The organism is Streptomyces sp. NPDC021356 (assembly GCF_040641015.1).
In the GTDB taxonomy this organism is placed as follows: domain Bacteria; phylum Actinomycetota; class Actinomycetes; order Streptomycetales; family Streptomycetaceae; genus Streptomyces.
Genome location: NZ_JBFACU010000010.1, coordinates 170,766 through 226,999, shown reverse-complemented (window position 1 = coordinate 226,999; position 56,234 = coordinate 170,766). Strand labels below are relative to the sequence as shown.

The 56,234-nt window shown below is 71.4% G+C and carries 52 protein-coding genes, 1 tRNA gene and 1 riboswitch (1 of these 54 only partly in view); of the genes, 30 read left to right on the top strand and 23 right to left on the bottom strand.

The features are described from left to right. The 3 genes in view from AB0G56_RS16205 to AB0G56_RS16195 are tightly spaced (at most 19 nt apart) and all read left to right on the top strand, a layout consistent with a single transcriptional unit that may run on beyond the window. On the top strand, positions 1-1,436 hold the 3' portion of the coding sequence (locus AB0G56_RS16205) for a TerD family protein (protein ID WP_360969526.1). 346 nt of this gene lie to the left of the window's left edge; the window shows 1,436 of its 1,782 coding nt (coding positions 347-1,782); its start codon lies off the left edge, out of view; the stop codon is at positions 1,434-1,436. Between the two features lie 11 nt (positions 1,437-1,447). Continuing rightward, positions 1,448-2,128, top strand: coding sequence for an AIM24 family protein (locus tag AB0G56_RS16200; RefSeq protein WP_018571309.1), 681 nt, complete (start codon positions 1,448-1,450; stop codon positions 2,126-2,128). A 19-nt stretch (positions 2,129-2,147) separates the two neighbouring features. Then, a complete protein-coding gene (locus tag AB0G56_RS16195) occupies positions 2,148-2,903 on the top strand; it encodes an AIM24 family protein (RefSeq protein WP_360969524.1) in 756 nt (251 codons plus the stop codon). Positions 2,904-3,022: 119 nt separating this feature from the next. Here AB0G56_RS16195 and AB0G56_RS16190 read toward each other — a convergent pair whose 3' ends face one another. Both AB0G56_RS16190 and AB0G56_RS16185 read right to left on the bottom strand, forming a co-directional pair. Beyond that, positions 3,023-3,538 carry an NUDIX hydrolase gene (locus AB0G56_RS16190; protein WP_360969522.1) on the bottom strand — a complete coding sequence of 172 codons (516 nt, stop codon included), beginning with the start codon at positions 3,536-3,538 and terminating at the stop codon, positions 3,023-3,025. Then, the gene (locus AB0G56_RS16185) at positions 3,535-5,004 is read right to left on the bottom strand and encodes a zinc-dependent metalloprotease (RefSeq protein ID WP_360969520.1); all 1,470 of its coding nucleotides are present in this window, start codon (positions 5,002-5,004) and stop codon (positions 3,535-3,537) included. Before AB0G56_RS16185 ends, AB0G56_RS16190 begins: the two co-directional genes overlap by 4 nt. 192 nt (positions 5,005-5,196) lie before the next feature. Between AB0G56_RS16185 and AB0G56_RS16180 the strand changes: the two genes are divergently transcribed. From AB0G56_RS16180 to AB0G56_RS16165, 4 genes are all read left to right on the top strand, one after another. Further along, complete coding sequence (locus AB0G56_RS16180) at positions 5,197-6,309, top strand: SDR family oxidoreductase (RefSeq protein WP_360969518.1); 1,113 nt, start codon at positions 5,197-5,199, stop codon at positions 6,307-6,309. 337 nt (positions 6,310-6,646) lie between these two features. After that, positions 6,647-7,108, top strand: a complete 462-nt coding sequence (locus tag AB0G56_RS16175; protein WP_360969516.1) for a molybdenum cofactor biosynthesis protein MoaE — start codon at positions 6,647-6,649, stop codon at positions 7,106-7,108. Positions 7,109-7,223: 115 nt separating this feature from the next. Next, entirely contained in the window at positions 7,224-7,388 is a 165-nt protein-coding gene (locus AB0G56_RS16170; RefSeq protein WP_360969515.1) for a hypothetical protein, read from the top strand. 87 nt (positions 7,389-7,475) lie between these two features. Continuing rightward, positions 7,476-8,573 carry a PDZ domain-containing protein gene (locus AB0G56_RS16165; protein WP_360969513.1) on the top strand — a complete coding sequence of 366 codons (1,098 nt, stop codon included), beginning with the start codon at positions 7,476-7,478 and terminating at the stop codon, positions 8,571-8,573. Between the two features lie 199 nt (positions 8,574-8,772). On the opposite strand, the gene AB0G56_RS16160 is transcribed toward AB0G56_RS16165, so the two are convergent. After that, a complete protein-coding gene (locus AB0G56_RS16160) occupies positions 8,773-9,315 on the bottom strand; it encodes a PPA1309 family protein (RefSeq protein ID WP_360969512.1) in 543 nt (180 codons plus the stop codon). 175 nt (positions 9,316-9,490) lie between these two features. Between AB0G56_RS16160 and AB0G56_RS16155 the strand changes: the two genes are divergently transcribed. The 3 genes from AB0G56_RS16155 to AB0G56_RS16145 all read left to right on the top strand — a co-directional run bounded on the left by AB0G56_RS16155 (position 9,491) and on the right by AB0G56_RS16145 (position 14,812). Then, positions 9,491-12,481, top strand: coding sequence for a UPF0182 family protein (locus AB0G56_RS16155; RefSeq protein ID WP_360969627.1), 2,991 nt, complete (start codon positions 9,491-9,493; stop codon positions 12,479-12,481). 215 nt (positions 12,482-12,696) lie between these two features. Next, positions 12,697-14,592 (top strand): tetratricopeptide repeat protein, encoded by a 1,896-nt coding sequence (locus tag AB0G56_RS16150; RefSeq protein ID WP_360969510.1) that lies wholly within the window; start codon positions 12,697-12,699, stop codon positions 14,590-14,592. Between the two features lie 146 nt (positions 14,593-14,738). After that, positions 14,739-14,812, top strand: a tRNA-Met gene (locus tag AB0G56_RS16145). Between the two features lie 163 nt (positions 14,813-14,975). Here AB0G56_RS16145 and AB0G56_RS16140 read toward each other — a convergent pair. Continuing rightward, positions 14,976-15,392 (bottom strand): Fur family transcriptional regulator, encoded by a 417-nt coding sequence (locus AB0G56_RS16140; RefSeq protein WP_360969508.1) that lies wholly within the window; start codon positions 15,390-15,392, stop codon positions 14,976-14,978. Positions 15,393-15,534: 142 nt separating this feature from the next. Here AB0G56_RS16140 and AB0G56_RS16135 point away from each other — a divergent pair, with 142 nt between their 5' ends. Then, complete coding sequence (locus AB0G56_RS16135) at positions 15,535-16,986, top strand: catalase (protein ID WP_360969506.1); 1,452 nt, start codon at positions 15,535-15,537, stop codon at positions 16,984-16,986. A gap of 146 nt (positions 16,987-17,132) precedes the next feature. Here AB0G56_RS16135 and AB0G56_RS16130 read toward each other — a convergent pair whose 3' ends face one another. After that, positions 17,133-17,534: a CBS domain-containing protein gene (locus AB0G56_RS16130; RefSeq protein ID WP_360969626.1), complete on the bottom strand. Its 402-nt coding sequence runs from the start codon at positions 17,532-17,534 to the stop codon at positions 17,133-17,135. 191 nt (positions 17,535-17,725) lie between these two features. Next, the gene (gene hisN, locus AB0G56_RS16125; RefSeq protein WP_360969504.1) at positions 17,726-18,526 is read right to left on the bottom strand and encodes a histidinol-phosphatase; all 801 of its coding nucleotides are present in this window, start codon (positions 18,524-18,526) and stop codon (positions 17,726-17,728) included. 217 nt (positions 18,527-18,743) lie between these two features. Between hisN and AB0G56_RS16120 the strand changes: the two genes are divergently transcribed. Next, the gene (locus AB0G56_RS16120; RefSeq protein WP_360969502.1) at positions 18,744-19,355 is read left to right on the top strand and encodes a TetR/AcrR family transcriptional regulator; all 612 of its coding nucleotides are present in this window, start codon (positions 18,744-18,746) and stop codon (positions 19,353-19,355) included. Between the two features lie 95 nt (positions 19,356-19,450). Here the strand turns inward: AB0G56_RS16120 and AB0G56_RS16115 are convergent, their stop codons facing one another. The 4 genes from AB0G56_RS16115 to AB0G56_RS16100 all read right to left on the bottom strand — a co-directional run bounded on the left by AB0G56_RS16115 (position 19,451) and on the right by AB0G56_RS16100 (position 23,058). After that, on the bottom strand, positions 19,451-19,774 hold the full coding sequence (locus AB0G56_RS16115) for a multidrug efflux SMR transporter (RefSeq protein WP_360969500.1): 324 nt from the start codon (positions 19,772-19,774) through the stop codon (positions 19,451-19,453). A 115-nt stretch (positions 19,775-19,889) separates the two neighbouring features. Next, a complete protein-coding gene (gene rsgA / locus AB0G56_RS16110; protein ID WP_360969499.1) occupies positions 19,890-20,900 on the bottom strand; it encodes a ribosome small subunit-dependent GTPase A in 1,011 nt (336 codons plus the stop codon). A 17-nt stretch (positions 20,901-20,917) separates the two neighbouring features. Beyond that, the gene (aroA, locus tag AB0G56_RS16105; RefSeq protein WP_360969497.1) at positions 20,918-22,249 is read right to left on the bottom strand and encodes a 3-phosphoshikimate 1-carboxyvinyltransferase; all 1,332 of its coding nucleotides are present in this window, start codon (positions 22,247-22,249) and stop codon (positions 20,918-20,920) included. Positions 22,250-22,335: 86 nt separating this feature from the next. Then, positions 22,336-23,058: a M50 family metallopeptidase gene (locus AB0G56_RS16100; RefSeq protein ID WP_360969495.1), complete on the bottom strand. Its 723-nt coding sequence runs from the start codon at positions 23,056-23,058 to the stop codon at positions 22,336-22,338. Positions 23,059-23,108: 50 nt separating this feature from the next. Between AB0G56_RS16100 and AB0G56_RS16095 the strand changes: the two genes are divergently transcribed. From AB0G56_RS16095 to AB0G56_RS16050, 10 genes are all read left to right on the top strand, one after another. Next, the gene (locus AB0G56_RS16095) at positions 23,109-23,924 is read left to right on the top strand and encodes an SOS response-associated peptidase (protein WP_360969493.1); all 816 of its coding nucleotides are present in this window, start codon (positions 23,109-23,111) and stop codon (positions 23,922-23,924) included. A 26-nt stretch (positions 23,925-23,950) separates the two neighbouring features. Next, positions 23,951-24,589 carry an alpha/beta family hydrolase gene (locus AB0G56_RS16090; protein ID WP_360969491.1) on the top strand — a complete coding sequence of 213 codons (639 nt, stop codon included), beginning with the start codon at positions 23,951-23,953 and terminating at the stop codon, positions 24,587-24,589. A gap of 258 nt (positions 24,590-24,847) precedes the next feature. Beyond that, positions 24,848-25,543 carry an RNA polymerase sigma factor SigR gene (sigR, locus tag AB0G56_RS16085; RefSeq protein WP_360969489.1) on the top strand — a complete coding sequence of 232 codons (696 nt, stop codon included), beginning with the start codon at positions 24,848-24,850 and terminating at the stop codon, positions 25,541-25,543. Then, positions 25,540-25,869, top strand: a complete 330-nt coding sequence (gene rsrA, locus AB0G56_RS16080) for a mycothiol system anti-sigma-R factor (RefSeq protein WP_360969487.1) — start codon at positions 25,540-25,542, stop codon at positions 25,867-25,869. Before sigR ends, rsrA begins: the two co-directional genes overlap by 4 nt. Before the next feature lie 113 nt (positions 25,870-25,982). Then, complete coding sequence (locus AB0G56_RS16075; RefSeq protein WP_360969485.1) at positions 25,983-27,452, top strand: HD-GYP domain-containing protein; 1,470 nt, start codon at positions 25,983-25,985, stop codon at positions 27,450-27,452. Further along, positions 27,452-28,654: an HD domain-containing protein gene (locus AB0G56_RS16070; RefSeq protein WP_360969484.1), complete on the top strand. Its 1,203-nt coding sequence runs from the start codon at positions 27,452-27,454 to the stop codon at positions 28,652-28,654. Before AB0G56_RS16075 ends, AB0G56_RS16070 begins: the two co-directional genes overlap by 1 nt. A gap of 124 nt (positions 28,655-28,778) precedes the next feature. Beyond that, complete coding sequence (locus tag AB0G56_RS16065) at positions 28,779-29,759, top strand: hypothetical protein (protein ID WP_360969482.1); 981 nt, start codon at positions 28,779-28,781, stop codon at positions 29,757-29,759. Positions 29,760-29,833: 74 nt separating this feature from the next. Next, on the top strand, positions 29,834-30,484 hold the full coding sequence (gene def / locus AB0G56_RS16060) for a peptide deformylase (protein WP_360969480.1): 651 nt from the start codon (positions 29,834-29,836) through the stop codon (positions 30,482-30,484). 383 nt (positions 30,485-30,867) lie between these two features. After that, positions 30,868-31,905, top strand: a complete 1,038-nt coding sequence (cyc1, locus tag AB0G56_RS16055; protein ID WP_360969478.1) for an epi-isozizaene synthase — start codon at positions 30,868-30,870, stop codon at positions 31,903-31,905. Then, positions 31,902-33,278 carry a cytochrome P450 gene (locus AB0G56_RS16050; protein ID WP_360969477.1) on the top strand — a complete coding sequence of 459 codons (1,377 nt, stop codon included), beginning with the start codon at positions 31,902-31,904 and terminating at the stop codon, positions 33,276-33,278. Before cyc1 ends, AB0G56_RS16050 begins: the two co-directional genes overlap by 4 nt. 26 nt (positions 33,279-33,304) lie before the next feature. Here the strand turns inward: AB0G56_RS16050 and AB0G56_RS16045 are convergent, their stop codons facing one another. Beyond that, positions 33,305-34,270, bottom strand: a complete 966-nt coding sequence (locus AB0G56_RS16045; RefSeq protein WP_360969475.1) for a helix-turn-helix domain-containing protein — start codon at positions 34,268-34,270, stop codon at positions 33,305-33,307. 93 nt (positions 34,271-34,363) lie between these two features. On the opposite strand from AB0G56_RS16045, the gene AB0G56_RS16040 reads away from it, so the two are divergent. Then, a complete protein-coding gene (locus AB0G56_RS16040) occupies positions 34,364-34,636 on the top strand; it encodes a hypothetical protein (RefSeq protein WP_360969473.1) in 273 nt (90 codons plus the stop codon). On the opposite strand, the gene AB0G56_RS16035 is transcribed toward AB0G56_RS16040, so the two are convergent. From AB0G56_RS16035 to AB0G56_RS16010, 6 genes are all read right to left on the bottom strand, one after another. Then, a complete protein-coding gene (locus AB0G56_RS16035) occupies positions 34,549-35,574 on the bottom strand; it encodes a ribonucleotide-diphosphate reductase subunit beta (RefSeq protein ID WP_360969472.1) in 1,026 nt (341 codons plus the stop codon). The genes AB0G56_RS16040 and AB0G56_RS16035 overlap by 88 nt on opposite strands. Then, a complete protein-coding gene (locus tag AB0G56_RS16030; protein WP_360969470.1) occupies positions 35,565-37,934 on the bottom strand; it encodes a ribonucleoside-diphosphate reductase subunit alpha in 2,370 nt (789 codons plus the stop codon). The genes AB0G56_RS16035 and AB0G56_RS16030 overlap by 10 nt, the downstream gene beginning before the upstream one ends. A 121-nt stretch (positions 37,935-38,055) precedes the next feature. Beyond that, positions 38,056-38,222, bottom strand: a riboswitch (cobalamin riboswitch). A 53-nt stretch (positions 38,223-38,275) separates the two neighbouring features. Beyond that, a complete protein-coding gene (locus tag AB0G56_RS16025; RefSeq protein WP_360969468.1) occupies positions 38,276-38,782 on the bottom strand; it encodes a GNAT family N-acetyltransferase in 507 nt (168 codons plus the stop codon). A gap of 75 nt (positions 38,783-38,857) precedes the next feature. Then, positions 38,858-40,486, bottom strand: coding sequence for a monocarboxylate uptake permease MctP (mctP, locus tag AB0G56_RS16020; RefSeq protein ID WP_360969466.1), 1,629 nt, complete (start codon positions 40,484-40,486; stop codon positions 38,858-38,860). Then, positions 40,483-40,761, bottom strand: a complete 279-nt coding sequence (locus AB0G56_RS16015) for a DUF3311 domain-containing protein (RefSeq protein WP_360969465.1) — start codon at positions 40,759-40,761, stop codon at positions 40,483-40,485. Before AB0G56_RS16015 ends, mctP begins: the two co-directional genes overlap by 4 nt. A 205-nt stretch (positions 40,762-40,966) precedes the next feature. Next, positions 40,967-41,731, bottom strand: a complete 765-nt coding sequence (locus tag AB0G56_RS16010; RefSeq protein ID WP_360969463.1) for a GntR family transcriptional regulator — start codon at positions 41,729-41,731, stop codon at positions 40,967-40,969. A 466-nt stretch (positions 41,732-42,197) separates the two neighbouring features. On the opposite strand from AB0G56_RS16010, the gene AB0G56_RS16005 reads away from it, so the two are divergent. The 4 genes from AB0G56_RS16005 to AB0G56_RS15990 all read left to right on the top strand — a co-directional run bounded on the left by AB0G56_RS16005 (position 42,198) and on the right by AB0G56_RS15990 (position 46,987). After that, a complete protein-coding gene (locus AB0G56_RS16005) occupies positions 42,198-43,481 on the top strand; it encodes an extracellular solute-binding protein (protein WP_360969461.1) in 1,284 nt (427 codons plus the stop codon). Positions 43,482-43,619: 138 nt separating this feature from the next. Further along, positions 43,620-44,606, top strand: a complete 987-nt coding sequence (locus AB0G56_RS16000; RefSeq protein ID WP_360969459.1) for a sugar ABC transporter permease — start codon at positions 43,620-43,622, stop codon at positions 44,604-44,606. Then, positions 44,603-45,469 (top strand): carbohydrate ABC transporter permease, encoded by an 867-nt coding sequence (locus tag AB0G56_RS15995; RefSeq protein WP_360969457.1) that lies wholly within the window; start codon positions 44,603-44,605, stop codon positions 45,467-45,469. The genes AB0G56_RS16000 and AB0G56_RS15995 overlap by 4 nt, the downstream gene beginning before the upstream one ends. A 9-nt stretch (positions 45,470-45,478) precedes the next feature. Further along, a complete protein-coding gene (locus AB0G56_RS15990) occupies positions 45,479-46,987 on the top strand; it encodes a glycoside hydrolase family 3 protein (RefSeq protein WP_360969455.1) in 1,509 nt (502 codons plus the stop codon). Positions 46,988-47,296: 309 nt separating this feature from the next. Here AB0G56_RS15990 and nagB read toward each other — a convergent pair whose 3' ends face one another. After that, positions 47,297-48,082 carry a glucosamine-6-phosphate deaminase gene (gene nagB, locus AB0G56_RS15985; RefSeq protein WP_360969453.1) on the bottom strand — a complete coding sequence of 262 codons (786 nt, stop codon included), beginning with the start codon at positions 48,080-48,082 and terminating at the stop codon, positions 47,297-47,299. A 329-nt stretch (positions 48,083-48,411) separates the two neighbouring features. Next, entirely contained in the window at positions 48,412-49,215 is an 804-nt protein-coding gene (locus tag AB0G56_RS15980; protein ID WP_360969451.1) for an SDR family oxidoreductase, read from the bottom strand. A 93-nt stretch (positions 49,216-49,308) separates the two neighbouring features. Here AB0G56_RS15980 and AB0G56_RS15975 point away from each other — a divergent pair, with 93 nt between their 5' ends. Both AB0G56_RS15975 and AB0G56_RS15970 read left to right on the top strand, forming a co-directional pair. Continuing rightward, a complete protein-coding gene (locus AB0G56_RS15975) occupies positions 49,309-49,971 on the top strand; it encodes a TetR/AcrR family transcriptional regulator (RefSeq protein ID WP_360969449.1) in 663 nt (220 codons plus the stop codon). A 490-nt stretch (positions 49,972-50,461) separates the two neighbouring features. Next, positions 50,462-51,928, top strand: coding sequence for a PAS domain-containing sensor histidine kinase (locus AB0G56_RS15970; RefSeq protein WP_360969624.1), 1,467 nt, complete (start codon positions 50,462-50,464; stop codon positions 51,926-51,928). A 334-nt stretch (positions 51,929-52,262) separates the two neighbouring features. Here AB0G56_RS15970 and AB0G56_RS15965 read toward each other — a convergent pair whose 3' ends face one another. Both AB0G56_RS15965 and AB0G56_RS15960 read right to left on the bottom strand, forming a co-directional pair. After that, positions 52,263-52,520, bottom strand: a complete 258-nt coding sequence (locus AB0G56_RS15965) for a WhiB family transcriptional regulator (RefSeq protein WP_016639615.1) — start codon at positions 52,518-52,520, stop codon at positions 52,263-52,265. Positions 52,521-52,839: 319 nt separating this feature from the next. After that, on the bottom strand, positions 52,840-53,808 hold the full coding sequence (locus AB0G56_RS15960) for a diacylglycerol kinase family protein (protein WP_360969448.1): 969 nt from the start codon (positions 53,806-53,808) through the stop codon (positions 52,840-52,842). 116 nt (positions 53,809-53,924) lie between these two features. Here AB0G56_RS15960 and AB0G56_RS15955 point away from each other — a divergent pair, with 116 nt between their 5' ends. Beyond that, on the top strand, positions 53,925-54,383 hold the full coding sequence (locus AB0G56_RS15955) for a hypothetical protein (RefSeq protein WP_360969446.1): 459 nt from the start codon (positions 53,925-53,927) through the stop codon (positions 54,381-54,383). A gap of 57 nt (positions 54,384-54,440) precedes the next feature. Here the strand turns inward: AB0G56_RS15955 and AB0G56_RS15950 are convergent, their stop codons facing one another. Both AB0G56_RS15950 and AB0G56_RS15945 read right to left on the bottom strand, forming a co-directional pair. Beyond that, positions 54,441-55,622, bottom strand: a complete 1,182-nt coding sequence (locus tag AB0G56_RS15950; protein ID WP_360969622.1) for a SigB/SigF/SigG family RNA polymerase sigma factor — start codon at positions 55,620-55,622, stop codon at positions 54,441-54,443. 17 nt (positions 55,623-55,639) lie between these two features. Continuing rightward, positions 55,640-56,056 (bottom strand): anti-sigma regulatory factor, encoded by a 417-nt coding sequence (locus tag AB0G56_RS15945; protein WP_146465655.1) that lies wholly within the window; start codon positions 56,054-56,056, stop codon positions 55,640-55,642. Positions 56,057-56,234: the final 178 nt, after the last annotated feature.

The window sequence follows — 56,234 nt, the reverse complement described above, 5'->3', positions numbered from 1 at the left end:
TCGTCGCGGGCGGCGAGGAGGTGGCCCGCTACGCCTTCAGCGGCGCCGAGTTCTCCACCGAGCGGGCCGTGATGCTGGGCGACATCTACCTCAAGGACGTCTGGCGGTTCGCCGCGGTCGGCCAGGGGTTCGACGGTGGCCTCGAAGCCCTCCTGAAGAACTTCGGCGGCGAGGTGCTGGAAGAAGAGGCACCCGCCCCGGCACCGGCCCCGCAGCAGCAGCAGCAGCAGCCGCGGCCGGGCGGCGCCCCGGGCTTCGCCCCGCCCGCCCAGGCGGCCGCCGCCCCACCGGCCTTCGGCGCCCCCTCCGGCCCCCCGGCACCTGCCCCCACCCCTGTGGCACCTGCCCCGGCCCCCGCGCCCCCCGCGCCGCAGCCCACCGCGCAGGGCTACGCACCGCCCCAGGGACCCACCCCGCCGGCCGGCCCCCCGGCACCCGCACCGTCCGTGCACGCGGCGCCGACGATCATCGCGCCCGTGAACCCGCCCGCGGGCACCGTCCCGCCGCCGCCCCCGGCCCCCGCGCCCTACGCCCCGCCCGGCCAGCAGCCGCCGTACGGCCGGACCGCCCCGCCCCCGGGCTACGGTCAGTCAGCCGCCCCCCAGGCGCCCCACGCCCCGACCGCGCCGCCCGGCTACGGTCAGCCGACGCCGCCCGCCGGCTACGGCGGGCCCCCCGCACCTCCCGGCTACGGTCAGCAGCCGCAGTTCGGACAGGTCCCCGGGCAGCCGGCGCCCTACGGCGCGCCGCAGGGCGCCGCGCAGACACCCCAGGGTGCCGGTGTGGCCGCCGCGCTCCAGCAGTTCAAGGAGACGCCCACCGGCCGGCGCTGGACCCTGCAGAACGGCAAGCTGATCCGGGCCGACCTCGGCACCGGAGGCCAGCCCGTCCTGGCCCGGCAGGGCAGCATGGTGCTCTACCAGGGCAAGGTCGACTTCAGCTACAAGGGCGCGGGCTTCGCCGGCCGCGTCGTCGGCAACGCCACCGGCCAGGAGATGCAGCTCATGCGCTGCACCGGCCAGGGCCAGGTGTTCTTCGCCGAGAACTCCGCCCATCTGCATCCGGTCGAACTGCAGGGCGACGCGATCTGCGTCTCCGCGGAGAACGTCCTCGCCTTCGACGAGAGCCTGCAGTACGAGGTCCGCCGCGTCGAGGGACACGGCATCCCCGGAGGTGCCCTGTTCACGATGCAGTTCCAGGGCACCGGCACCATCGTCGTCAAGACGCACGGCACGCCCGTCGTCCTGCCGGTGACCCCGACGACGTTCGTCGACTCCAACGCCGTCGTCGCCTGGTCCGCCGCCGCCCAGGTGATCGTCTCCAGCCAGGTGCGCATGCGCCGCAACGCCTACCCGGGCCACACCGGCGAGGGCGTCAACCTGCAGTTCCGGGCCGCACCCGGCAACTTCGTCGTCGTCCAGCCCTACGAGGTCTGAGGGAGCCCGTCATGAACCAGCCGCTCGCGGGCTACGCCCCCGCACCCGTCACCGCCCGCATGGAGAACCACGGCAGCCACATGCTGAAGGTCGCCATGCAGACCGGGAACGACCTCTTCGCGCGCGTGGGGTCGATGGTCGCCTACGAGGGCTTCGTCCAGTACGAACCCAACCCGCCGGCCGTGCGCCAGATCGCCCGGGACTGGATCACCGGCGAGGGCGCCCCCCTGATGAAGTGCACCGGTGACGGCCTGCTCTACCTCGCCGACTACGGCGCCGACGTCGTCGTCATCAACCTGGGCGGGGACGCCATCTCGGTCAACGCCACCAACCTGCTGGCCTTCGACGCGCACCTCCAGTGGGGCGTCGAGCGGGTCAAGGGACTGGCGAAGTTCGCCGGACAGGGCCTGTGGAACACCAAGATCTCCGGCCAGGGGTGGGTCGCACTGACCTCCCGGGGCAAGCCGATCGTCGTCGACTGCGGCGGCGGGGAGAACGAGACCTACGTCGACCCGGACGCGCTCGTCGCCTGGTCGCCGAACCTGAAGGTGAAGGGCAAGCGCAGCTTCAAGGCGCAGTCCCTGATCGGGCGGGGCAGCGGCGAGGCCTACCAGATGGCGTTCTCCGGCCAGGGCATCGTCGTCGTGCAGCCCAGCGAGGACAGCACCGACCGCCTGCGGGTCCGGGGCTGAGGGGGAGAAGGACACAGACATGCAGAGCCCGCTTTTCGCCTTCAACGACGTCCAGACCCAAGAGCGCTGGAGCCTGCAGAACAAGCAGATGCTGCGCGTCCTCCTGGAGGGCCACGACGACATCCTCGCCCGCAAGGGCACCATGGTCGCCTACCAGGGCATGGTCGAGTTCGACGCCGAGTACCAGAGCAACAACCAGGGACGCGCCCGCGCCCACACCGGCGAGGGCCTGGACCTGATGCGCTGCCACGGGCAGGGCACCGTCTACCTCGCCAACCTCTCCCAGTACGTGCACGTCATGGACGTCGAGCAGGACGGCCTCACGGTCGACAGCAGCTACGTCCTGGCGATGGACTCCTCCCTGCACCACGAGGTCATCGCCGTCGACAGCATGTACGGCATCTCCGGCTCGGGGAAGTACCAGCTGAACATCACGGGCCGCGGCAAGGTGGCCCTGATGACCTCAGGGGCACCGCTGATGATGCAGGTGACGCCGGACAAGTACGTCAACTGCGACGCCGACGCGATCGTCGCCTGGTCCACCGGGCTGCGCGTGCAGATGCAGGCCCAGACCCACTCCTCGGGCGTGTGGCGGCGCCGCGGCAACACCGGCGAGGGCTGGGAGCTGAGCTTCATGGGCAACGGCTACGCGCTCGTCCAGCCCAGCGAGCTGCTGCCGCCGCAGAACACGGTGATCGGGCAGGGCCTCGCCGCGCAGTTCGGCATGGGACAGCAGGGGGCGCGGGGACAGAACCAGGGCAACGTCTGGAGCTGAGCGCCCGTCCCGGAGCCGGAGCCGGGCAGAGCCCGCATACGTAAGGGGCGACCGCCATGGGCGGTCGCCCCTTACTGCGCCACTGCGCCACTGCGCCACTGCGTAGCCTCGCCACCGCGTCAGAGCCGGGCGCGGGTGGCCTCCAGCAGTCGTACGACCGACTTGTCCGCCACGTCCGGCACCTCGTCGTAGGCGAACCAGCGCAGGTCCAGGGACTCGTCGCTGATGGCCTCCACGGCCCCTGGCGGGGCGACGGCCGCGTACTGCACGTCCAGGTGCCAGGCACACGGCGTGTGGTGCCGGTCCAGCCGGACCGGACCGCCGGGCAGCAGGGTCAGTCCCAAGACGCCCGACTCCTCGGTCGCCTCACGCAGCGCGGCGTCCGCCAGCGTGACGTCCTCCGGCTCGCAGTGGCCGCCCATCTGGAGCCACATGCGCAACTTCTTGTGCAGGGTCAGCAGCACCCGGCCGTGCTCGGGGTCGATCACCATGGCGCTCGCGGTGATGTGCCCGTCCGTGCAGGCCTTCCACATGCCGTCCGGATGGGTCCGCAGATGATCCAGGTAGAGCGCGGACAGCTCTTCCTGGCCCTCGTACCCCGCCAGGACGAGGGCCGCGTCGTCGTGGAGGGTCACTCGCCGTCGTCGCCCCTGTCGTCCTCGTCCTTCCCGGGTCCGTCCCCGGCGGCCTCGTCCTTCTTGCGCAGGTCCGGCTTCCCGGCGGAGCCGCTCGCGGCCTCGCCGAGCATCTTGTCCAGCTCGGAGAAGTCCATCTGCTCGCGGTGGACGAAGCCGTCCGGGTCGTCCAGGTCGGCGGCGGTCGGAAGCATGTCCGGGTGGGCCCAGAGGCCGTCGCGGCCCTCGACCCCCCGCGCGTCCGTGAGCGAGGCCCACAGGCGGGACGCGTCGCGCAGACGGCGCGGGCGCAGCTCCAGACCGATCAGGGTGGCGAACGTCTGCTCGGCCGGACCGCCCGAGGCCCGGCGGCGGCGCAGCGTCTCACGCAGCGCGTCGGCGGACGACAGACGGGGTTTCGCGGCGGCGTGGACCACCGCGTCGACCCAGCCCTCGACGAGCGCCAGAGCGGTCTCCAGGCGCGCCAGGGCGGCCTTCTGCTCCGGGGTGTCCTCCGGCTGGAACATGCCCTGCTGAAGGGCGTCCTGCAGTTGCTCGGGGTTCTGCGGGTCGAACTGGCCGACGACGTCCTCCAGCTTGGCGGTGTCGACCTTGATCCCGCGCGCGTACCCGTCGACGGCGCCGAACAGGTGCGAGCGAAGCCACGGCACGTGCGCGAAAAGACGCTGGTGGGCGGCCTCGCGCAGCGCCAGGTACAGCCGCACCTCCTCCTGGGGCACGCCCAGGTCCTTGCCGAACTTCTCCACGTTCACCGGGAGCAGCGCGGCCTTGCCGGCCGGGGCGAGCGGCAGGCCGATGTCGGTCGAGCCGACGACCTCGCCGGCCAGCACGCCCACGGCCTGCCCAATCTGCGTGCCGAACATGGCACCGCCCATGGAGCGCATCATGCCGATCAGCGGGCCGGCCATGGCCTGCATCTCCTCGGGCAGCACGTCACCCATGGCGCTGCCGACGCGCTCGGCGACCGGGTCGACCAGCTCCTGCCACGCCGGAAGGGTCGCCTCGACCCACTCCGCGCGCGACCACGCCACCGTGGCGGCGGCGCCGGAGGGCAGGGACGTGGCATCGTCCAGCCACAGGTCGGCCAGGCGGACGGCCTCCTGGACGGCGGTGCGCTCGGCGGCGCCCACGCTCGCGTCCTTCGTGCCGTCCGAGGTGCCCTGGGAGACCGTCTGGCGGGCGATCTGCTTGGCCATGTCCCAGTTCACCGGGCCGCCCTCGTAGGAGAGCATCTGGCCGAGCTGCTGGAACGCGGCGCCCAGGTCGGTGGGGTTCAGCGAGCCGAACATCGCTGCGAGCGGATTGTCGGCACCGGGCCCGCCAAAGCCTCCGGCTCCGGGCAGCCCGAAACCGAACGGGTTGGCCGGTCCCTGCCCACCGCCGCTCTGCTGGTCCTTCTTCTTGCCCTCGTCGCCGTCGTCCGGCTCCTCCGGCGGAAGGCCGAATCCGAATGGGGTGTCACTCACGGGGTTCCTCGGCTGGTAAGGCCACCGGTTCTTTCCGGCGGCGCGGCTGCCCGACATCACCACCCAGCGTAGACACCATGAGCGGTTCGGGCCTCGGTGCTTCGCCGACAGAACGCCTGCGGCAGGATGGATGCCACCTGGTACGTACGCGTCATTCGCGCCCGTATGGAAGACAACCGCTGGAGACGCCCGGTGAGTTCCCCAGATCCACAGGTTCGCGCAGCGCGAAACCATGAAAGCACTCCCGCCGTGCGCGGGCCCGTCGTCGCGGTCACCGGAGCCGCGAGCGGTGTCGGCGCCCTGCTCACCGAGCGGCTGGCCGCGTCCGCCGAGGTCAGGCAGGTCATCGCCATCGACGAGCGGCGCGGGGAGTGCGCGGCGGCCCAGTGGCACGTCCTCGACGTGCGGGACCCGGCGATCGCCGACCGGCTGCGCGGCGCCGACGTCGTCGTGCACCTGGCACTCGACCTCGATCTGGAGACCGACCCCGCGGCGCGCAGCGCCTACAACGTCCGGGGCACCCAGACCGTGCTGACCGCGGCCGCCGCGGCCGGCGTGCACCGGGTCGTGCTGTGCACCTCCGCGATGGTCTACGGGGCGCTGCCGGAGAACGAGCTGCCGCTGTCCGAGGACGCGGAGCTGCGGGCCACCGCGGAGGCGACCGGCGTCGGCGACCTCCTGGAGGTCGAACGCCTGGCGCGGCGCGCTCCGCGGGCGCACCCCGGCCTCAATGTCACCGTCGTCCGCCCCGCCGTCCTGGTCGGCGGCACCGACACCGCGCTGACCAGGTACTTCGAGTCGCCGCGGCTCCTGGTGGTGGCCGGTTCGCGGCCGGCCTGGCAGTTCTGCCACGTCGAGGATCTGTGCAGCGCGCTGGAGTACGCCGTGCTGGAGAAGGCGGAGGGGGAGCTGGCCGTCGGCTGCGACGGCTGGCTGGAGCAGGAGGAGGTCGAGGAGCTGAGCGGGATCCGGCGGATGGAACTGCCGTCGGCGGTCGCGCTCGGCGCGGCGGCCCGGCTGCACCGGATCGGACTCACGCCGTCCCCGGCCGGGGACCTCGCCTACACGATGTACCCGTGGGTGGTCAGCGGGAGCCGGCTGCACGACGCGGGGTGGCGGCCGAAGTGGACGAACGAGGAGGTCCTCGCCGAACTCCTGGAGGAGGTCGCCGGGCGGCACACGGTGGCCGGGCGGCGGCTCGGGCGCAAGGACGCGACGGCGGCGGGCGCCGCGGGCGCGACGGTGGCGCTGCTGGGCGCCGCCGCGGTGGTGCGGCGGGCCCGCAAGGCCCGGCGCCGCATCTGACACCCGTAGCCCGGCGCCGCATCTGACACCCGCGGCCCGGCGCCGCATCTGACACCCGCGGCCCGGCGCCGCATCTGACACCCGCGGCCCGGCGCCGCGTCTGACGCACGCGCCACTGGGCCGCTGTGTCACCGGGCCGCTGCGCCAGCGGATCACTGCGCCACCGGGCCGCTTGGACCACCGGACCACTGGACCATCGGACCGCCGAGCGGCCGGACCGAGGGGCCGGACCACCGAGCGGCCGGGCGTCGGTCGTAGGAGGCTCCAAACGCGCACGCGCGCGTGCAGGGCGATCACGCTATTCCGCGTCCTCGCGCGCGTGCGGCACGATGGAGGCATGGCACCCACCACCGATCACCCCGGCGAGTACGCCGCCGACAACCCCATCAAGCTCATCGGCATCAGGGAGACCGCGCTCTCCCTGGACGAGGTCTTCCGGGCCGTCGGGGACGACGCCGCCGGAGGGACGGCGCTGTTCGTGGGGACCGTGCGCAACCACGACGGTGGCGCCGACGTCGACGAGCTGGGGTACTCCTGCCACCCCAGCGCCGAGGCCGAGATGCGGCGGATCGCCGAGAAGGTCGCCGTCGAGTACCCGGTGCGGGCGCTCGCCGCCGTCCACCGGGTGGGGGACCTGAAGGTCGGGGATCTCGCGGTCGTCGTCGGCGTGTCGTGCCCGCACCGCGGCGAGGCCTTCGAGGCCTGCCGGAAGCTGATCGACGACCTCAAGCACGAGGTGCCGATCTGGAAGCACCAGAAGTTCTCCGACGGTACGGAGGAATGGGTGGGGGCGTGCTGAGCCGCGCCGCGGCCCCGGTTGCGTAACCGCCCCCCTGGCCCGAGCGTTGTCAGTGCTGATGGTTAATCTGCTGATCAGTCACTCGCGGTCGCTCGATTGGGGTAGGGAGGTCGGCATGGCAGCGCTCGCCTGGTTGCTGATTCCGCTCATGGCGGGGATAGCCGCCGGTCTGTGGGGGAGCTGGACGAACCGCACCCGCAGGATCCGCGGCGACGGCCCCGAGCTGGACGGGTACAACCGCTTCCGCGAGGCCATGGAGAGGACCACCTCCGGCACCTGAACCACCCGCACGGAGCAGGGGCGGAACAGGGACGGCGTACGGCGGCCCTGACGGTGCGCCGACAGGCCCGTCCCGTACTGTCGAGTCATGCCACGCCGCACCGCGACGATGCTCGCCTCCACCCTGATGCTGATCGCGCTCCTGTGCGCGGGAGTCTTCCTCCCGGTGCCGTACGCGGAGATGTCCCCGGGACCGACGGTCAACACCCTCAGTGACCACGACGGCGAGCCGGTGCTGCAGATCAGCGGGCGCAGGACGTACCCGACGGACGGCAATCTGAACATGACCACCGTCCGGGTCACCAGCCCCGACTACCGGATGAACCTGGTGGAGGCCGTCTACGGCTGGCTCGCCCACGACGACAAGATCGTCCCGCACGACACGCTCTACCCGAACGGCAAGACGGAGGAGCAGTCCAGCCAGGAGAACGCCGAGGAGTTCAGCCAGTCCCAGGAGAGCGCTAAGGTCGCCGCCCTGAAGGAGCTGGGCATCCCGGTGCGGAGCTGGGTGATCGTCTCCACCGTCGTCAAGGGCACCCCGGCTCAGGGCAGGCTGCACGCGGGGGACGTCATCAAGGCCGTGGACGGCACCGCGGTCAAGGAGCCCGCCGACGTCGCCAAGCTGGTCACCCGGCACAAGCCGGGCCAGGACGTCGTCTTCAAGATCGTGCCCGCCAAGGACCAGGCCGCGGCCGAGAAGGCGCACAGGACGGCGACGGCCACCAAGGACGTCACCATCACGACGGCGCAGTCCGACGACGGCGGCGCCAAGCGGGCCGTGGTCGGGATCTCCGCGGGGACCGACCACACCTTCCCGTTCACGATCGACATCAAGCTCGCGGACGTCGGCGGGCCCAGCGCGGGTCTGATGTTCGCCCTCGGGATCTACGACAAGCTCACGCCGGGCAGTCTGACCGGCGGGAAGTTCGTGGCCGGGACCGGGACCATCGACGACGACGGCAAGGTCGGGCCGATCGGCGGCGTCGAGCTCAAGACCATCGGGGCACGTGACAAGGGCGCCCGGTACTTCCTGACGCCCGCCGACAACTGCGCCGCCGCCGCCCAGGACCCGCCCTCCGGACTGACCCTCGTCAAGGTCGGCACCATCGGCGACGCCCTCGGTGCCCTCAAGGACATCCGCTCCGGCAAGACCGCCGACCTGCCGACCTGCACGGCCAAGGGCTGAACAGCAAGGGCTGAACAGCAAAGGCTGAACCGCAAAGGGCCACACAGCCACGGACTGAACCGCCAAGGGCCGAACAGGCACGGACGGAACCGTGCACGGGCCCGTCCGCCGGGCCCCGGCGGCCGAAGCGCCCCGGGGCCCGCTCACAGCGCGCGCGTCGCGCACCGCGCCGCGCTCACCGGGAGCGGCGGCCGGTCGTTCAGTCCTCGAACGTCGCCGACAGTGCCTCCGCGAGCCCCGGCACCAGCTCGGAGCCGGTGAGGACCTCCGTGGCGGAGTCCTTCTCCCGCAGGCGCAGCGCCGACTCCCGGCCGCCGTCGCGCAGCACCGCGACCGTCATGCGGACCTCCTGGCGCTCCGGGTGACCGGCCACCCACTGGGTCAGCTTCGCCTCGTCCAGCCCCTGCGGGACCTGCGCCTCGGCGGACGGGGGCAGCATCAGGCGCTCCACGGTGAGCGCGCAGCCGGCCACCGCGCCGGGCCAGGCGATCGTGGCGAGGAACTCGTCGAGCGGGCGGTCGGCGGGGACCTCGTCCTGCTCGATGGGGGTGAGACCGGAGGTCTCCTGCTCGTCCTGGAGACCGAGCTGGGCGGCGAGGGCGGGTTCCTGGGTCCGCAGCCGTGCGGTGTCGACGAGGGCGAAGAGGCGAGCGGGCTGGTCCCAGCCGAGGCCGGAGGCGTACTCGTCGATCTCGAGTACGGCCCGGGTGAGCGGGTTCGCTGCCATGGGAGTGTTGGACATGGTCACAATCCTGCCTCGTTCCCGGCCGGAATCGGGAACCGAATAAACGGTGAGTAAGTTGCATAGGTGTGCGCCCGCGACCGGCGGGCGCACCGTACGGTCCGCGGACACGGGGGCCTGACGCAACCACAGCGAACCACCAGCGAACTTCGAGGTGCGCACCTTGGCTTTCCAGATGCCGGACCGCGGCGGAGGCCCGTCCGGGCCGCGGATCAGAGTCGGCCGCCCGTCCCGGCGAGCCCGGACCCTGCTGATGACCCTGGGCGTCCTTGCCGCTCTCGGCATCGCGTTCACGATGTTCGCGGGCTTCTGGACGGACTGGCTGTGGTACCGCTCGGTGCACTACTCGTCCGTGTTCACCACCACGCTGTGGACCAAGATCGGGCTGTTCTTCGTCTTCGGCCTGCTGATGGCGGCTGCCGTCGGGTTCAACGTCTGGCTCGCGCACCGGCTGCGGCCCCCGCTCAGCGCCATGTCGATGGAGCAGCAGAACCTCGACCGCTACCGGATGGGCATCGCGCCCTACAAGAAGTGGCTGCTGTGCGGGATCACCGCCTTGGTGGGCCTGATCGCGGGGGCCTCCGCCGCGGGCCAGTGGCGGACCTGGCTGCTGTGGGTCAACGGCGTGCCGTTCCACAAGACGGACCCGCAGTTCCACCTCGACGTCTCCTTCTACGCCTTCGACCTGCCCTGGTACCGCTTCCTGCTGGGCTTCGGCTTCGCCGCCACGATCCTGTCGCTGATCGCCGCGGTGCTGACCCACTACCTGTACGGCGGACTGCGGGTCACCAGCCCCGGCGCGCGGGCCACGGCCGCGGCCACCGGGCACCTGTCGGTCCTGCTCGGCGTCTTCGTCGCGCTGAAGGCCGTCGCGTACTGGCTCGACCGGTACGGGCTAGCGGTCAAGTCCAGCGACTTCAAGGCCACCGACAACTGGACCGGCCTCAGGTACGTCGACGCCAACGCCTATCTGCCGGCCAAGACGATCCTGTTCTGCATCGCGGTCATCTGCGCGCTGCTGTTCTTCGCCACGCTGTGGCGGCGCACCTGGCAGCTGCCCGTGATCGGCTTCGGCCTGATGGTGCTCTCGGCGATCCTCATCGGCGGTCTGTACCCGGCGATCGTGCAGAAGTTCCAGGTCCAGCCCAACGAGCAGGCCAAGGAAGCGCCGTACGTCACGAAGAACATAGAGGCGACGCGCGAGGCGTACGGCATCGACCACACCGACGTGTCCGACTACGACGGCACGAGCAGCACCAAGGACAAGTCGACGCTGCGCGACCAGGTGGACAAGACGGCGAGCGTGCGCATCCTCGACCCGAACATCGTCTCGCCCACGTTCCAGCAGATCCAGCAGATCCGCGGCTTCTACACCTTCCCGAACAACCTGGACGTCGACCGGTACCCCACCAAGGACGGCAAGGTCCAGGACACCGTCGTCGGCCTGCGCGAGCTGAACTTCGACGGCATCAAGAAGAACTGGATCAACAGCCACTTCCGCTACACCCACGGCTACGGGGTGGTCGCCGCCAAGGGCACGGAGGCCGGCAACGGCGAGCCGGTCTTCACCGAGAAGAACCTTCCGTCCACCGGCGACCTCGGCACGTACCAGCAGCGCGTCTACTACGGCGAGAAGACCACCACCTACTCGATCGTCGGCGGTCCCCAGAAGGAGATCGACTACTCGAACAACGACGGCGAGAAGACCACCAGTTACCAGGGCAAGAGCGGCGTCAGCCTGTCCAGCCCGATCAACCGGGCCGCGTACGCGCTGGCGTTCGGTGAACCGCAGATCCTGTACTCCGGCGCGATCGGCGACGGCTCGCGGATCCTGTACAACCGCACGCCCAAGGAGCGGGTCGAGGCGGTGGCGCCCTGGCTGACCATCGACGGCGACGCCTACCCGGCAGTGGTCAAGGGCCGCATCCAGTGGATCGTCGACGCGTACACGACGACCAACGGGTACCCGTACGCGTCCCGGACGACGCTCGGCGACACCACGGCCGACTCGCTGACGTACAACAACAACCAGCGCGCGGTGGTGGCCCAGCAGAACCAGGTCAACTACATCCGCAACTCGGTGAAGGCAACCGTCGACGCCTATACGGGCGAGGTCAAGCTGTACCAGTGGGACACCCAGGACCCCGTCCTCAAGACGTGGATGAAGGCGTTCCCCCACACGGTGCAGCCGAAGTCGGCGATCTCCTCCCAGCTGATGGAGCACCTGCGGTACCCGCAGGACCTCTTCAAGGTCCAGCGCGAGCTGCTCACCCGCTACCACGTGCAGGACGCGCAGACGTTCCTCAGCAGCAGCGAGGTGTGGCAGGTTCCCGAGGACCCGACGAACAAGTCGGGCAACGCGGTGCCGCCGTACTACCTGACCATGAAGATGCCCGACCAGGACTCCCAGGCGTTCTCGCTCACGACGACGTTCACGCCCAACGGCCGGGACAACCTCAGCGCGTTCATGGCGGTCGACTCCCAGGCCGGCACCCCCGACTACGGCAAGATCAGGATCCTGAAGCCGAGAAGCACGACGGTCGGCGGACCCAAACAGGTGCAGAGCCAGTTCAACTCCAACTCCCAGCAGAACATCGCCGAGTTCGTCAAGCTCATCAGGGGCGGCGACTCGGAGATCGAGTACGGCAACCTGCTCACCATCCCGCTCGACGGCGGTTTCCTCTACGTCGAACCGGTCTACGTGCGCGGCGGACAGCTCAAGTACCCGCTGATGCGCAAGGTGCTGGTGACCTACGGCGGGGCCACCGCGTTCGAGAACAGTCTCGGCGAGGCCCTCGACAAGGTCTTCGGAGCCTCCGGTTCCGCGAACCCGCCGCCGGACACGGGAGCCGGCACCGGCAACCCGCCGGCGTCGAACAGTCCGACGGTCCAGCAGGCGCTGAAGGACGCCCAGAAGGCGTTCGACGAGGGCCAGGCGGCGCTGAACGAGAAGCCGACCGACTGGCAGGCCTACGGCAAGGCGCAGAAGGACCTCCAGGACGCGCTCAAGAAGGCCGAGGACGCGCAGGCCGAGGCGCGCAAGCAGAGCGCCGGCAAGAACGGTGACGCCAAACACAGTGACGCCAAACACAGTGACGCCAAGAACGGCGATGCGAAGAATGGCGGCGCCAAGAACGGCAATGACAAGGGTGGGAACGGAAGCTGACCGTTTCTGACCGAGTCGGAGGCCCGGATCCCGGTGCGGATCCGGGCCTCCGTGATGTGCGAACGCATGTGCCGACCTGGTGGACCGCCGTGCCGCCGTGGGGAGTTGGGCGATCTGTGTTTGACTTGTCTCTCTGTGGGCATGTCGACAAAACGCTGAAGTGACCTCACTGGCTGCGGTATACCAGGTGTACCCAGGTTGCGGGTGGTGCGACGATGGACGTTATGGGGGACAAGGTAACTCTGTTCGAGACAGGGCGTTTTGTGCAGACTTCCGACCCCGGGCAGGTCGAGCAGCCCGAGGGGACGGACCGGAGCGTCACGGACGAGACCGGCGCGGACGAGACCGGCGCCGACGAGACCGGTGCGGTCGCCGACGAGGTCGCCGAGCTGGCGCGCCGCCGGCTGGCCGCCGAGGCCGGTGACGTCGAGGCGATGAGTGTCCTCGGGGCGATGCTGCTGCGCCGCGGCGACCTCGACGGAGCCGAACCCCACCTGCGCGCCGCCACCGCCGCCGGCGACCGCGCGGCGGCCAACAACCTGGGTGTCCTCCTCCAGCAGCGCGGGTACGCCGACGAGGCGGCCGGCTGGTGGCGTATCGCCGCCGTCGCCGGCTCCGCCCCGGCCGCGCACGCGCTCGGGCGCCACCATCGCGAGCGCGGCGACGAGCCCGCCGCCGAGTACTGGCTGCGCCAGTCCGCCGAGCAGGGCCACGTCCTGGGCGCCTACGCCCTCTCCGACCTGCTCGAACACCGTGCCGACCCGGGTGCCGAGCGCTGGATGCGCGTAGCCGCCGAGCGCGGGCACCGGGAGGCGGCGTACCGTCTGGCCCGCGCCCTGGACCGGCGGTCCGGACACGACGGGGCGGAGGGCGGCGGTGCGGGCGGCAGTGGCACGGGCCCCCCGGGCGAGGCCGAACAGTGGTACCGGCAGGCCGCCGCGCGCGGCCACCGGCGCGCGGCGCTGCACCTCGGGGCGATCCTGGAGAAGCGGGGCGAGCTGAAGGAGGCCGGTCGCTGGTACCTGACCTCCGCCAAGGACGGCGAGGCGCGGGCGGCCTGCGCGCTCGGCTTCCTGCTGCGCGACGCCGGGGACACCGAGAGCGCGGCCGTGTGGTGGCTGCGGGCCGCACAGGACGGCGACGGCAACGCGGCGAACGCGCTGGGCGCGCTGCACGCCGAGCGCGGCGAGACGCAGACCGCCGAGCGCTGGTACCGCGCGGCGATGGACGCCGGTGACGTGAACGGCGCGTACAACCTCGCCCTGCTCTGCGCCGAGCAGGGCCGCACCCCGCAGGCCGAGCAGTGGTACCGGCACGCGGCCTACGCCGGGCACCGGGAGGCCGCGAACGCCCTGGCGGTCCTGCTGCTCCAGGGCGGGGACACCACCGGTGCGGAGCCGTGGTTCTCCAAGGCGGCCGAGGCCGGCAGCGTCGACGCCGCCTTCAACCTGGGCATCCTCTACGCCGGGCGCGGTCTTCAGGCCGAGGCGCTGCGCTGGTACGAGCGGGCGGCGGCGGCCGGGCACACGGAGGCTGCCCTCCAGGTCGGGATGGCCCGGCTGCGCGCCGGTGACGAGCGGGCGGCCGAGCGGCACCTCAGGTGCGCGGCCGGTGGCGGGAGCGCGGAGGCCGCGTACCGGCTGGCGGCCGTGCTCGACGCGCGCCGGCCACCACCGCCGGCGCACGAACTCGGGGAGTCGGTGATCCACGAGAAGACCGAGTGCGAGGAGTGGTACGAGCGGGCGGCCTCCCAGGGACACCGCCGGGCGCAGGTGCGGGTGGGGATGCTGGCCGCCGCCCGCGGCGACGTGGTCGAGGCGGCGGGGTGGTACCGGCAGGCCGCGGAGGCCGGGTCCCGCAACGGCGCGTTCAACCTCGGCCTGCTGCTCGCCCGCGAGGGCAGCGAACCGGAGGCGGCCGTGTGGTGGACGCGGGCCGCGGACGCCGGGCACGGGCGGGCGGCGCTGCGGCTGGCGCTCGTCTACGCGCGGCGGGGCGAGCTGGCGGAGGGGCAGCGGTGGGCCGACCGGGCCGTGGCGCTGGGGCCGCGCGAGGTGGCCCAGCGGGCGGCGCGGCTGAGGGACGCGCTGCGCGAGGAGCTGTCGGCGTGACGTCCCGCGGGCTGCTGTGATGCTGTCGGCCCGACAGCGTCGCTGCTGCCGGCGGGGCCCGCGGGGGCTGCCGACGGCTGGTGACGGGGCTCCGGAGAAGCGATTTGCTTCTTCTCCCGTCAGTCACGTAGTGTTCTATTCATCGACGCGGGGTGGAGCAGCTCGGTAGCTCGCTGGGCTCATAACCCAGAGGTCGCAGGTTCAAATCCTGTCCCCGCTACTGAAGGCTGAGGGCCGGAATCCGATCAGGATTCCGGCCCTCGGTGCGTTCCGGGGCCGTCACGGGTTGACCCCGCCCACCGCATCCCTATGGACACACCCGCACACCACGGAGCCCCGGCACCAGGAGAAGGTGCCGGGGCTCCGCGTTCTACGTGTGTACGTCAGGCCGACGCGCAGTTGGGACAAAGCCCGCGGTACGTCACCTCGACGTCCGAGACCGTGAAGCCGAAGCGCTCGGAGTCCGGGAGGTCGGCCAGCGGGTTGCCGCCCGGGTGGACGTCACGGATCGCGCCGCAGCCGGCGCAGACCAGGTGGTGGTGCGGCCGGTGCGCGTTGGGGTCGTACCGCTTGGCGCGCTTGTCGGTACTGACCTCCAGCACCTCACCCAGGGTGACCAGCTCGCCCAACGTGTTGTAGACGGTGGCGCGGGAGATCTCGGGCAGCTTGGTCACGGCCCGTGCGTGCACCTCGTCGGCGGTCAGATGTACGTGCTCGCCGTCCAGGACCTCGGCCACGACGCGCCGCTGCGCGGTCATGCGCCAGCCGCGTCCACGCAACCGTTCCAGAAGGTCACTCATGCACACCAGCCTAACAGCATGGAGAACAGATCCCGAACAAGTGTGACTTTGGAGCCTTACTTGACTTAGACATTGTCCATTGTAGGATCGAGACTGGCTTCGGCCAAGCGACAGGACCAGAGAAAATGCCGCAGGAGGCGACGTGACCCAGGGGCCGCTCACCACGGAGGCCGGTGCTCCGGTAGCCGACAACCAGAACAGCGAGACGGCGGGCGTCGGCGGCCCGGTTCTCGTCCAGGACCAGCTCCTCCTGGAGAAGCTCGCCCACTTCAACCGCGAGCGCATCCCGGAGCGCGTGGTGCACGCCCGCGGCGCCGGCGCCTACGGCACCTTCACGGTCACCGCCGACGTCACGCGGTACACGCGCGCCAAGTTCCTCTCCGAGGTCGGCAAGGAGACGGAGACCTTCCTCCGCTTCTCCACCGTGGCCGGCAACCTGGGCGCCGCCGACGCGGTGCGTGACCCGCGCGGTTTCGCGCTGAAGTTCTACACCGAGGAGGGCAACTACGACCTCGTCGGCAACAACACCCCGGTGTTCTTCATCAAGGACGCCATCAAGTTCCCCGACTTCATCCACACCCAGAAGCGCGACCCGTACACGGGTTCCACCGAGCCGGACAACGTCTGGGACTTCTGGAGCCTGTCGCCGGAGTCCACGCACCAGGTGACCTGGCTCTTCGGCGACCGCGGCATCCCCGCCTCCTACCGGCACATGGACGGCTTCGGCTCGCACACGTACCAGTGGAGCAACGAGGCCGGAGAGGCCTTCTGGGTCAAGTACCACTTCAAGACGGACCAGGGCATCAAGTGCCTGACCGCCGAGGAGGCGGACGTCCTGGCGGGCAAGGACCCCGACTCGCACCAGCGTGACCTGCGGGAGGCGATCGAGCGCGGCGAGTTCCCGTCCTGGACGGTGTACGCGCAGATCATGCCCGCGGCGGACGCGGCGGCCTACCGGTTCAACCCGTTCGACCTGACCAAGGTGTGGCCGCACGCCGACTACCCGCTGGTCGAGTTCGGCAAGCTGGAGCTGAACCGCAACCCGGAGAACGTCTTCGCCGAGGTAGAGCAGTCGATCTTCACCCCGGCGAACTTCGTCCCCGGCATCGGCCCGTCCCCGGACAAGATGCTCCAGGGCCGCCTGTTCGCCTACGGCGACGCCCACCGCTACCGCGTCGGCATCAACGCCGCGCACCTGCCGGTGAACCGGCCGCACGCCACCGAGGCGCGCACCCACGCCCGTGACGGCTACCTGTACGACGGCCGGCACAAGGGTGCGAAGAACTACGAGCCGAACAGCTTCGGCGGCCCCTTCCAGACGGACCGCCCGCTGTGGCAGCCCGTCGAGGTCACGGGCGCGACCGGGGACCACGCGGCTCCCTCGCACGCCGAGGACAACGACTTCGTCCAGGCCGGCAACCTCTACCGGCTGATGACGCAGGAGGAGAAGGACCGGCTGATCGGCAACCTCGCCGGTGCCCTCTCCCAGGTCTCGCGCGAGGACATCGTCGAGCGCGCGATCGACAACTTCCGTCAGGCCGACGGAGACTTCGGCAAGCGGCTGGAGGCCGCGGTCCAGGCCCTGCGCGGCTGACACCAGCACTGGACCGTTTGCCGGGGCGGGCGGGCCGGGTTCCTTCGGGGACCCGGCCCGCCTCCGTTCGTGCCGGGTGCGATCTCCGTCCGCGCGGTAGGAGCCGTGCCGTGGGCCGTGGGCCGTGGGCCGTGGGCCGTGCGGGCTCAGGCAGGCACCTGTGCCGCGTGCCGCCGGGCGGGCGCCCAGCAGCGGATGACGTCGCGGACCGAGACGATGCCGGCCGGCTCGCCGCGCTCCAGGACGATGAGGTGGCGGAAGCCGCCGTGCGCCATGGCCAGCGCCGCCTCCTCCAGGGTCCAGGACGGCGCGGCGAAGACGACGTCGGTGGTGGTGTGGGCGTGGGCGTGCTCGGTGTCCGGGCTCTGGCCCAGGCCGACGGAGTTGAGGATGTCGCGTTCGGTGAGGATGCCGATGCCGCCGGCGTCGGGGTCGTGGACGACGGCCGCGCCGACACGGCGGGCGGACATCAGGGCGGCGGCCTGGCGGAGGGTGTGGTCGGGGCCGATGGTGAGGACCACCGTGCTCATGGCGTCGCGGACGAGCAGGGGGGCGAGCATGGGATGGAGCCACCTCCTCAAGGAATCCACGCGGAGGACGGCCCCGAAGGGGCCGGGACCGCGTGAGGGTCGGATTCACTTGTTCACAAGTGGGGGCTTCCCAGAGTCGCAGGCGAAACGGGGGGCAACAAGAGGGCGCACGAGCTGTGTTGGGTGGTGCGAGGGGTGTCCGAGGGTGCTCAGGTGCGCCGGTTGAGATACCCCAGCATCTCGTCGTGCAGCAGCCCGTTGGACGCCGCCGCGTTGCCGCCGTGCGGGCCGGGCCGGCCATCGAGGGCGGTGAAGGTGCCGCCCGCCTCGGTGACGACGATGGCGTTCGCGGCCATGTCCCACAGCGACAGTTCGGGCTCGGCGCAGAAGTCCACCGACCCCTCGGCCACCATCATGTAGGGCCAGAAGTCGCCGTACGCGCGCGTGCGCCACACCTCGCGGGTCAGGTCCAGGAAGCCGCCGAGGCGCCCCTGCTGCTCCCAGCCGCTGAGGGAGGAGTACGCGAACGAGGCGTCCGCGAGCCGGGACACGCGCGAGACCTGGAGCCGGGACGCCTGCGACAGGCTGCGGCCGGAGAAGGCGCCGTGGCCCTTCGCGGCCCACCAGCGACGGCCGAGCGCGGGCGCGGAGACGACCCCGACGACCGGCTGGTAGCCGCCCTCGCCCGCCTCCGTCAGGGAGATCAGCGTGGCCCACACGGGCACGCCGCGCACGTAGTTCTTGGTGCCGTCGATCGGGTCGACGACCCAGCGGCGCGGGCCGGTGCCCTCGACGCCGTACTCCTCGCCGAGGACCGCGTCACGGGGGCGGGCGCGCTGCAGCTGGCCGCGGATCAGCTCCTCGGCCGCCTTGTCCGCCTCACTGACCGGGGTCATGTCGGGCTTCGTCTCGACCTTGAGGTCGAGGGCCTTGAAGCGGTCCATGGTGGCCGCGTCCGCCGCGTCCGCGAGGACGTGGGCCAGACGCAGATCGTCGAGGTAGTCGGGCATGTACGGAACGGTATCCGTCCGAGGCGGCCCGAGGCCACAAGGGGTGCTGAACACCAGGTGGCCGCCGGGTGTCGCCGCGACCACCGGCCGTGCCCGCACCCGCGCCGCCGCGGACCCGGGGCCGTGCTCCCACCCGCGTCGACGCGGACCCTTGACAGTGCCCCCACCCGCGTCAACTCTGTGCCCAGAGCCGCCAGGACCTGATCCCGGGGAGGCGATGATGCCTGCAGCGCGGGAATCCCTGCTCGACGCCGCTCGTGCGGCGCTGGGCAGCCGGCCGTGGTCCGCCGTGCGGATGGTGGACGTGGCCGCGGCGGCGGGCGTGTCGCGGCAGACGCTCTACAACGAGTTCGGCGGCAAGGACGGGCTGGCGCGGGCCCTGGTCAGGAAAGAGGCGGACGGCTACCTCGCCGGGGTCGAGCGCGCCCTGACCGGCCCCGGCGACCCGCGCGAGCGCCTGACCGCCGCCGCCGAGTGGACCGCGGCGGCCGCGCGCGGCGGCGTTCTGGTCAGGGCCCTGCTCACCGGCTGCTGGAGCGAGCGCCTGCCCGCGCCGGTGCTGTCGGCCGTCCCGTCCTCCTGCGCCGTGCCCGCGCAGCGCAGGGCGGACGGCCCGCTGCCCTCGCCGGGCGACCTGCTCGCGACCGTCCGCGACCGGGCGGTGGCGGCCCTGGCCGGGCCGGGCGCGACGGGCGCGGACCGGGCCGAACTGGCCGGTGACTGCGAACTGGTGTTCCGTCTCGCGCTCTCCTGCGTCGCCGCCCCGCCCCATGGGACGGGGCTCGCCGGCCTCGTGCACGGCCTGCTGCACCGTCACCAAGCCGTCTGAACCCCGTCGGCGGGGCCGATCGGAGCCGGGGGCAGTACGTGGAGCCATTACGGAGGACCGCTACGGGGACTCAGGACGTGGGCAAGGGCGACGGATCAGTGCGTGGAACCGGACAACTGCAGCCCGATCACGCCGAGGATGACGAAGCTGATCGAGACGATCTTCAGCGTCGACACCAGGTCGCCGAGGAAGATCATGCCGTAGATCGCGGTGCCCGCCGCGCCGATGCCGGTCCACACCGCGTACGCCGGTCCCACATCGAGCTTGCGCAGGGACAGGGTGAGCAGGCCGAAGCTGCCGAGGGCGAAGCAGGCGAAGGCGATGGTCGGCCAGAGCCGGGTGAAACCGTGCGAGAGTTTCAGACAGACGGCGAAGCCGGTCTCGAGCAGTCCCGCGACGATGACCAGCAGCCACGCCATGTGCTGTCCTCCCGTGTGTCCGCGTTCCGTGGCCGCTCCGGCTCGGTGCGATTATGCACTTACCTGCCCGAGGGTGCGGCAAACAACGCGGGCCCCGGGGACGGGCCGGCCGCCCTCAGTCGCCCTCCGTGCGCTCCCGCGTGGCCAGCAGCCGGCGCAGCGAGTACAGCCGGGCCGGGGCGGCGTGGCCGTCGGCCACCCAGGCGTCCAGCGCGCAGTCCGGCTCGTCGTGGCTGCACGCGCGCGGGCAGCCCTTTGTGCCGGGTTCCAGGTCGGGGAAGGCGTGGATGACCCGGGACGGGTCGATGTGGGCGAGCCCGAACGACCGTACGCCCGGGGTGTCCACGACCCAGCCCTCGCCGCCCGCCAGCGGCAGCGCCAGCGCCGAGGTGGTGGTGTGCCGGCCCCGGCCGGTGACCGCGTTCACGTGCCCCGTCGTGCGCCGGCGCTCGTCGGGGACCAGCGCGTTGACGAGCGTGGTCTTGCCGACGCCGGAGTGCCCCACGAACGCGGTGACCCGGCCGCCGAGATGCGCGCGCACCCGGTCCGCCGCGCCGCCCCTCTCCAGCTCCTCGCGGCTGGTGACGACGTAGGGGATGTCGAGCGCCCCGTACAGCTCCAGGAGCTTGTCCGGCGGGGCCAGGTCCGACTTCGTCAGCACCAGGAGCGGTTCGAGCCCCGCGTCGTACGCCGCCACCAGGCAGCGGTCGATCAGCCGCGGGCGCGGTTCGGGGTCGGCGAGCGCGGTGACGATGGCCAGCTGGTCGGCGTTGGCCACGACCACGCGCTCGTAGGGGTCGTCGTCGTCCGCGGTGCGGCGCAGGACGGAGGTGCGCTCGCCGATGCGGACGATGCGCGCGAGGGTGTCCTTCTGGCCGGACAGGTCGCCGACGAGGGCCACCTGGTCACCCACGACGGCGGCCTTGCGGCCCAGTTCGCGGGCCTTCATCGCGACGACCGTACGGCCCTCGACGAGGCAGGTCAGCCGGCCCCGGTCGACGGTGAGCACCATGCCCTCGGCGGCGTCCTCGTGCTTGGGGCGGATGTGCGTACGCGGTCGGTTGCCCCGGCGGTTGGGCCGGGAGCGGATGTCGTCCTCGTCGGTGTGCTTGCCGTAGCGGCGCATGGCGTGTTCCCCGCGTCCTACGCCCCGAGCATCCCGGTCCACAGGTCGGGGAAGTCCGGCAGGGTCTTCGCCGTCGTCGCCACGTTCTCGATCCGCACGCCCTCGACCGCCAGGCCGATGATCGCACCGGCCGTCGCCATGCGGTGGTCCTCGTAGGTGTGGAAGGCGCCGCCGTGCAGCGGGCGCGGGCGGATGTGCAGGCCGTCGGCCGTCTCGGTCACGTCACCGCCGAGTTCGTTGATCTCCTTGGTGAGCGCGGCCAGCCGGTCGGTCTCGTGCAGCCGGAGGTGGGCCACGCCCCGCAGGGTCGAGGGGGAGTCCGCGAGCGCGGCGACGGCCGCGACGCCGGGGGTCAGCTCGCCGACCTCGCCCAGGTCCACGTCGATGCCGTGCACCGCCCCCGATCCGGTGAACACCAGACCGTAGTCGGTCAGTTCGCAGGAGCCGCCCATCTCCGTGAAGATCTCCCGCAGCCGGTCGCCCGGCTGGGTGGTCCGCTCCGGCCAGTCCGGGACGACCACCTTGCCGCCGGTCACCAGCGCCGCCGCGAGGAACGGCTGCGCGTTGGACAGGTCCGGCTCGATCGTCAGGTCCCGGCCGAGCAGGGCGCCCGGCGTCACCCGCCACACGTTGTGCTCGCCGCCCGACTCCGGGGTGTCCACCTGGGCGCCGACCGCGCGCAGCATGTCCACCGTCATCCGGATGTGCGGCATCGACGGCAGCGTCGCCCCGACGTGGCGGACCTCGACGCCCTGGTTGAAGCGCGGCCCGGACAGCAGCAGGGCGGAGACGAACTGGGAGGACGAGGAGGCGTCGATCTCCACCGGGCCGCCGTCCAGGGCGCCGCCGCCGTGCACGGTCAGCGGCAGCGCGCCGCGCCCGTCGTCGTCGATCCGGGCGCCCAGCGCGCGCAGCGCGTCGATCACGCCGTGCAGCGGCCGCTCGTAGGAGCGGGGGTCGCCGTCGAAGCGGACGGGGCCGTCGGCGAGCGCGGCGACCGGCGGCAGGAAGCGCATCACCGTGCCCGCGTTGCCCACGTCGACCGTGGCCGGTCCGTGCAGCCCCGCCGGGATCACCCGCCACGCCTCGCCCGAACCGCCCGCGCCGGAGGAACTGGAGGACACCGTCTCCTCGATACCGACCCCCATCGCCCGCAGCGCACCGGCCATCAGCAGCGTGTCCCGGGAGCGCAGCGGGCGGCGCAGCCAGCCCGGCTCGGAGGCCAGCGCGGCCAGCACGAGGGCGCGGTTGGTGACCGACTTGGACCCGGGCACGTGGACCGTCGCGTCGACGGCTCCGCTCGCGTGCGGGGCGGGCCAGAGGGCGGTGTGGGCGGGGTTCGGGGCCATGGGCCCACTCTATAAGGAGGCCGTCGCAGCGGCCTTCCTGTGGTGCGGCCCGGTGATCGTCACCGGCCGCCGGCGCGATGGGCCGCTCACCTGCCGAGCAGCCAGCGGCCCCCGCCCATCAGCGAGCACAGCGAGACCGCGTGGAAGAGGAACAGCCACAGGGCCGCCGGCACGTGCGTCAGCCGCGCCAGCTGGTCCGCGTCCGAGTCCCCGGTGCCCCCGCGCGAGCGTTTCACCTGGAGTTCGAAGGCCGGGCGCACCCCGCCGAGCAGCAGGAACCACACCACCGCGTACGCGAACGCCGCCTGCACCTGCGTGCCCGCCAGCCACGACACCAGCAGGAAGGTGCCGCCGGTGAGGACCACGGTCAGCACGCCGTAGGCGTTGCGGATCATCACCAGCATCGCCACCAGCAGCACCGTGGCCGCCCACAGCAGCAGCGTGACGCGCCCGGCGGCCAGCAGGGCGGCGCCGCCCAGACCCAGCAGCGGGGGAGCGGTGTAGCCGGAGGCGGCGGTCAGGATCATGCCGAGGCCGTACGGTCTGCCGCGGCTGACGGTGAGACCGCTGGTGTCGGAGTGCAGCCGTATACCGGTCAGCGTGCGGCCGGTGAGCAGCGCCACCAGGCCGTGGCCGCCCTCGTGGGCGATGGTGATGGCGTTGCGGGAGATCCGCCACAGGGTGTGGGGGATCACCACGGCCAGGGCGGCGGCCGCGGTGGCGAGCACCACCCACAGGTCGGGTCCCGGCTGGCTGCCGACGAGCCGGTCCCACAGGCCGGGCAGGGCGACGGAGGCGAGGCTGTCCATGTTTCCGTTGGGCTCCCTGTCGTCGTACGGAGTCTGGCAGTGTGGCACGCATGTGCGGACGGTATGCGGCGAGTCGCGGGGCCGAGGATCTCGCGGGAATCTTCGAAGTCGAGAAGTCGGAGCCGGAGGAGGCCCTGGAACCCGACTACAACGTGGCGCCCACCAAGGAGGTCCACGTCGTCCTCGACCGCCCCTTGAAGGACGCGCGGGACACCCGCCCGGTTCGGCAGCTGCGGAAGCTGCGGTGGGGTCTGGTCCCGTCCTGGGCGAAGAGCCCCGAGGGCGCCGCCCGGATGATCAACGCCCGCGCGGAGACGGTGCACGAGAAGCCCTCCTACCGCCGCGCCTTCGCCGCCCGGCGCTGCATCGTGCCCGCCGACGGCTACTACGAGTGGGTCACCGGCACCGAGGAGCGGGAGCTGGAGGTCGAGGGCAAGCGCAAACGCCCGCGCAAGCAGCCGTACTTCGTGACCCCGGCGGACGGATCGGTGTTCGCGATGGCGGGGCTGTACGAGTTCTGGCGGGACCGTACGCTGCCCGACGACCACCCGCGGGCCTGGTGGGTGACCTGCTCGGTGATCACCACGGAGGCCGAGACGGCCCCGCTGGCGGCGGCCCCGGCCGAGGGGCCGCGTTCGCTCGCCGACATCCACCCCCGGATGCCGCTGATGCTCACCCCCGACCGCTGGGACGCCTGGCTGGACCCGGCCCGCACGGACGCCGACGAGCTGCGGTCGCTGCTGGCACCCCCGCCCGAGGGCCTGATGCGCGCGTACCCGGTCGCCACGGCGGTGAGCAACGTCCGCAACAACGGCCCCGAGCTGCTGAAGGAACTGCCGGCGCCGGAGGCGGGAACCCTCTTCTGACCGCCCCGTCTGCCATCCTCTCCCGGGTGACCCCTGACACACCTGAGACCGTCGAGACACCGGTGGGAGCCGCCCGCGTCACCTGGCACCGGGCGGCGCGGGCACGCCTCGTCCTCGCCGTGGGCCACGGCGCCGGCGGCGGCGTCGAGGCCCGCGACCTCCAGGCCCTGGCGCGCACGCTCCCCGGGCACGGCGTGAGCGTCGCGCTCGTCGAGCAGCCCTGGCGGGTGGCGGGCAAGAAGGTCGCGCCCGCGCCGAAGACGCTGGACACCGGCTGGCGCGGCGTCTGGCCCGCGCTCGCCGCCCCGGGCCTGCCGGTCGTCTCCGGCGGGCGCAGCGCGGGCGCACGCGTGGCCTGCCGCACGGCGGCCGAGCTGGGCGCGCACGCCGTGCTCGCCCTCGGTTTCCCGCTGCACCCGCCGGGCAGGCCGGAGAGGTCCCGCGCCGCCGAACTGCTCGGGGCGGGCGTGCCGGCCCTGGTCGTCCAGGGCGGCAACGACCCCTTCGGGAAGCCGGAGGAGTTCCCCGGGGGGCCCTTCGAGCTGATCACCGTGCCGTACGGCGATCACGGCTTCGCCGTACCGAAGAGGGCGGAGATCACCCAGGAGCAGGCCCTGGGCGTCCTCACCGACGGTGTGGTGCGGTGGGCCGCGTCACTCGGGTGAGACCCCGGGAATGTGCGCCCGGTGCGCACTGTTGAGGCGGACAGAAGTGCTGGGGCCCCAGCGCCGCCGTCGTCAGGAGAGGGAGTCCGCCGCATGGGTTCGACCATCTGCCCGGCCCGTAGCAGCCACAACGACCTGGACTGGTCGGTGCTGCACGTGGCCAGGACCGCCCCTATTCGGGCGGCGGGCGGACCGGATCGTCGTCTATCCTCCGAAACGAGTGGGGCCGCCTTCGGTCCCACGACGTCGCTTGAGGAGGTGGGTCCGGTTCCCGGTACCGACGCAGGGACCGACAACGGCCGGGCGGAGCTGCCCGAGGGCCAGGGCACGGGCGTGGACGCGCCCGCGGAGTCGACCGCCGCGCGCAGCGCGCGCTTCGAGCGGGACGCCCTGGAGTTCCTCGACCAGATGTACTCGGCGGCGCTGCGCATGACGCGCAACCCGGCCGACGCCGAGGACCTGGTGCAGGAGACGTACGCGAAGGCGTACGCGTCCTTCCACCAGTTCCGCGAGGGCACCAACCTCAAGGCGTGGCTGTACCGGATCCTCACCAACACCTTCATCAACTCCTACCGCAAGAAGCAGCGTGAACCCCAGCGCAGCGCCGCGGAGGAGATCGAGGACTGGCAGCTCGCGCGTGCCGAGTCGCACATGTCGACGGGTCTGCGCTCCGCGGAGTCGCAGGCGCTCGACCACCTGCCCGACTCGGACGTGAAGGAAGCGCTGCAGGCGATCCCCGAGGAATTCCGCATCGCCGTCTATCTCGCGGACGTAGAGGGCTTTGCGTACAAGGAGATCGCGGACATCATGGGGACACCCATCGGCACGGTGATGTCCCGGCTGCACCGGGGCCGCCGTCAACTGCGCGGCATGCTCGAGGACTACGCCCGCGAGCGCGGGCTGGTCCCGGCCGGCGCCGGAGAGTCGAACGAAGCGAAAGGCTCGGGCTCATGAGCTGCGGAGATCCGCACGAAACGGACTGCAGTGAGGTACTCGACCACCTGTACGAGTTCCTTGACAGCGAGATGCCGGACGTCGACCGCGACAAGTTCCGGCAGCACTTCGACGAGTGCTCGCCGTGCCTGGAGAAGTACGGCCTGGAGCAGGCCGTGAAGAAGCTGGTCAAGCGGTGCTGCGGCCATGACGACGTGCCCTCGGACCTGCGTGCCAAGGTCATGGGCCGACTCGACCTGCTCCGCTCGGGACAGCCGGTCTCCGACCGCCCGGTCGCTTCCGACCGTGACGTGACGACGGCGCCGGTGACTCCGCAGGAGTCCTGACCCCCGGTTCACCCTTACGTGCTAATCCGCGGGTTATCGGCCCGCGGACCGCCCTCCCCGCGCCCTAGGCTCGGCCCACTGGCCGTGGACAGGCATGACCGGGGAGGGGCGTCATGGAGGCGGTTCCGCCGCGGGCCCGCGCGTACGTCACCTGTGTCGCCCTCGGCGCGCTGGTCTGTCTGCTGCCACTGCCGGTGATGCCCGCGCCCTGGTGGGCGCTGGTCACGCTCGCCGCGCTCTACGCGGGCTGCAACCAGGTCGTCCGCCGGCACTTCGCGGGTCCGTTCTACCCCGTCCTGCTGGCCGCGGCCTTCCTGCTGCCGCCGCCCGCCGCCGCGCTCGTCCCGCTGCCCGGCGCCCTGCTCACCCCGGCCGGACAGCGGCCCGAGACGCTGCGGCGCCTGTGGCGGGCGGCGCAACTCGTCCTCGCCGTGTGGGCGGCGGCCCGCGTGCACTGGGAGCTGGGCGGCCGGGACGCCGTCGTCGGCTGCGACTTCCCCTACGCCCTCGTCCCCGCGGGCGCCGCCGTGACGGCGTTCTGCCTGGTGCTGACCGCGCTGGACGGGGGCATCCGCCTGCTGGCGGCCGGGGTGCCGGCCGTACCGCGCGGGCAGCGGGCGCGGCCACCGGTGCGCCACGCCTGGCGCGGCCCGTTCGCCCGCTCGCTCGCGCCGATCGCCGTGCACGGTCTCGGCGGGCTGATGATGGCGGTCCTGTGGCGCAGCCCGTACGGGCCGGTCGCGGCCCTCCTCGTGCTGCTGCCCATGTGCGTGTCCTGGTGGGTGTACGCCCAGTACCACCGCGAGCGGGCCGCCCACCGGGCGACCATCCGGGCGCTGGTGCAGGCCGTCGACATCAAGGACGGATACACGCGCGGACACAGTGAACGCGTCGGGCAGGCCTCCATGATGATCGCCCGCGAACTGGGCCTGGACGACGAACGCGTGGAGGTGCTCCGCTTCGCCGGGATCCTGCACGACGTCGGCAAACTCGGCGTACCCACCCGGCTGCTGCGCAAGGACGGCCCGCTCACCCCCGAGGAGCGGCGCGTGATCGAACTGCATCCCGAGTACGGGCACGAGATGGTGCGCGGCATCTCCTTCCTCGGCGAGGCCCGCTCCGCGATCCTGCACCACCACGAACGGCTCGACGGCAGCGGCTACCCCTACGGCCTCAGGGGCGCCCAGATCCCGGAGTGCGCGCGCGTGGTCGCCGTGGCCGACGCGTTCGACGCGATGACGTCCACCCGCTCCTACCGGCGGGCCCGGCCGGTCACGGCCGCCCTGCGGGAACTGGAGCGCTGCGTCGGCGCCCAGTTCGACCCGCGCATGGTCACCGCCCTGGTCCGGGCCCTGGACCGGCACGGCTGGCACCCGGCGGTCACCGCCGAGGAGACCCCTGACGACGCCGTGCCCCGGCCGCCCTCGGGCGACACCTCCGGCGGCGCCGTGCCCCCCTCGCCCACGGGCGCCGGCACCGGTACCGGCACATCGGCACTCTCCGCCCGGCACGCCTCCCCGCGCGCCTCCCCGAGCCAGCCGCCCAGTGCGGACGGAGCCCGCCGGCACGGCGGTCCCGGCTGATGGGGACGGTGCGCGGCTGCGCCCTGCTCGTCGCCCTGCTCTGCCTGGGCGTCACCCTGTGGACCGGGCTGGAGGAACGCGGGACCGCCCTCGCCTTCGGTGTGCTGGTGCTGGCCGGCGAACTCACCCGGTGGCCGGGGACCGAGGCGGGCGAGGCCGCGCCGCTCGGCGCCGCCGGAGCGCTCGCGTACGCCCTGCTCGGCGAGGACGCCGGGCTGCCCAGCCACCACGGCGCGTGCCAGGTCGTCACCGTGGTGCTCGCCGCCTCGCTCCTGGGCAGCGTGCCGCACGTCGCCCGCGGCCGCGGCAGGACCGCCGACCACCTGGCCCGCCGCGTTCTCACCGTCTCCTTCGCGGCCCTCTGCTTCCAACCCCTCTACAACGGCGGGGTCTTCCGGAGCCGGACCGGCCCCGCGCACGCCGCGCTGCTGGTCGCCCTCCTGGTGCTCACCGCCCTGTGCGGCGCCGTGCTCGCCGCCGCCGAGGCCCACCGGCGCACCCGGTGGCCGTTCGGCCCGCTGCTGCGCGAGGAGCTGCGCGGCCTGCTCGGGATCGGGTCCGCGGTGTGCGCCACGGGCGCGGTGATGGCCCTGGCGGTGGCCGTGGCGGGTCTGTGGGCGCTGCCGGTCTTCTGCGTGCCGCTGCTGCTCACCCAGCTGTCCCTGCGGCGGTACGCCTCCGTGCGGGACACCTACCGGCAGACGATCGCCTCGCTGGCCCGCGCCACCGAGGTCGCCGGGTACACCCCGGCCGGGCACGCCCGCCGGGTCGCGGCGCTCAGCCGGGCCGTGGGCCGGGACCTCGGGCTGACGGAGCCGGAGCTGACCGTGCTGGAGCACGCGGCCCTCATGCACGACATCGGCCAGCTCAGCCTCGTCGACCCGGTGCCGGCGGGCGCCACCGCGGGTCTGCCCGCCACCGAGCGGCGGCGGATCGCGCTGCTGGGCGGTGCCGTCGTGCGGCAGACCGGCGTGGACCGGGAGGTCGCGGTCGTCGTGGAGCGGCAGGCCGACCCGTGCGACGAGCAGCCGCTGCCCGCGCGGATCGTACGGGCCGTGAACGCCTACGACGAGAAGGCGCGGGGCGCGGGGCCCGGCGGCTCGCTGACGGCGCTGGAGGAACTGCGCCTGGCCGGCGCGGGCGAGTACGCGGCCGAGGTGGTGGAATCACTGGCCCGGGTCCTGGCGCGGGGGGTGGTCTGACACCCTCCGCCGCGGGGTAACCCATGGGTAATGAGCGCCCCTCAAGCCGTACGTGGTTGGATGCGAAGGAAAGGGTGTCCGGGGGCAGAGCCAGCCCATACGACGGAACTGGCAGGCGGGAATCGTGAGGATCTTCGGCAAGGGACGGCACCGGCCCTCCGCCTCCTGGCGGCAGGCCACCGACCGCGCGTTCACCCTGATCGGCGACGGCCGGTACGAGGACGCGGGCGCGCTGCTGACGCGCGCCGCCGACCTGGAGCCCTGGTTGTCGGAGTCCTGGTTCAACCTCGCCCTGCTGCACAAGTTCCGGCACGACTGGGAACAGGCGAGGGCGGCGGGCCTCAGGGCGGTCGCCCTGCTGGAGAAGGAGACCGGGGCGCCGGACTGGTGGAACGTCGGCATCGCGGCCACCGCGCTGCAGGACTGGCCGCTGGCCCGCCGGGCCTGGCAGGCGTACGGCCTGAAGGTGCCCGGGGCCGCGACCGCCGCCGCCGAGCCGGTGGGCATGGAGCTGGGCAGCGCTGCTGTGCGGCTGTCGCCGGAGGGCGAGGCCGAGGTGGTCTGGGGCCGGCGCCTGGACCCGGCCCGGATCGAGGTGCTGTCCATTCCGCTGCCCTCCTCCGGGCGGCGCTGGGGCGAGGTCGTGCTGCACGACGGAGTGCCCCACGGCGAACGGACCACCGCGGCCGGGCACAGCTTCCCCGTCTTCGACGAGATCGAACTGTGGGCGCCCTCGCCCGTGCCCACCTGGGTGGTCCTCCTGGAGGCCGCCACCGAGGCCGACCGGGACGCGTTGGAGCAGCTCGCCGCGGACGCCGGTTTCGCCGCCGAGGACTGGTCGTCCTCGGTCCGGCTGCTGTGCCGGACGTGCTCGGAGTCGCGGATGCCCTCCGACGAGGGCGACGGCGTGCACCTGGACCCGCACGACCACAGCGAGCCGGGGCACCCCGGGCCGCTGGGCCACCGCACCGACGGGCAGCTGTGGGTGCCCGAGCGGGAGTGCGGGGTGGCCGCGCCGGCCTCCCTGGTGCGGGGGCTGCTGGACGGCTGGGTCGCGGACAGCCCCGATTCGCGTGACTGGCGGGACCTCGAAGAGGTCTGCTGAAGCCGGGCGCCCACCGGTCCCCGTAGGCTGTACGGGCAGAACTTCTCAGGCTTGCAGGAAGGCGTACGTCGGTCATGGCGCAGCAGGACACCGATCAGCAGCAGGCGGGCGTGCTCCCCGTCGACGACGAGGGGTACGTCGTCGACACGGAGGACTGCGAGGCCCGCGAGGCGGCGTGGCGTGAGCGGGGTACCTCGCGGCCGATCACGGTCGTCGGCAACCCGGTGCTGCACAAGGAGTGCAGGGACGTCACCGAGTTCGGCGAGGAGCTGGAGCAGCTGGTCGCGGACATGTTCGCCAGCCAGCGCACCGCGGAGGGCGTGGGGCTGGCCGCCAACCAGATCGGTGTCGACCTGAAGGTCTTCGTCTACGACTGCCCCGACGACGAGGGTGTCCGGCACACCGGTGTCGTCTGCAACCCGCGGCTCGTCGAGCTGCCCGCCGACCGCCGCCGCCTGGACGACAGCAACGAGGGCTGCCTGTCCGTGCCGACCGCCTACGCGCCGCTCGCCCGCCCCGACTACGCCGAGGTCACCGGTCAGGACGAGCGCGGCAACCAGGTCAAGGTGCGCGGCACCGGCTACTTCGCTCGCTGTTTGCAGCACGAGACCGACCACCTCTACGGCTACCTCTACATCGACCGGCTCTCCAAGCGGGAGCGCAGGGACGCGCTGCGGCAGATGGCCGAGAACGAGCCGCGCTACCCCGTGGTCGCCAACGACTGAGAACGACCGAGCACCCCCGGCGCGTGTGCACCCCTGGGCACGCCGGGGGTACTCCCCGCGCGCACGGCGCCCGACCGCATGCCGGTCGGGCGCCTCTTTGTGTCCCTGGCACCGCCACTCCCTCATTCGATCCTCTGTGCGCATCTGTTGAATCAGAATCAGTCACACAAGGGGATATTCTCGGCATCCGCGGTGGCGAGTGAGGCAAATCCGTTCCCAGGGCGGTCAGTTGTGGTGCTGAATGGGAGTGCGGGGATGCGCGACGGCGTGCGCCGGGCACAGCGGATGGGGCGGGCGCCACCGGCGGCTGAGAGGGGTTGTTCGTGCCGGCTTTCCCATACAGCACCACATCGACATCCACATCGACACCGACAGCGGTCGCGGTGCCACCGGCGCTCGCGCTCCCGGTGATCGAGGCGGCGTTTCCCAGGAAGTTGCACGCCTATTGGCCCGAACTCCAGGAGAAGACCCGCGGCTGGCTGCTCGAAAAGCGGCTCATGCCCGCGGACAAGGTGGAGCAGCACGCCGACGGCCTGCGCTACACCGACCTGATGGCGGGGTACTACCTCGGCGCCCCGGACGAAGTCCTGCAAGCCATCGCGGACTACAGCGCGTGGTTCTTCCTCTGGGACGACCGGCACGACCGTGACATCGTGCACGGGCGTCCCGTCGCCTGGCGCAGGCTGCGGCGCGCGCTGCACACGGCGCTCGACGCCCCGCGGGAACACCTGCACCACCCGGACGCCCTGGTAGCGGGGTTCGCGGACAGTGTGCTGCGGCTGTTCTCCTTCCTCCCGGCCACCTGGAACGCCCGCTTCGCCCGGCACTTCCACGCGGTGATCGAGGCGTATGACCGGGAGTTCCACAACCGCAGCGAGGGCGTCGTGCCCACGGTCGAGGAGTACCTGGCCCTGCGCCGGCTCACCTTCGCCCACTGGATCTGGACGGACCTGCTGGAGCCGAGCGCCGGGATCGAACTCCCGGACGCCGTCCGGAAAAACCCCGCGTACCGGCGCCCGGCCCTGCTCAGCCAGGAATTCGCCGCCTGGTACAACGACCTGTGCTCCCTGCCCAAGGAAATAGCGGGTGACGAGGTGCACAACCTCGGGATAAGTCTCGTCAAACACGAGAGGCTGAGTCTGGAGGAATCCATCGCGGAAATCCGTCGCCGGGTCGAGGAATGCATCACTGAATTCCGTGCGGCGGAGCAGGAGGCATTGACTTTCGCTGACGGTCTCGCGGACGGCACGGTGCGGGGAAAGGAACTGAGTTCCGCCGTGCGGGCCTGCCTCGGCAATATGCGCAACTGGTTCAGTTCCGTCTACTGGTTCCACCACGAGTCCGGCCGGTACATGGTCGACGACTGGGACGACCGGTCCACGCCCCCGTACGTCGACAACGAAGCGGCAGGTGAGAAATGACCGTCGAGTCGGTGAAGCCCGAGGACGGGTCGCGCACGGCCCCCCGGCTGAGCGAGCCCCCGCTGGCCGGAGGCGCCATCCCGCTCCTCGGCCACGGCCTGAGGCTGGCCCGCGACCCGCTGGCCTTCCTGGGCGGGCTGCGCGACCACGGCGACATCGTCCGCCTGAGGCTCGGCCCCAAGACGGTGTACGCCGTCACCGCGCCCGCCCTCACCGGGGCGCTGGCGCTCAGCCCCGACTACATCATCGCGGGCCCGCTGTGGGAGTCCCTGGAGAGCCTGCTCGGCAAGGAGGGCGTGGCCACCGCGAACGGGCCGCTCCACCGCCGCCAGCGGCGCACCATCCAGCCCGCCTTCCGGCTCGACGTGATCCCCGAGTACGGGCCGATCATGACCGAGGAGGCGCACGCCCTGGTGGAGCGCTGGCGCTCGGGCGAGGTCCTCGACGTGACCGCGGAGTCCTTCCGCGTGGCCGTGCGCGTCGCCGCCCGGTGCCTGATGCGCGGCAGTTACATGGACGCCCGCGCCGACCGTATCTGCGCGGCCCTCGCCACCCTGTTCAGCGGCATGTACCAGCGCATGGTGGTGCCGCTCGGCCCGCTCTACAAGGTGCCGGTCAGGTCCAATCGCGAATTCAATCGCGCATTGGCCGATTTGCATCTCCTGGTCGACGAGATCGTCGCCGACCGCCGGGCAAGCGGTCAAAAACCGGACGATTTGCTGACGGCTTTGCTGGAGGCGAAGGACGAGAATGGCGAGCCTATTGGGGAGCAGGAGATCCACGATCAGGTCATCGCGATACTCACGCCGGGCAGCGAAACCGTCGGTTCCATGATCATGTCGCTGCTTCTCGTCCTCACCGAGCACCCGGATCTCGGCGACAAGATCCGCGACGAGGTGAAAACCGTGGTCGGTGACCGGCCCGTCGCATTCGACGACGTCCGAAAACTGAGGTACACGGCGAATGTCGTCGTGGAGACAATGCGGCTCTATCCCGCGGTCTGGATTCTGACCCGCCGCACGGTCGCCGACACCGAGCTGGGCGGCTGGCGCATCCCGGCCGGCGCGGACGTCATCTACAGCCCGTACGCCATCCAGCGCGACCACCGCTCCTACGACCGGCACGAGGAGTTCGACCCGGACCGCTGGCTCCCGGGGCGGGCCAAGGAGGTCCCCAAGCACGCGATGAGCCCGTTCAGCGTGGGCAACCGCAAGTGCCCGAGCGACCACTTCTCGATGGCCGAACTCACGCTGCTCACAGCCGCGATCGCCGGCGCCTACCGCTTCGAGCAGGCGCCCGGCTCCGACCCCAGGCCGCGCATCGGGATCACGCTGCGCCCGCGCCGCCTGCTGCTGAAGGCCCTGCCCCGCTGACCGCCCGCCCACCGGCGAGCGTGCGTTCAGGCGGCCTCAGGGCCCCTGAACGCACGCCGGTAGGCGTTCGGCGTGGTGCCCAGCGCGCGGACGAACTGGTGCCGCAGCGCCGCCGCCGTGCCGAACCCGGCCCGGTCCGCGATCGCGTCCATCGTCTCGTCCGTGGCCTCCAGCAGGTCCTGCGCCAGCAGCACCCGCTGCCGCAGGATCCAGCGGTACGGGGTCGTGCCCGTCTCCTGCTGGAAGCGGCGGGCGAAGGTGCGCGGCGACATGTGGGCGCGGGCGGCGAGCTGCTCGACCGTGACCTCCTCGCCGAGGTGCCGCTCCATCCAGACCAGAACCTCGCCCACGGTGTCGCAGCGGGACTTGGGCAGCGGACGCTCGATGTACTGCGCCTGCCCGCCGTCGCGGTGCGGCGGCACCACCATCCGCCGGGCGATCTTGTTCGCGACCTCCGGCCCCTGCTCCTTGCGCACGATGTGCAGGCAGGCGTCGATGCCGGCCGCCGTGCCGGCCGAGGTGATCACCGGGTCCTCGTCGACGTAGAGCACGTCCGGCTCGACGGTGGCGTGCGGGTACTGCCGGGACAGTTCCGCCGCGTGGTGCCAGTGCACGGCGCAGCGCCGCCCCTGAAGCAGCCCGGCCGCGCCCAGCACGAACACCCCGGAGCACACGCTCAGCACCCGCGAGCCCCGGTCGACGGCCCGGCGCAGGGCGGCCAGCAGCTCGGGCGGGTACACCCGGCTGGCGAAGTCGTTCCCGGCGGGGACGGCGATCAGGTCGGCCTCGTCGAGCCGGTCGAGTCCGTAGGGGGTCGCGACGCTCAGACCGCCGACATGGGTGCCAAGCGACGGCCCCTCGGCGGAGACCACCGCGAAGTCGTACACCGGGAGCCCGTCGTCGCTGCGGTCGATGCCGAAGACCTCGCAGACCACACCCAGCTCGAAGGGATGCACGCCGTCCAGCAGGACGGCCGCCACGTTCTGCAACATGCCACCAGTGTGCCTCGCAAGTGGCAGGAATTTGAAGCTCTACGGCAGTCCTGCCACTCACGCTCGGGCGTGCCCGGCGCGAGAGTGGTGTGCATGAACGCAGACCAGACAGAAGCCCTGATCGGAATGGCCGCCACCTTCGGACTCCTGGTCCTGATGGCGCTGCCCTCGATGCTCGGCGTCCTGCGCGACAAGCGCATCGACCGCAGCATCAGGCAGGCACAGCAGGCCCACCGGGACCAGGAGTACCGCGAGGCACAGGCACGGCGCGAGAGGACTCAGAAGTCCTCGTCCAGGTCGACGGTGCCCTCCACCGCCACCTGGTACGCCGACGGACGCCGCTCGAAGAAGTTGGTCAACTCCTGAACCCCCTGCAGTTCCATGAAGGAGAAGGGGTTCTCGGAGCCGTACACCGGAGCGAGACCGAGCCGCGTCAGACGCTGATCGGCCACACACTCCAGGTACTGCCGCATCGAGTCGGTGTTCATGCCCGGGAGGCCGTCACCGCACAGGTCGCGCGCGAACTGCAGCTCGGCCTCGACGGCCTCCCGCAGCATGTCGGTGACCTGCTGCTCCAACCCGTCGTCGAAGAGGTCCGGCTCCTCCTTGCGGACGGTGTCCACCACGTCGAAGGCGAACGACATGTGCATCGTCTCGTCGCGGAACACCCAGTTGGTGCCCGTGGCCAGGCCGTGCAGCAGGCCCCGGCTGCGGAACCAGTAGACGTAGGCGAAGGCGCCGTAGAAGAACAGCCCCTCGATGCAGGCGGCGAAGCAGATCAGATTGAGCAGGAAGCGCCGGCGGTCCGCCTTGGTCTCCAGCCGGTCCAGCTTCTCCACCGAGTCCATCCACTTGAAGCAGAACTCGGCCTTCTCCCGGATGGACGGGATGTTCTCCACGGCCGCGAAGGCCGCCACCCGGTCGTCCGGGTCGGGCAGGTAGGTGTCGAGCAGCGTCAGGTAGAACTGGACGTGCACGGCCTCCTCGAACAGCTGCCTGCTCAGGTACAGGCGCGCCTCGGGCGAGTTGATGTGCTTGTAGAGCGTGAGCACCAGGTTGTTGGCGACGATCGAGTCACCCGTCGCGAAGAACGCGACCAGCCGGCCGATCAGGTGCTGCTCGCCGGGGGAGAGCTTGGCGAGGTCGGCGACGTCCGAGTGGAGGTCGACCTCCTCCACGTGCCAGGTGTTCTTGATCGCGTCCCGGTAGCGCTCGTAGAAGTCGGGGTAGCGCATGGGGCGCAGGGTCAGCTCGAAGCCCGGGTCGAGCAGGTTCGTGTTTCGGGTGCTGGTCATCACTGGCATGCCTCGCAGGACTCGGGGTTCTCAAGGGAGCAGGCGACCGCGTCGGGGTCGGCGACCTGCTGGACGGGGACGGTGGCGGGGGTCTGCGCCCGGGCCGCGCGGGCGATCCGGGTCGCCGGGCGCGAGCGCAGGTAGTACGTCGTCTTCAGGCCCTGCTTCCAGGCGTAGGCGTACATCGAGGAGAGCTTGCCGATGGTCGGCGTCTCCAGGAACAGGTTCAGCGACTGCGCCTGGTCCAGGAACGGGGTGCGGGCGGCGGCCATGTCGATCAGGCCGCGCTGCGGGATCTCCCACGCCGTGCGGTACAGCCGCCGCACGTCCTCGGGGATCCACGCGAAGTCCTGCACCGAGCCGTTCGCCTCGCGCAGCGCCTCCCGGGTACGGGCGTCCCACACGCCGAGCGTCTTGAGGTCGCGCACCAGGTAGGAGTTGACCTGGAGGAACTCGCCCGAGAGCGTCTCGCGCTTGAACAGGTTGGAGACCTGCGGCTCGATGCACTCGTAGACGCCCGCGATGGAGGCGATGGTGGCGGTCGGCGCGATCGCCAGCAGCAGCGAGTTGCGCATGCCGACGGCGGCGATCCGCTCGCGCAGGGCCGCCCAGCGCTCGGGCCAGGCGAGGTCCACATCGTAGTGGTCGGGGTGCAGCACACCACGGGCGGCGCGGGTCTTCTCCCAGGCGGGCAGCGGGGCGTTCCGTTCGGCGAGGTCGGCGGAGGCCTCGTAGGCGGCGAGCATGATCCGCTCGGCGATCCGGGTCGACAGCGCCTTCGCCTCGGGCGAGTCGAAGGGCAGCCGCAGTTTGAAGAAGACGTCCTGGAGGCCCATCGCGCCCAGGCCCACCGGCCGCCACCGGGCGTTGGAGCGGCCGGCCTGCTCGGTCGGGTAGAAGTTGATGTCGACGACCCGGTCCAGGAAGGTGACGGCCGTGCGGACGGTCTCGTCCAGCCGCTCCCAGTCGAGGTCCCCGCGCTCGGGGTCGGCGAAGGCGCCGAGGTTGACGGAGCCGAGGTTGCAGACCGCCGTCTCGCCGTCGTCGGTGACCTCCAGGATCTCCGTGCAGAGGTTCGAGGAGTGGATGACGTGGCCCGGCTCGGCCGTCTGGTTGGCGGTGCGGTTGGCGGCGTCCTTGAAGGTCATCCAGCCGTTGCCGGTCTGCGCGAGGGTGCGCATCATCCGGCCGTACAGCTCACGGGCGGGCAGGGTCTTCTTCGCGAGGCCGGCCGCCTCTGCCGCGCGGTAGGCCGCGTCGAACTCCTCGCCCCACAGGTCCACCAGTTGAGGCACGTCGGCCGGGGAGAACAGCGACCACTGCCCGTCGGCGTCGACGCGGCGCATGAACTCGTCCGGGATCCAGTGCGCCAGGTTCAGGTTGTGGGTGCGGCGCGCGTCCTCGCCGGTGTTGTCGCGCAGCTCCAGGAACTCCTCGATGTCCGAGTGCCAGGTCTCCAGGTAGACGGCCGCCGCGCCCTTGCGCCGGCCGCCCTGGTTCACGGCGGCCACCGACGCGTCGAGGGTCTTCAGGAACGGGACGATGCCGTTGGAGTGCCCGTTGGTGCCGCGGATCAGCGAGCCGCGCGAGCGGACGCGGGAGTAGGCGATGCCGATGCCGCCGGCGTGCTTGGAGAGCCGGGCCACCTGGTGGTAGCGGTCGTAGATGCTGTCCAGCTCGTCCTTGGGGGAGTCGAGCAGGTAGCAGGAGGACATCTGGGGGTGGCGGGTGCCGGAGTTGAAGAGCGTGGGGGAGGAGGGGAGGTAGTCGAGGCGGCTCATGAGCCCGTGGAGCGCGGCGACTTCGTCGACGGCCCGGGGGCTGTCGTCCTCGGCGAGACCGCTGGCCACCCGCAGCATGAAGTGCTGAGGGGTCTCGATCACCTTGCGGGTGATCGGGTGCCGCAGGAGGTAGCGGCTGTGCAGGGTGCGCAGCCCGAAGTAGCCGAAGCGGTCGTCGGCGGCCGGGTCGGCCAGCGCGTCCAGGCGGGCGGCGTGCAGGCGGACGAACGCGGCGGTCCGGTCGGCGATCAGTCCCTCGCGGTGGCCCGTGGCCACCGACTCGGTGAAGGACGTGACGCCCTGCGAGGCGGCCTCGGCGCGGATGGAGAGCGTGAGCAGACGGGCGGCCAGCCGCGAGTAGGCGGGGTCCTCGGAGATGAGTCCGGCCGCCGCCTCGGTGGCCAGCTCCCGCAGCTCCGCCTCGTCGGCGTGCGCCGACCGGCCGCGCAGCGCGGCGGCGGCGACCCGGCCGGGGTCGGCGTCGGGGAGGTCGGCGGTCAGCTCGGTCAGGGTCCGCAGCAGCGCGGCACCGGGACCGTCGTTCTCCAGGCCCGTGGCTGAGGCCGGATCGGCTGGCGCGATGGTCACTTGGGGCTCTCCCTCGCTCGGCACGGGGCCTCGCCGAGGGCAGGGGGCAGCACACGAGCGCACACGGCGCCGCGTCCACCGGCCCATTCCACGAGGCCCGGACGTCAGGCACCCGGACCGGACGGCCGGGCGCACTGTCGGCAGGTCCTCGGACTGACGCTCGTACACGGCCTTGAGGGCATACGTGACGAGTACACCGTTGCGGGACAGTTCCGGATTCGCACCGGATTCCCCTGCGACGACAGCGAGCATGAGCATACATCTTGTGCCGGGGGCGGAAGTCACCCCCATATGTTGTGCCTGCGGTGTGTCGCGTCGACTGCGGAGGGTGTCAGTCGCTGTCAGAGTGCCAACGCGTAGGTGAGCAGCGTGATGTCGTCCAGGTCCGGCAGCGGGTTCCAGTCCCGCTGCGGGGTGCGGACGAACCCCAGGCGCTCGTAGAGGCGGTGGGCGGCGTGCATGGTGCGCTGGGTGGACAGCACGAGGCGCGCACAGCCCTCGGTGGCCCGCGCCCGGTCCAGGCAGGCCCGCACCAGCGCCTCGCCCGCGCCCCGGCCGCGTGCGGCGCGCGCGACCGCGAGCATGCGTATCTCGGCCTCGCCGGGTCCGGCGATGTCGGCCATGGCGCCGCCGGACGGCACGAACGCGACCCCGCCGAGCACCGCTTCGTCCGCCACGGCCACCAGCACCTCGGCGGCGGCCGCGCGCTTGGCGACGTCCCTCAGCTCGCTCAGGTAGGGGTCGCTCTCCCCGAAGTCCAGCAGCCCGTCCTGGAGATAGGCCTGGGCGGTGATCTCACCGAGGGTGCCGTACTCGCCGGGCTCGGCCGGCCTGATCGCGAGGTCCATGGGGCCGAGTGTGCCGCACGGGTACGACAGCGGGCCGCCGGTCTTCCCGGCGGCCCGTGCCCTGGGTCCGGCAGCTCAGTGGGCGCTGCCCGCCGTGGCCGGCGGGAGTTCGACCGCGACGCCGGGGTCGCCCGCGTCGGCGGTGTAGTCCTGCGGGCTGGTCTCGTCGACGCCCTCGGGGGCCTTCAGCGCCTTCAGGACGAAGGTCAGGACGACGGAGACGACGACGTTCAGGGCGAACGCCGTCATGCCGATGTAGCCGATCTCGCCGATGCCCGGGATCTCCTTGGCCGAGCCGCCGAAGTGCTTCTGCGTCGGCGAGGCGACCCCGTAGGCCGCGACCGTGCCGTAGACCATGCCGACGGCCCAGCCGGCCAGCAGTGCCCAGCGGTGGAACCAGCGGGTGAACAGGCCCCCCACCAGGGCCGGGAAGGTCTGCAGGATCCAGATGCCGCCCAGCAACTGGAAGTTGATCGCCACGGTCTTGTCCATGGTCAGGACGAAGACCAGCGCGCCCACCTTCACCAGCAGCGAGACCAGCTTGGAGACCCGGGTCTCCTGCTCGGCCGTCGCGTCCGGCTTGATGAAGTCCTTGTAGATGTTGCGGGTGAACAGGTTCGCGGCCGCGATCGACATGATCGCCGCCGGGACCAGCGCCCCGATGCCGATCGCCGCGAAGGCGATGCCGGTGAACCAGTCCGGGAACATGTCCTCGAACAGCTGCGGAATGGCCAGCTGCCCGTTCTGGACCTTCACGCCCGCCGCGATCGCCATGAAGCCCAGCAGCGCCAGCAGGCCCAGCATCAGCGAGTACAGCGGCAGGATCGTGGTGTTGCGGCGGATCACCTCACGGCTGCGCGAGGACAGCGTGGCGGTGATCGAGTGCGGGTACATGAACAGGGCGAGCGCGGAGCCGAGGGCGAGGGTGGCGTAGGTCCACTGGCTCGCTTCTCCGGGCACGACCGCGCCGCGTGGTTTGCCGGTGGCCGGATTCGTCTGGCTGAACGCGTGGGCGGCCTTGGCGAAGATGTCGTCGAAGCCGCCCAGCTTGATCGGGATGTAGATGATCGCGACCGTGATGACGATGTAGATGAGCGCGTCCTTGACGAACGCGATCAGCGCCGGGGCGCGCAGACCCGAGGAGTACGTGTACGCCGCCAGCACGCCGAAGGCGATCAGCAGCGGCAGGTCCTTCACGAACCAGTTGGTGTTCTCGCCGCCGCCCACGCCCATCACGTCGAGCACCGCCTGGATGCCGACCAGTTGGAGCGCGATGTACGGCATGGTGGCGAGGATGCCGGTGAGGGCGACCGCCAGGGACAGGCCCTTGGACCCGAACCGGCCGCGCACGAAGTCCGACGTCGTCACGTACCCGTGCTTGTGCGAGACCGACCACAGCCGCGGCAGGAAGGTGAAGATCAGCGGGTAGACCAGGATCGTGTACGGCACCGCGAAGAACCCGGCCGCGCCGGTCGCGTAGATCGCCGCGGGCACCGCCACGAACGTGTACGCGGTGTAGAGGTCGCCGCCGAGCAGGAACCACGTGATCCACGTGCCGAACGACCGGCCGCCCAGACCCCACTCGTCCAGGCTCTGCTCGTTCTCCGCCCGGCGCCAGCGCGCAGCCAGGAACCCCATGACGGTGACGAGCAGGAAGAAGAAGATGAAGACGCCGAGCGCGACGCCGTTGACGCCGTCCTTCACCGGGTGGCACCGCCCTTCGGGGAGGCGGTGTCCGCCGAGCGGCGACCGCGCTGGTCGAGCTGCCACAGCCGGTAGGCGATCACCGTGAGGACCGTGGAGATGATCACCCACAGCATCTGGTACCAGTAGAAGAACGGGATGCCGATGAACGTGGGCCCCACCTTGGCGTACGAACCGACCCACAGCATCGCCACGAACGGCGCGACGAGGCAGAGGCCGATGACCACCCGCAGGGGTGTCACCACCCCTTTGCCCACTCCTGGCCCATCTGACATGTCGGCTCCGTCCCCTCGCTGGTCAGCCGTGCGATTGCGCAGGCAATCTAGGTCACGGTGACAAGTGAACGGAACCCCTTGTCCGCATACCGGTTGCGCGGCCCTCGTCCGGCCGCCGCCCGGCCGCATTCCGGCCGCCCGTCCGGGCACCGGCCGCGAGGGCGGGGTGCGCGGCGGGCGGGGCCGGGCCGGCGGGCCCCGAAGGTCAGTCCATCGGCCGCTTGAGCCGTGCCACGAACTTGTAGCGGTCGCCGCGGTACACCGAGCGCACCCACTCCACGGGCTGGCCCGTGCGGTCCTGGGAGTGCCGGGAGAGCAGCAGCATCGGCAGGCCCACGTCGGTGCCGAGCAGGCCCGCCTCGCGCGGGGTGGCCAGCGACGTCTCGATGGTCTCCTCGGCCTCGGCGAGGTGGACGTCGTAGACCTCGGCCAGGGCGGTGTAGAGGGAGGTGTACTTCACGAGGCTGCGGCGCAGCGCGGGGAAGCGCTTGGCGGACAGGTGCGTGGTCTCGATGGCCATCGGCTCGCCGTTGGCCATGCGCAGCCGCTCGATACGCAGCACGCGGCCGCCGGTGGTGATGTCGAGCAGGTCCGCGAGCCGGTCGTCGGCGGTGATGTACCCGATGTCCAGCAGCTGCGAGGTCGGCTCCAGGCCCTGGGCGCGCATGTCCTCGGTGTAGGAGGTCAGTTGCAGCGCCTGGGAGACCTTCGGCTTGGCGACGAAGGTGCCCTTGCCCTGGATGCGTTCCAGCCGGCCCTCGACGACCAGTTCCTGCAGCGCCTGGCGCACGGTCGTGCGCGAGGTGTCGAACTCGGCCGCCAGTGTCCGCTCGGGCGGCACGGGGGTCCCGGGCGACTGCGTCTGGGTGATGTCGAGCAGGTGCTTCTTCAGGCGGTAGTACTTGGGCACGCGCGCGGTACGGACGGTCGCCCCACCCTCGTTCTCCGCACTGCTGACGTCGGTGCTCATGCTCCGCCTTCCCGGCTCCAGTGCCGAAGCGACCGACGTCCCGTCGGCCACGGCTCACATCGTGGCACGGCTTCTTGTGCCGGGTGTCCACCCGCACGCTCCGTGATCTCCTCTGTATACCGCCGTGACCCCTGCTGGTCTAGTCCATCGTCCGCCCCCGGTACGGGTGGTCCACGCGAACAGGCGTGCAGCCAGCGGGAAGTGACGGCCGGTGGTCCAGTGGAGCGGAGACGTCCGTTTGACCGCATGAGCAATGAAAGGTCCCTGCATATCGCGGTCCCATAACGGAGCAGCTGAGCAGGTCGGCGCACCCTTGACAGCCCTATTGGTCTGGGCCAAGCTCCCCGTACTGGTCTACACCATTGGTCCAGGTCCCGGCCCCATGGGCGGTGTGCGCTGACGCTTCCACTTGTCACTACAACCGCGGGGAGGCAGGGGGGTTTGTGGCATCCCTGAGGAGGGTGGCGTGAAGCGCAAGCTGGTTGCTGCGATCGGTATCGCGGGCATGATGGTCTCCATCGCGGCGTGTGGCGGCGGTGACGACAAGAACGAGGGCTCGAAGGGGACCGACGCCAAGGAGCTGACCGTCTGGCTCACCGTCGACGCGCAGAACAACTGGCCGGACCTGGTCAAGGCGGCCGACGACGCGGTCGTCAAGAAGCACCCGGGCCTGAAGATCAAGCACGAGTACTACGGCTGGCCGGACAAGAACACCAAGCTGGACGCGGTGCTCGCCACCGACAAGGCCCCCGACGTGGTCGAGATGGGCAACACCGAGATGCTCGGCTACATGGTCAAGGGCGCCTTCGCTCCCCTGGACGCGTCGAAGTTCGACAACTCCTCCGGGTGGCTGGACGGCCTCAAGGCCTCGGTGACCTACGAGGACAAGACCTACGGCGTCCCCTACTACGCGGGCGGCCGCGTGGCCAACTGGCGCAAGGACATCTTCGCCCAGGCCGGTGTGAAGACCACCCCGAAGACGTACCAGGAACTGCTCTCCGACCTGGACAAGGTCCAGAAGAAGCAGGGCGACAAGTTCAGCGCCTGGTACCAGCCCAGCCGTGACTGGTACGCGGCCATGTCCTTCGTCTACGACGCCGGCGGCTCCATCGCCAAGGAGGAGGGCGGCCAGTGGAAGGCCAACCTGTCCTCGCCGGAGTCCCTCAAGGGCCTGAACGACTACAAGGCCGTCCTCGACAAGTACATGCACGGTGACAAGACCAAGGACGAGGCCGACCGGCCGATCGTCTACGGCCAGGGCAAGTCCGGCATGATCTTCGCCGCCGCCTGGGAGGGCGCGACCGCCGCGGACCCGAAGAACGACAAGGTCGGCAAGCTCGCCGACAAGGTCGAGAACTTCGTGATGCCCGGCCCGTCCGGCAAGAACATGCCCGTCTTCCTCGGCGGTTCGGACCTCGCCGTCCCGGTCAAGTCCAAGGCGCAGGCGATCGCCGCCGAGTGGATCAACGCCTTCACCGGCTCCACCGGCCAGAAGGGCCTGATCGCCAAGGGCAACCTGCCCAACAACAAGACCGACCTCGCGACGCTGAAGAACGACCCGAAGACGGCGGTCCCGGCCACCGCGGCCGAGTCCAGCTGGTTCGTCCCGATGGCGCCGGGCTGGGGCCAGGTCGAGAAGGCCCAGGTGCTCCAGACCATGCTCCAGAGCATCGGCACCGGCAAGAAGTCGGTCGAGGCCGCGGCCAAGGACGCGGACGCCGCGATCGACAAGGTCATCAACACGAAGTGACCCGGGCGCAGGGCCCCGCTGCGGGCGGGGTCCTGCCTCTCGCACGGCCGTTGACCGGGGCCCCGCCCCCGTGCGGCCGTGCACGGCTTTGCCTTGCTTCGCCTTCGTACCACCTGAGGGACCGCTGAGGAGCGCGCGATGAGTGCCGCAGACACGACCACCCCTGCCAAGGTGCCGCCACCGCGGCAGGCGCCGCCACCCGCCGCGGCGGACCGGCCACGCAGACACCGGACGTCGGGCGGCGCGGCGACACCATGGCTGCTCCTCGCGCCCTGTCTGCTGGTCCTGGCCCTGGTCATGGCCTACCCGCTGGTCCGCCTGGTCACCCTGTCCTTCCAGAAGTTCGGACAGCCGCAGCTGTGGGGCTTCCAGGGCGCCGAGTGGGTCGGGTTCGACAACTTCGGCAAGGTGCTCGGTGACGGCGACTTCTGGGCGGTCGTCGTGCGCACGATCGTCTTCGCCGTCGGCTGCGTGGTCCTCACCATGGTCATCGGCATGGCGCTCGCCCTGCTCCAGCAGCGGGTCTCCGGCTGGGTGAAGACGCTGATCAACATCGTCCTGGTGGCGAGCTGGGGCATGCCCGTCATCGTCGCCACCACCGTCTTCAAGTGGATCTTCGACTCGGACTACGGCATCCTCAACGCGCTGGTCAGCAAGTTGCCCGGGGTCGACATGATCGGCCACAACTGGTTCGCCAGCGGCCCCCAGGGCCTCGCCGTGATCATGCTCCTCGTGGTGTGGGGCGCCGTCCCCTTCGTCGTCATCACGCTCAGTGCCGGCCTGACCCAGGTACCCAAGGAGATGGAGGAGGCCGCCCGGCTGGACGGCGCCGGCGCGTGGGGCGTCTTCCGCTACGTCACGCTGCCCATCCTCAAGCCGATCATCGTGATGCTCACGACCCTGTCGGTCATCTGGGACATGGGCGTCTTCCCGCAGGTGTTCGTCATGCGCGGCGGCCACCCCGAGGCCGAGTTCCAGATCCTCAACACCTACTCCTACGACCGCGCCTTCGTGGTCAACGACTACGGGCAGGGCTCGGCGATCGCACTGGTCACCGTGTTGCTGCTGCTGGGTGTGGTCGCCGTGTACATGCGCCAGATGCTGAAGATCGGAGAGGTCGAATGAGCACCCTGAGCGGCACGAACGCCGCCGCCCCCGCGGTGCGCCGCCGCCGGACGCCGAAGCTCGGCTGGAACCTGCTCGGCCTCCTGGTCTTCCTCGTCCTGGGCTTCCCGCTGTACTGGATGCTCAACACGGCGTTCAAGCCGGCCAAGGACGCCATCGACCCGGACCCGAGCCTGCTGCCGACCGGCCTCACCTTCGACAACTTCAAACGCGCCCTGGACATCGCCGACTTCTGGGGGCCGGTCGGGCGCAGCCTGATCGTCTCGCTCGTCGTGGTCGTGGTCGGCATGGTCGTCGGCACGCTGGCCGCGCTCGCCATCTCCCGCTTCGCCTTCCGCGGCCGCAAGATCGTGATCGTGGGCATCCTGGCGGTGCAGATGGTGCCGCTGGTCGCCATGATCATCCCGATCTTCCTGCTGCTGAACGACCTGGGTCAGTACGACAAGCTGACCGGCCTGATCATCACGTACCTGACCTTCATCCTCCCCTTCACGGTGTGGACGCTGCGCGGCTTCATCGTCAACATCCCCAAGGAGCTGGAGGAGGCGGCGATGGTCGACGGCTGCACCCGCACCGGCGCCTTCATCCGGGTGGTCTTCCCACTGCTCGCCCCCGGCATGGTCGCCACCTCCGTCTACGGCTTCATCCAGGCCTGGAACGAGTACCTCTACGCCTTGATGCTGATGAGCCAGGAGCACGAGACCGCTACTGTCTGGCTCGGCAACTTCACCACCAAGCACGGCACCGAATACGCCCCGATGATGGCCGGAGCCACCATGATGGCCGTGCCGATCGTCGTTCTGTTCCTCCTCGTACAGCGCAAGATGGCCGCGGGCCTGACCGCGGGCGCCGTGAAGGGATAACGCCACCCGATGACGACATCCGCCAGCGGCACCACTGCGTCCAACTCGCAGAACGACGCTCTCGCCCGCGACGCGCTGACCGTCCTCCAGCCCGGCTTCACCGGCACCACGGCCCCCGACTGGCTGCTGCGCCACCTCGGTGAGGGGCTGGCCTCGGTCGGCCTGTTCGGCCGCAACGTCGCCACGGCCGAACAGCTGACCGCCCTCACCGCCCGGCTCCGCGCCGAACGCGAGGACGTCCTGGTCGCCATCGACGAGGAGGGCGGCGACGTCACCCGCCTTGAGGTGCGCGCCGGCTCCAGCTTTCCCGGCAACCACGCGCTCGGCGCGGTGGACGACGTGGAGCTGACCGAGGACGTCGCCCGTGAACTCGGCAGGCGGCTCGCCGAGTGCGGCGTCAACTTCGACTGGGCGCCCTCGGCCGACGTCAACTCCAACCCCGGCAACCCCGTCATCGGCGTCCGCTCCTTCGGTGCCTCCACCGACCTGGTCGCCCGCCACACCGCCGCCTATGTCACCGGACTCCAGGCGGCGGGCGTGGCCGCCTGCACCAAGCACTTCCCCGGACACGGCGACACCGCCGTCGACTCCCACCACGCGCTCCCGCGCATCGACGTGGACGCCGAGGTGCTCCAGGCACGCGACCTGGCCCCGTTCCGCGCGGCGATCGCCGCCGGCACCAAGGCCGTGATGAGCGCCCACATCCTCGTCCCGGCCCTGGAGCCGGACCTTCCGGCAACGTTGTCCCAGCGGGTGCTGACCGACCTCCTGCGCGGCGAACTCGGCTACGAGGGCCTGATCGTCACCGACGCCGTCGAGATGAAGGCCATCGCCGACACCTACGGCATCGAGCGGGGCAGTGTCCTCGCCGTCGCCGCCGGTGCGGACGCGATCTGCGTGGGCGGCGGCCTCGCGGACGAGGAGACCGTGCGCCGGCTGCGCGACGCCCTGGTCACCGCGGTCCGCTCCGGCGACCTGCCCGAGGAACGGCTCGCGGACGCCGCCGGACGCGTCCGCGCTCTCGCCCGCTGGACCGCCGCCGCGTCGGCCACCGCGGCGCGCACCCCCGCCGACCCGGAGGTCGGGCTGCGGGCGGCCCGCCGCGCCCTGCGGGTCACCGTCGCTGAAACGTTCACTCCGATCAGTCGGCCGCCCTACGTGGCCGCCCTCACCCCCGGCGCCAACATCGCGGTCGGCACCGAGACGCCCTGGGGCGTGGCGGCGGAACTGAGCCGCCTCCTGCCCGGCACGGAGACCGGCAGCTTCAGCGGCGAGGACGCCGGGCAGGCGGCGCTGGCCGCGGCCGGCGACCGGCGGGTGGTGGCCGTGGTCCGCGACGAACACCGCCACCCCTGGATGTCGGCTGCCCTCGACACCCTGATCGCGGCCCGCCCCGACACGGTCGTCGTCGAGATGGGCGTCCCCCAGGCTCCCCCCAGGGGCTCACTCCACATCGCCACCCACGGCGCCGCCCGCGTCTGCGGCCTGGCGGCGGCGGAGGTCATCGCGGGGGAGTGAGGCGGGGGGAGTGAGGCACGGGGGAGTGAGGCACGGAGGGCCCCGCCTGCGGAGGGGGACCCACGGGTGGTACCTCCCGGGCGGGGGCCTTACCGGGTGGCCCTCCCGGCGCGCTTCGGTAGCAGTACGCCGAAGCGGGGAGGCCCTCCTCCGAAGGGGCGAGGCTTTCCCCGGCGCTCCGGTGGCCGTGCGGCGAAGGGGGGTTCCTCCGGGGTGGGGAGGCTTTCCCCGGCGCTCCGGTGGCGGTACGGCGAAGGCGCCGGTAGCCCCTCTCCGGGCACCGGCGCCTTCGCCTGTCGCGCGTGCGCGCTAGATGCCCTGCCACTGCGGCTTGTTGGCGTAGGTGTGGCGGAAGTAGTCGGCGAGCTTCAGCTTGGAGGCGGCGGCTTCGTCGACGACGACGGTGGCGTGCCGGTGGAGCTGCAGCGCCGAGGCCGGGCACACCGCGGCGACCGGTCCCTCGACGGTCGCGGCGACCGCGTCTGCCTTGCCCTCGCCCGTGGCCAGCAGCACCAGGTGCCGGGCCTCCAGGATCGTGCCGATGCCCTGGGTGATGACGTGGTGCGGGATCTGGTCGACGTCGCCGTCGAAGAAGCGCGCGTTGTCCACACGGGTCTGCTGGGTCAGCGTCTTGATGCGCGTCCGCGAGGCGAGCGACGAGCACGGCTCGTTGAACCCGATGTGCCCGTCGGTGCCGATCCCGAGCAGTTGCAGGTCCACACCGCCGGCCTCCACCAGCGCCTTGTCGTACGCCTCGCAGGCCGCCTGCACGTCGTCGGCGGTGCCGTCGGGTCCCAGGAAGGCCTCCATCCCGATCCCCAGGGGCTCCAGCACCTCGCGGCGCAAGACGGAGCGGTAGGACTCCGGGTGGTCGGAGGGCAGCCCCACATACTCGTCGAGCTGCGCGATCCGGGCCCGGGAGGTGTCCGCGGCACCGGACCGCACCTTGGCCGCCAGCGCCTCGTAGATGGGCAGCGGAGTGGAACCCGTGGCGACGCCGAGCAGGGCGTCGGGCTTCCGCCGCAGCAGCTGCGCCATGGCCTCGGCGATGAGCTCGCCGCCCGCCCTGGCATCGGGAACGATGACAACTTCCACGCTGGGCCTGCCGATCTGAGGAGAGCCGAGAAGGGGACCGGACCCGGAAAGGAGGGGTCGTGTGGTTTAGACCAATCTAGCAGAATCGGGTTGCCGAGACCCGACCCGCACGAAGCGGTCTACCCCCTCCTCCCGGACCCGTCACGCCCCCTCCTGGCGGGCCCGCCACACCCCTTGCCTCACTCCCTTCGGACCTGCGTTCTCCCCACTGCCCGGACCCCTTCGACCCGAGCCCCTCTGCGCTGTGCCCCCCGCCCTCGGCCCGCGAACCTCCAGGTCACCTCCCGCCTCTCACCGCCTCACGTCCCGGCAGCCCGTCGCCCCCGGCCCTACATCAGCGAGCCCCCCGTCGCGTCCACCCAGCTCCCCGTCACCCATCGCCCCGCGTCGGAGGCGAGGAACGCCACCACGTCCGCGACATCGGCCGGCGCGCCCACTCGGCCGAGTGCCGATATCGCCGCCGCCCGGTCCCAGCCGCCCGGTGTTGCGTGCAGCAGCTCGGCCGTGTTGTCGGTGTCGATGAGGCCCGGTGCCACCGAGTTGACGGTGATGCCGCGGGGCCCCAGCAGCTTGGACAGGTCCCGGGTGAACACATCGAGCGCGGCCTTCGTCATCGCGTAGGCCACCTTGTCGGGCATGACCGCGTTGCGGGCGAGGCCGGAGGAGATGTTGACGACCCGGCCACCGTCACGCAGCCGCCCCAGGCCCTGCCGGACGATGAAGAACGGCGCCTTGGTGTTCACCGCGAAGACCCGGTCGTACTCCTCCTCACCGATCTCCTCCAGTGGACGTGACGTGCCGATCCCGGCGTTGTTCACCAGGATGTCCAGGCCGTCCGCGTGCCGGTCGAACTCCCTCCAGAGCGCCTCGGCGTCGCCGGGCCGTCCCAGCTCCGCACCGACCGCGAACGCCGAGCCGCCGGCCGCCTCGATCGCGCCCACCGTGTCCTTGGCCGCCACCTCGTTGTTCCCGTAATGCACGGCGACGCGCGCGCCGTCCCGTGCCAGCCGCTCGGCCACGCCTCGTCCGATACCCCTGCTCGCTCCCGTGACCAGCGCGGTCCTGCCCGCGAGTGGCCCCGCCGCCGCCCGGTCCGTGCCGCCTGCCGCGCCCGAGTGCCTGTCCGTCCCCATGTGAAGCCCCTCCCGTTTTACCTAGCGATCGCTACAGAAAGACCGTACAACAGCCTGCTGTCATTTCTCTAGTGTCCGCTATAAAATCACTCCATGGTGGCGAAGCAGGAGGCGGAAGAGCAGGTCAGTGCGGGTGTGGGAGAAGTCGGAGGGGGTGTGCCCGCCGCCAGGCGGCGCGGCCGGCCCCGCTCGTTCGACCGGGCGACAGCCCTGGAGAAGGCGGTCCTCGCCTTCTGGGAGCACGGGTACGAGGGCACCTCCGTCGCGGACCTCACCCGCGCCATGGGCATCGGCGCCCCCAGCCTGTACGCGGCCTTCGGCGACAAACAGGCACTCTTCGCCGAAGTGGTGCGGGACTACGGCGAGCGCTACGGGTCCTTCGGTGCCCGCGCCCTGGCCGAGGAGCCCTCGGCCCGCGCCGCCGTCGAGCGGACCCTGCGCGAGGCGGCGGCCGAGTACACCGCCCCGGGCCGCCCGCACGGCTGCCTGGTCATCCACGCGGCCACCCACTGCACGACCCCCGAGGTCGAGGAGTCCCTGCGCGCGCGACGCAACGAGAACATCGCGGCGTTCGAGAGCCGTATGCGGGCGGACGTCGCCGCCGGGGAGCTGCCCGCGGGCACCGACACCGGCGCGCTCGCCCGGTTCGTCGGGGCGGTCATCCAGGGCATGTCCCAGCAGGCGCGCGACGGGGCGAGCCGCACCGACCTGGAGGCGCTCGCGGAAATTGCCCTGACCATCTGGCCCCGTGGCTGAGCCGGGCGGGCTAGGCTGCTCCGTGGCGAACGCCTGCCGTCCGTCAACGGGGGCCGGCCGGTCCCCGCCCGGCCGTTCGACGAAGAACGATGAAGAAAACACGACGAACGGCTTCCCGCTCATGGACAGGCGCAAGTGGTCTAGTCCAGAATCGAGTGGGATCCCGAACAGCAGTACGCACGCGGCGCTTGCGCGCACGTGAGGTGAACACGCGAACCTCCGTTCTCCCCGCACAGGAGGACGGACCGAGGAACCGGTGCTCTCTGCCCTGACTGCTCCGGCTCCTCATCCTTCGGCCGACCGGGACCGCACACCCCACGGCCGATGTTGCTCCGGGCTGCGGTGCCGGGAGGGCTGAGGGTCCCTCCCAGGCGCCGCGGCCCGCGGGTGTCTTCGGGGCCGGACCGACGGCCGCAGCCCCCGGCCTCCCGCACCGCCGGGTATTTCGAAACCGTACAAACGCCCGGGTACGCTCGCAGACGTGCCCTCCATGAACGAACTCGTACGCCAGCACACAGCCCTCGACGACTCGGATCTCGAGTGGCTCCACCTGCTGGTCTCGGAGTGGCAGCTGCTCTCCGACCTCTCCTTCGCCGACCTGGTGCTGTGGGTTCCCACCCTGGACGGCACCCGCTACGTCTCCGTCGCCCAGATGCGGCCCAACACCGGTCCGACCTCCTACCAGGACGACATGATCGGTCACCTCGTCCCGCGGGGCCGGCGTCCGATGCTCGACGCGGCGCTCGACGAGGGGCGCATCGTCCGCGAGGGCGATCCGGAGTGGCGCGAGGAGGTACCGGTCCGGGTCGAGTCCATCCCCGTACGGCGCGAGGGACGCGTCCTCGGTGTCATCGCGCGCAACACCAACCTGCTCACCGTGCGTACCCCGAGCAGGCTGGAACTGACGTATCTGCAAAGCGCCTCGGACCTGGCGCAGATGATCGCGGCCGGTTCGTTCCCCTTCCCCGACCAGCAGGTCGACATGGACGCCTCGCCGCGGGTCGGGGACGGTCTGATCCGGCTGGACGTGGACGGCGTCGTCCAGTACGCCTCGCCGAACGCGCTCTCCGCCTACCATCGCCTCGGCCTCGCCGCCGATCTCGTCGGCCAGCACCTCGGCGAGGCCACCGCCGAACTCGCCCCTTCCCGCGCCCCGGTGGACGAGGCGCTGGTGAAGCTGGCGAGCGGCTGGGCGCCGCGCGAGTTCGAGATCGAGGCCCATGACGGGGTGATCCAGTTCCGGGCCATCCCGCTCAAACCCAAGGGCACCCGCATCGGTTCGCTGGTCCTGCTCCGTGACGTCACCGAACTGCGCCGTCGTGAACGCGAGTTGATCACCAAGGACGCGACGATCCGGGAGATCCACCACCGGGTCAAGAACAACCTTCAGACAGTGGCCGCCCTGCTCCGGCTCCAGGCCCGGCGCATAGAGTCCGAACGCGGCCGGGAGGCCCTGGAGGAGGCGGTCCGCCGCGTCGGTTCGATCGCTATCGTGCATGAGACGCTGTCTCAGAACCTGGACGAGCGGGTGGAGTTCGACGAGATCGCCGACCGGGTGCTGGCGATGGTCGCCGAGATCTCCCCGGGCAAGGTCACGGGCCGGCGCAGCGGCCGGTTCGGGATCCTGGACGCCGAGGTCGCCACTCCGCTGTCGATGGTGCTGACCGAGGTCCTGCAGAACGCCCTGGAACACGGGTTCCGCCAGGGCGACACGGGCACCGTCGAGGTCTCCGCGGTCCGCGGCGGCACCACGCGTGAGGGTCGTCTGCTCGTCACCGTCCAGGACGACGGCGTGGGACTGCCCGAGGAGTTCGACCCGCACCGCTCCGGCAACCTCGGTCTGCAGATCGTACGCACCCTGGTCGAGGGCGAGTTGGGCGGCACCTTCGACATGGTTCCGGCGCCCGGGCGGGGCACGCGCGTGGTGCTCGACATCCCGGTGACGACGCCCAAGTAGGCGGCGCGGGGGAGCGGTTCACCGGCACGGCGGCGCGGTCGCTCCGCGGGACGGGCACTCCGCAGGACGGGTGCTCCTCCCTACCGGTGCGGCAAAAGCCCGGTGGCTCCGCAACAGCCCGGAGGCACACCGAAAGTACGGAGGCAAGCAAAAAGCCCCGGACCTTTACGGGTCCGGGGCCAGTCGCTCGTTGCTGCCCCATCGTGATGGGGGTGCCCCTTGCTCGAAGAGCCTGGGGGAGCATCGGGGGTACTGCGCGCTGCGGCTCGGGGGCGGGGGTTGCGTACGCGCTGTACGCGCCGCCAAGCTCAGGCTGTCAGCGGGGTGGCTGTGGTCAGGCGGAGGCCTGACGGGCCCGGTTGCGGGCGGCGCGGCGCTTCATCGCGCGGCGCTCGTCCTCGCTGAGACCACCCCAGACGCCGGAGTCCTGGCCGGACTCGAGCGCCCACTGCAGGCACTGCTCCATAACCGGGCAGCGACGGCAGACGGCCTTGGCTTCCTCGATCTGCAGCAGCGCAGGACCGGTGTTGCCGATGGGGAAGAAGAGCTCGGGGTCTTCCTCGCGGCAAACGGCGTTGTGACGCCAGTCCATGGCTGCTACCTCTCCTTGGTATTACGTGCAAGTTGCTTGTGAATGTGAACGCTTTCACGAATCCCTCAACAAGTGAAGGGCCGACCGTCAGGATTCCCTGGCGTGGTCCTGTGGATTGAAGAGGGGTTCCGGCGATCTCCGGGGCCCGGTGTGGGGGCCGTCCCGATCGCCATGTAGAGATTCGCAAACCTCGGCGGCGGATACAACCCCTTCCGGAAACTTTTTTTGGATTCCTCGGTGTCGACTAGGTCACAGCCGTACTTCCATGGGGTGGATCCTGGCCTAAACGTTCGAGTGAAAGGACTTTCGCCCCTTCCACTCACACAATCACACGCAGTGCACGGCGTACGCCTGTGAACGTCACGCTCGTGCGCAGTCCCAGGTGGTCACCGTCCATCTGAAGGGGGAGGGGCGCCTTCGAATGCAAGGTGAAGCTGCTCAGGTCGTGCAGCGACAGGGCGTGTCTGCCCTGCGGTCCGCGCTCCGGGGACGAAGTGAGCAACTGGGTGCCATACCGGGCGACGGCCGCCGTGGACAGACGGCTGAGACCGAGCACGTCGAGGCCCGTGTCGAACGACGCCCGGGGGGACGTGTACATCGGACGGTTGCCCAGATAGGTCCACGGCGAGGTGTTCGACACTATCGCCACCACCAGGTCGGCGACCGGGTCCTCGCCGGGCCGCTCCAGGGTGATCGCGCCGTGCCGGCGGTTGGGCTCCCCGAAGAACTGGCGCAGCACCTGGCGCACGTACAGGGCGTGCGTGGACTTCTTGCCGCGCTCGCGCTGCTGCTCCACCCGGCCGACCACGCCCGCGTCGAAGCCGAGCCCGGCGTTGAAGGTGAACCAGCGTTCGGGGACCGCCGCGTCGTCGGTGCCCGGCGTCCCGGACGCGAGCCCCAGCCCGACCGTGCGCTCGCTGCCGTCGCGCAGGGCGTCCAGGATCGCACCGGTCGCCTCGACGGCGTCGTTGGGCAGGCCCAGGGCGCGTGCGAAGACGTTGGTGGAGCCTCCCGGCACCACTGCCAGGCGGGGCAGGTTCTCGGGGTCCGGGCCCCGGTGCAGCAGGCCGTTCACCACCTCGTTGACCGTGCCGTCGCCGCCGAGGGCCACGACCAGGTCGACGTCGTCGCTGTCGGCGGCCTGCCGGCCCAGGTCGCGCGCGTGGCCACGGTACTGGGTGGTGACCGCGTCCAGCTTCATCTCGCTGGCGAGGGCGTGGATCAGGACGTCGCGCGTACGTGCGCTTGTGGTGGTTGCCGCCGGATTGACCACGAGAAGTGCACGCATGGTCAGCAGCGTACCTACCGAGGAGTACTCGGCCCAGGCCGAGGTAGGGATCGGGTAAGAGGGACGGGCGTGAGCCTGGACACGGCGGTCCGTGCGACGAGGGCTACCCTTCTGGGGTGAGCAGTGAGCAGAACCCCCGTACCGACACCACGGACGCCTCCGGGCCGCGCCCAGGACGGCTGACGGCCGCGGCGGCGCTGTGCGGGCTGGAGGGGCTCGCGCTGCTGGCGGGCGGCGTCTGGATGCTGGTCCTCGGCCTCACCGGCGACGGCAGCGACCGGCAGCAGGCCGTCACCGGCGGGATCACGGTGCTCGTGCTGGCGCTGCTGCCGCTGCTGGCCGCCCGCGGGCTGCTGCTGCGGCGCAGTTGGAGCCGGGGGCCGGCGGTCATCACCCAGATCATGGCGCTGCCCGTCGCCTACAGCCTGCTCCAGGCCGACAGCGTGGCGATTCCCGCGGGCATCGTGCTCGCGGTCGTGGCCGTGGGCTCGCTGGTCCTGCTCGTCAACCCCGCGACGACCCGCGCCCTCGGCATCCGGGGACCGGGCCGCGCCCGGGAGAGCGAGCAGCGTTAGCCCCTCGCGTGCCGGAGTGGGGCAGCCCCGTGCCGGCTGCGGCGGCCGGCTCTGCGCCTACTCCTCCACCAGGAGCTTCTCCCGCAGCTGGGCCAGGGTGCGGGCCAGCAGCCGCGAGACGTGCATCTGCGAGATACCGACCTCCTGCGCGATCTGCGACTGGGTCATGTTGCCGAAGAAGCGCAGCAGCAGGATGCGCTTCTCGCGCGGCGGGAGGTCCTCCAGCAGCGGCTTCAGCGACTCGCGGTACTCCACGCCCTCCAGCGCCTCGTCCTCCGCGCCGAGGGTGTCCGCGACCGCCGGGGACTCGTCGTCGGTGTCGGGGACGTCCAGGGACAGCGTGGAGTAGGCGTTGGCCGACTCCAGGCCCTCCAGGACCTCCTCCTCGGAGATGGCGAGCTTCTCGGCCAGCTCGTGCACCGTGGGGGAGCGGCCGTGCAACTGGGACAGCTCGGCCGTCGCCGTGGTGAGGGAGAGGCGCAGCTCCTGGAGCCGGCGCGGCACGCGCACCGCCCAGCCCTTGTCCCGGAAGTGCCGCTTGATCTCGCCGACGACCGTCGGAGTCGCGTACGTCGAGAACTCCACGCCGCGGTCCGGGTCGAACCGGTCGACCGACTTGATCAGCCCGATGGTGGCGACCTGGGTGAGGTCGTCCAGCGGCTCGCCGCGGTTGCGGAAGCGGCGCGCGAGGTGCTCGACGAGCGGCAGGTGCATCCGGACCAGCTGGTTGCGCAGCTCCGCGTACTGGGGGCTGCCCTCGTTCAGCGCGCGCAGCTCGACGAACATCGCGCGTGCGCCGCTGCGGTCATGGGGGTCGTGCCGCGTGCCGTGCACGCTCGGGGCGCCCTGAGCGGCGTCCTCGGAGTATCGCTCGTGCTCGCTCATCGTCCCGCCCGTCGCCCTTCCCCGAGCCCTCGCCTCCTGGCCCGCCCCCGGCCGTGAGGACCGGGCGGGGGGACCCCCGTGGCCGGCGGAGGCTTCGCCCCGTACCGGTGGAGGCGTGCCCTGCACGGCGTCGTCCCGCCCCCGCGGAGCCCCGCCCGCACGACCGGACCGCGGGGTCTCGTCGTCCGGGTGCGGTCTGGCCTGTTCGGGGATGCCGTCGATGCCGCCCGCGGGCCGCGAGGGCTCCGCCGGACCACCCGGGACGCCCCCGGAAGGGCTCCCGGCCGCGTCGGCGCGAGGCGAGGTGACGCCCTCGGCCGGCAGCTCCCGTGTGCCGCGCTCTTCGTCCCGCACCGGCCCGTCCCCGTTCGTCACGCCGGCCCGGGTCCCGCGCCGCGCTGTTTGTAGAGGCTGATCGAAACGGTCTTGTCATCGTCCACGGCGGAGGAGACCTTGCCCGCCAGGGCCGACAGGACGGTCCAGGCGAAGGTGTCCCGCGAGGGGGCGTGACCGTCCGTGGTCGGGGCGGAGACGGTGACCTCCAGGGAGTCGTCGACCAGCCGGAAGACACAGCTGAGCACCGAGCCGGGCACGGCCTGCTGAAGCAGGATGGCGCAGGCCTCGTCCACCGCGATGCGCAGGTCCTCGATCTCGTCGAGGGTGAAGTCCAAACGGGCCGCCAGGCCGGCCGTGGCCGTCCGCAGCACCGACAGGTAGGCACCCGCAGCCGGCAGCCGGACTTCCACGAAGTCCTGGTTCGCCGCGGGCTCGCCTGCGATCTGGGACACCCTCACCTCCAAGGTGGTACAAGCTCTACAAGCTCTCTCGGGCCGAGGGTCGCCCCCCGGGGCACACGATTCATGGTCCAGCGGTGACGCTACCGCGCCCTCGACATTCCTGTCCCGGGACCCCGACCCCTTTCTGTCACTCATAGTAAACCTACGGATACGCTCCGTGGCTAGGGGT

Bases quoted from the DNA above. Each gene is read 5' to 3' on its own strand.
- AB0G56_RS16050 (WP_360969477.1), top strand. From the start codon at position 31,902: ATGACCGTCGAGTCGGTGAAGCCCGAGGACGGGTCGCGCACGGCCCCC.
- AB0G56_RS16155 (WP_360969627.1), top strand. From the start codon at position 9,491: ATGCCGGACCGCGGCGGAGGCCCGTCCGGGCCGCGGATCAGAGTCGGC.
- AB0G56_RS16095 (WP_360969493.1), top strand. From the start codon at position 23,109: ATGTGCGGACGGTATGCGGCGAGTCGCGGGGCCGAGGATCTCGCGGGA.
- AB0G56_RS16045 (WP_360969475.1), bottom strand. From the start codon at position 34,270: ATGTTGCAGAACGTGGCGGCCGTCCTGCTGGACGGCGTGCATCCCTTC.
- AB0G56_RS16195 (WP_360969524.1), top strand. From the start codon at position 2,148: ATGCAGAGCCCGCTTTTCGCCTTCAACGACGTCCAGACCCAAGAGCGC.
- AB0G56_RS16175 (WP_360969516.1), top strand. From the start codon at position 6,647: ATGGCACCCACCACCGATCACCCCGGCGAGTACGCCGCCGACAACCCC.
- AB0G56_RS16200 (WP_018571309.1), top strand. From the start codon at position 1,448: ATGAACCAGCCGCTCGCGGGCTACGCCCCCGCACCCGTCACCGCCCGC.
- AB0G56_RS16015 (WP_360969465.1), bottom strand. From the start codon at position 40,761: ATGTCAGATGGGCCAGGAGTGGGCAAAGGGGTGGTGACACCCCTGCGG.
- AB0G56_RS16040 (WP_360969473.1), top strand. From the start codon at position 34,364: ATGAACGCAGACCAGACAGAAGCCCTGATCGGAATGGCCGCCACCTTC.
- AB0G56_RS16010 (WP_360969463.1), bottom strand. From the start codon at position 41,731: ATGAGCACCGACGTCAGCAGTGCGGAGAACGAGGGTGGGGCGACCGTC.
- aroA (WP_360969497.1), bottom strand. From the start codon at position 22,249: ATGGCCCCGAACCCCGCCCACACCGCCCTCTGGCCCGCCCCGCACGCG.
- AB0G56_RS15995 (WP_360969457.1), top strand. From the start codon at position 44,603: ATGAGCACCCTGAGCGGCACGAACGCCGCCGCCCCCGCGGTGCGCCGC.
- AB0G56_RS16170 (WP_360969515.1), top strand. From the start codon at position 7,224: ATGGCAGCGCTCGCCTGGTTGCTGATTCCGCTCATGGCGGGGATAGCC.
- AB0G56_RS16075 (WP_360969485.1), top strand. From the start codon at position 25,983: ATGGAGGCGGTTCCGCCGCGGGCCCGCGCGTACGTCACCTGTGTCGCC.
- AB0G56_RS15960 (WP_360969448.1), bottom strand. From the start codon at position 53,808: ATGCGTGCACTTCTCGTGGTCAATCCGGCGGCAACCACCACAAGCGCA.
- rsgA (WP_360969499.1), bottom strand. From the start codon at position 20,900: ATGCGCCGCTACGGCAAGCACACCGACGAGGACGACATCCGCTCCCGG.
- AB0G56_RS16115 (WP_360969500.1), bottom strand. From the start codon at position 19,774: ATGGCGTGGCTGCTGGTCATCGTCGCGGGACTGCTCGAGACCGGCTTC.
- AB0G56_RS16140 (WP_360969508.1), bottom strand. From the start codon at position 15,392: ATGAGTGACCTTCTGGAACGGTTGCGTGGACGCGGCTGGCGCATGACC.
- AB0G56_RS16160 (WP_360969512.1), bottom strand. From the start codon at position 9,315: ATGTCCAACACTCCCATGGCAGCGAACCCGCTCACCCGGGCCGTACTC.
- AB0G56_RS15970 (WP_360969624.1), top strand. From the start codon at position 50,462: ATGAACGAACTCGTACGCCAGCACACAGCCCTCGACGACTCGGATCTC.
- AB0G56_RS15990 (WP_360969455.1), top strand. From the start codon at position 45,479: ATGACGACATCCGCCAGCGGCACCACTGCGTCCAACTCGCAGAACGAC.
- AB0G56_RS16165 (WP_360969513.1), top strand. From the start codon at position 7,476: ATGCCACGCCGCACCGCGACGATGCTCGCCTCCACCCTGATGCTGATC.
- AB0G56_RS16150 (WP_360969510.1), top strand. From the start codon at position 12,697: ATGGACGTTATGGGGGACAAGGTAACTCTGTTCGAGACAGGGCGTTTT.
- AB0G56_RS16100 (WP_360969495.1), bottom strand. From the start codon at position 23,058: ATGGACAGCCTCGCCTCCGTCGCCCTGCCCGGCCTGTGGGACCGGCTC.
- AB0G56_RS16070 (WP_360969484.1), top strand. From the start codon at position 27,452: ATGGGGACGGTGCGCGGCTGCGCCCTGCTCGTCGCCCTGCTCTGCCTG.
- AB0G56_RS16120 (WP_360969502.1), top strand. From the start codon at position 18,744: ATGATGCCTGCAGCGCGGGAATCCCTGCTCGACGCCGCTCGTGCGGCG.
- def (WP_360969480.1), top strand. From the start codon at position 29,834: ATGGCGCAGCAGGACACCGATCAGCAGCAGGCGGGCGTGCTCCCCGTC.
- AB0G56_RS16025 (WP_360969468.1), bottom strand. From the start codon at position 38,782: ATGGACCTCGCGATCAGGCCGGCCGAGCCCGGCGAGTACGGCACCCTC.
- AB0G56_RS16035 (WP_360969472.1), bottom strand. From the start codon at position 35,574: ATGCCAGTGATGACCAGCACCCGAAACACGAACCTGCTCGACCCGGGC.
- AB0G56_RS15980 (WP_360969451.1), bottom strand. From the start codon at position 49,215: ATGGGGACGGACAGGCACTCGGGCGCGGCAGGCGGCACGGACCGGGCG.
- AB0G56_RS15965 (WP_016639615.1), bottom strand. From the start codon at position 52,520: ATGGACTGGCGTCACAACGCCGTTTGCCGCGAGGAAGACCCCGAGCTC.
- rsrA (WP_360969487.1), top strand. From the start codon at position 25,540: ATGAGCTGCGGAGATCCGCACGAAACGGACTGCAGTGAGGTACTCGAC.
- AB0G56_RS16000 (WP_360969459.1), top strand. From the start codon at position 43,620: ATGAGTGCCGCAGACACGACCACCCCTGCCAAGGTGCCGCCACCGCGG.
- hisN (WP_360969504.1), bottom strand. From the start codon at position 18,526: ATGCCCGACTACCTCGACGATCTGCGTCTGGCCCACGTCCTCGCGGAC.
- AB0G56_RS15975 (WP_360969449.1), top strand. From the start codon at position 49,309: ATGGTGGCGAAGCAGGAGGCGGAAGAGCAGGTCAGTGCGGGTGTGGGA.